The sequence below is a fragment of the Shigella sp. FC1544 genome, from assembly GCF_001722145.1.
Taxonomy (GTDB): Bacteria; Pseudomonadota; Gammaproteobacteria; order Enterobacterales; family Enterobacteriaceae; genus Escherichia; species Escherichia coli.
In genome coordinates this window covers 1-49,242 of record NZ_MECT01000011.1, presented here as the reverse complement: position 1 = coordinate 49,242, position 49,242 = coordinate 1, and the positions used below count along the sequence as shown (strand labels likewise).

General features: G+C 51.1%; 47 protein-coding genes, 2 tRNA genes and 4 pseudogenes. 18 read left to right on the top strand and 35 right to left on the bottom strand.

From position 1 onward, the window contains the following. From BGK49_RS24855 to BGK49_RS01035, 5 genes and pseudogenes are all read right to left on the bottom strand, one after another. Positions 1 to 122 (bottom strand): IS1 family transposase (locus BGK49_RS24855; RefSeq protein ID WP_001422013.1); only part of this gene is annotated, 122 nt, incomplete at its 3' end. Positions 123 to 178: 56 nt separating this feature from the next. Further along, a pseudogene (locus BGK49_RS24845) lies at positions 179 to 337 on the bottom strand (FAD/NAD(P)-binding protein); the annotation flags it as partial. Positions 338 to 462: 125 nt separating this feature from the next. After that, entirely contained in the window at positions 463 to 768 is a 306-nt protein-coding gene (locus tag BGK49_RS01045) for a monooxygenase (RefSeq protein WP_000212657.1), read from the bottom strand. Between the two features lie 96 nt (positions 769 to 864). Then, positions 865 to 941 (bottom strand) — tRNA-Val (locus tag BGK49_RS01040). A 4-nt stretch (positions 942 to 945) separates the two neighbouring features. After that, positions 946 to 1,022: transfer RNA gene (locus BGK49_RS01035), tRNA-Val, on the bottom strand. A 307-nt stretch (positions 1,023 to 1,329) separates the two neighbouring features. Here BGK49_RS01035 and BGK49_RS01030 point away from each other — a divergent pair. Next, on the top strand, positions 1,330 to 2,586 hold the full coding sequence (locus BGK49_RS01030) for an AIDA repeat-containing protein (protein WP_000534291.1): 1,257 nt from the start codon (positions 1,330 to 1,332) through the stop codon (positions 2,584 to 2,586). Between the two features lie 40 nt (positions 2,587 to 2,626). Here BGK49_RS01030 and mdtK read toward each other — a convergent pair whose 3' ends face one another. Then, positions 2,627 to 4,000, bottom strand: coding sequence for a multidrug efflux MATE transporter MdtK (gene mdtK, locus BGK49_RS01025; RefSeq protein ID WP_001174933.1), 1,374 nt, complete (start codon positions 3,998 to 4,000; stop codon positions 2,627 to 2,629). A 214-nt stretch (positions 4,001 to 4,214) separates the two neighbouring features. Here mdtK and ribE point away from each other — a divergent pair, with 214 nt between their 5' ends. Continuing rightward, positions 4,215 to 4,856 carry a riboflavin synthase gene (gene ribE / locus BGK49_RS01020; protein ID WP_069375677.1) on the top strand — a complete coding sequence of 214 codons (642 nt, stop codon included), beginning with the start codon at positions 4,215 to 4,217 and terminating at the stop codon, positions 4,854 to 4,856. Positions 4,857 to 4,895: 39 nt separating this feature from the next. On the opposite strand, the gene cfa is transcribed toward ribE, so the two are convergent. Then, the gene (gene cfa / locus BGK49_RS01015; RefSeq protein WP_000098888.1) at positions 4,896 to 6,044 is read right to left on the bottom strand and encodes a cyclopropane fatty acyl phospholipid synthase; all 1,149 of its coding nucleotides are present in this window, start codon (positions 6,042 to 6,044) and stop codon (positions 4,896 to 4,898) included. 290 nt (positions 6,045 to 6,334) lie between these two features. After that, positions 6,335 to 7,546: a purine nucleoside transporter PunC gene (punC, locus tag BGK49_RS01010; RefSeq protein ID WP_001182329.1), complete on the bottom strand. Its 1,212-nt coding sequence runs from the start codon at positions 7,544 to 7,546 to the stop codon at positions 6,335 to 6,337. A gap of 112 nt (positions 7,547 to 7,658) precedes the next feature. Between punC and punR the strand changes: the two genes are divergently transcribed. Next, positions 7,659 to 8,591, top strand: coding sequence for a DNA-binding transcriptional activator PunR (gene punR / locus BGK49_RS01005; protein WP_000269501.1), 933 nt, complete (start codon positions 7,659 to 7,661; stop codon positions 8,589 to 8,591). Here punR and purR read toward each other — a convergent pair. Continuing rightward, positions 8,588 to 9,613, bottom strand: a complete 1,026-nt coding sequence (gene purR / locus BGK49_RS01000; RefSeq protein ID WP_000190982.1) for an HTH-type transcriptional repressor PurR — start codon at positions 9,611 to 9,613, stop codon at positions 8,588 to 8,590. The two genes, punR and purR, sit on opposite strands and share 4 nt — an antisense overlap. Positions 9,614 to 9,911: 298 nt before the next feature. On the opposite strand from purR, the gene cydH reads away from it, so the two are divergent. Together cydH and BGK49_RS00990 are read left to right on the top strand one after the other, a co-directional pair. Then, entirely contained in the window at positions 9,912 to 10,001 is a 90-nt protein-coding gene (gene cydH / locus BGK49_RS00995) for a cytochrome bd-I accessory subunit CydH (RefSeq protein ID WP_000102278.1), read from the top strand. 165 nt (positions 10,002 to 10,166) lie between these two features. Further along, complete coding sequence (locus BGK49_RS00990) at positions 10,167 to 11,336, top strand: MFS transporter (protein ID WP_000701024.1); 1,170 nt, start codon at positions 10,167 to 10,169, stop codon at positions 11,334 to 11,336. A gap of 145 nt (positions 11,337 to 11,481) precedes the next feature. Here BGK49_RS00990 and sodB read toward each other — a convergent pair whose 3' ends face one another. Further along, positions 11,482 to 12,063, bottom strand: a complete 582-nt coding sequence (gene sodB, locus BGK49_RS00985; protein WP_000007283.1) for a superoxide dismutase [Fe] — start codon at positions 12,061 to 12,063, stop codon at positions 11,482 to 11,484. Positions 12,064 to 12,190: 127 nt separating this feature from the next. Beyond that, on the bottom strand, positions 12,191 to 13,006 hold the full coding sequence (gene mepH / locus BGK49_RS00980; protein ID WP_000101193.1) for a peptidoglycan DD-endopeptidase MepH: 816 nt from the start codon (positions 13,004 to 13,006) through the stop codon (positions 12,191 to 12,193). A 333-nt stretch (positions 13,007 to 13,339) separates the two neighbouring features. Between mepH and grxD the strand changes: the two genes are divergently transcribed. Then, positions 13,340 to 13,687, top strand: a complete 348-nt coding sequence (grxD, locus tag BGK49_RS00975; protein ID WP_000108172.1) for a monothiol glutaredoxin 4 — start codon at positions 13,340 to 13,342, stop codon at positions 13,685 to 13,687. 50 nt (positions 13,688 to 13,737) lie between these two features. Here grxD and BGK49_RS00970 read toward each other — a convergent pair. The 5 genes and pseudogenes from BGK49_RS00970 to nemR form a co-directional block, all read right to left on the bottom strand. Then, a pseudogene (locus tag BGK49_RS00970) lies at positions 13,738 to 18,086 on the bottom strand (ATP-dependent helicase). A 92-nt stretch (positions 18,087 to 18,178) separates the two neighbouring features. Beyond that, positions 18,179 to 18,826: a ribonuclease T gene (gene rnt, locus BGK49_RS00965; protein WP_001282281.1), complete on the bottom strand. Its 648-nt coding sequence runs from the start codon at positions 18,824 to 18,826 to the stop codon at positions 18,179 to 18,181. 102 nt (positions 18,827 to 18,928) lie between these two features. Then, positions 18,929 to 19,336: a lactoylglutathione lyase gene (gene gloA, locus BGK49_RS00960; protein WP_001237798.1), complete on the bottom strand. Its 408-nt coding sequence runs from the start codon at positions 19,334 to 19,336 to the stop codon at positions 18,929 to 18,931. An 80-nt stretch (positions 19,337 to 19,416) separates the two neighbouring features. Beyond that, positions 19,417 to 20,514 (bottom strand): N-ethylmaleimide reductase, encoded by a 1,098-nt coding sequence (gene nemA, locus BGK49_RS00955; RefSeq protein WP_000093597.1) that lies wholly within the window; start codon positions 20,512 to 20,514, stop codon positions 19,417 to 19,419. A gap of 36 nt (positions 20,515 to 20,550) precedes the next feature. Next, positions 20,551 to 21,150 carry a DNA-binding transcriptional regulator NemR gene (nemR, locus tag BGK49_RS00950; RefSeq protein ID WP_001032936.1) on the bottom strand — a complete coding sequence of 200 codons (600 nt, stop codon included), beginning with the start codon at positions 21,148 to 21,150 and terminating at the stop codon, positions 20,551 to 20,553. Positions 21,151 to 21,252: 102 nt separating this feature from the next. On the opposite strand from nemR, the gene BGK49_RS00945 reads away from it, so the two are divergent. From BGK49_RS00945 to sodC, 3 genes are all read left to right on the top strand, one after another. Next, positions 21,253 to 21,492, top strand: a complete 240-nt coding sequence (locus BGK49_RS00945; RefSeq protein WP_000840481.1) for a DUF1289 domain-containing protein — start codon at positions 21,253 to 21,255, stop codon at positions 21,490 to 21,492. A 48-nt stretch (positions 21,493 to 21,540) separates the two neighbouring features. After that, positions 21,541 to 22,437, top strand: coding sequence for an aldo/keto reductase (locus BGK49_RS00940; RefSeq protein WP_000250656.1), 897 nt, complete (start codon positions 21,541 to 21,543; stop codon positions 22,435 to 22,437). A gap of 80 nt (positions 22,438 to 22,517) precedes the next feature. Further along, positions 22,518 to 23,039: a superoxide dismutase [Cu-Zn] SodC gene (gene sodC / locus BGK49_RS00935; RefSeq protein WP_004983569.1), complete on the top strand. Its 522-nt coding sequence runs from the start codon at positions 22,518 to 22,520 to the stop codon at positions 23,037 to 23,039. Here the strand turns inward: sodC and BGK49_RS00930 are convergent. From BGK49_RS00930 to BGK49_RS00920, 3 genes and pseudogenes are all read right to left on the bottom strand, one after another. After that, positions 23,040 to 25,051, bottom strand: a pseudogene (locus BGK49_RS00930) (FUSC family protein). It abuts the gene before it with no gap. Next, the gene (locus BGK49_RS00925) at positions 25,051 to 25,908 is read right to left on the bottom strand and encodes an efflux RND transporter periplasmic adaptor subunit (RefSeq protein ID WP_001296942.1); all 858 of its coding nucleotides are present in this window, start codon (positions 25,906 to 25,908) and stop codon (positions 25,051 to 25,053) included. The pseudogene BGK49_RS00930 and the gene BGK49_RS00925 overlap by 1 nt, the downstream one beginning before the upstream one ends. Before the next feature lie 2 nt (positions 25,909 to 25,910). Further along, a pseudogene (locus BGK49_RS00920) lies at positions 25,911 to 26,147 on the bottom strand (DUF1656 domain-containing protein). 200 nt (positions 26,148 to 26,347) lie between these two features. Between BGK49_RS00920 and slyA the strand changes: the two are divergent. Further along, positions 26,348 to 26,782 carry a transcriptional regulator SlyA gene (gene slyA, locus BGK49_RS00915; RefSeq protein ID WP_001296943.1) on the top strand — a complete coding sequence of 145 codons (435 nt, stop codon included), beginning with the start codon at positions 26,348 to 26,350 and terminating at the stop codon, positions 26,780 to 26,782. Positions 26,783 to 26,828: 46 nt separating this feature from the next. Here the strand turns inward: slyA and slyB are convergent, their stop codons facing one another. Continuing rightward, positions 26,829 to 27,296, bottom strand: coding sequence for an outer membrane lipoprotein SlyB (slyB, locus tag BGK49_RS00910; protein ID WP_000597196.1), 468 nt, complete (start codon positions 27,294 to 27,296; stop codon positions 26,829 to 26,831). Positions 27,297 to 27,569: 273 nt separating this feature from the next. Between slyB and anmK the strand changes: the two genes are divergently transcribed. From anmK to pdxY, 5 genes are all read left to right on the top strand, one after another. Further along, positions 27,570 to 28,679: an anhydro-N-acetylmuramic acid kinase gene (anmK, locus tag BGK49_RS00905; RefSeq protein WP_000835077.1), complete on the top strand. Its 1,110-nt coding sequence runs from the start codon at positions 27,570 to 27,572 to the stop codon at positions 28,677 to 28,679. Positions 28,680 to 28,776: 97 nt separating this feature from the next. After that, a complete protein-coding gene (gene mliC / locus BGK49_RS00900) occupies positions 28,777 to 29,106 on the top strand; it encodes a C-type lysozyme inhibitor (RefSeq protein ID WP_000061968.1) in 330 nt (109 codons plus the stop codon). A gap of 58 nt (positions 29,107 to 29,164) precedes the next feature. Continuing rightward, positions 29,165 to 29,821, top strand: coding sequence for a pyridoxamine 5'-phosphate oxidase (gene pdxH / locus BGK49_RS00895; RefSeq protein WP_001282303.1), 657 nt, complete (start codon positions 29,165 to 29,167; stop codon positions 29,819 to 29,821). A 128-nt stretch (positions 29,822 to 29,949) separates the two neighbouring features. Next, positions 29,950 to 31,224: a tyrosine--tRNA ligase gene (gene tyrS / locus BGK49_RS00890; RefSeq protein ID WP_005042099.1), complete on the top strand. Its 1,275-nt coding sequence runs from the start codon at positions 29,950 to 29,952 to the stop codon at positions 31,222 to 31,224. A gap of 58 nt (positions 31,225 to 31,282) precedes the next feature. Beyond that, positions 31,283 to 32,146 carry a pyridoxal kinase gene (pdxY, locus tag BGK49_RS00885; protein WP_001307229.1) on the top strand — a complete coding sequence of 288 codons (864 nt, stop codon included), beginning with the start codon at positions 31,283 to 31,285 and terminating at the stop codon, positions 32,144 to 32,146. Positions 32,147 to 32,189: 43 nt separating this feature from the next. On the opposite strand, the gene gstA is transcribed toward pdxY, so the two are convergent. The 12 genes from gstA to blr form a co-directional block, all read right to left on the bottom strand. Next, complete coding sequence (gene gstA, locus BGK49_RS00880; protein WP_000765749.1) at positions 32,190 to 32,795, bottom strand: glutathione transferase GstA; 606 nt, start codon at positions 32,793 to 32,795, stop codon at positions 32,190 to 32,192. 105 nt (positions 32,796 to 32,900) lie between these two features. Further along, on the bottom strand, positions 32,901 to 34,403 hold the full coding sequence (dtpA, locus tag BGK49_RS00875; protein ID WP_000100931.1) for a dipeptide/tripeptide permease DtpA: 1,503 nt from the start codon (positions 34,401 to 34,403) through the stop codon (positions 32,901 to 32,903). 610 nt (positions 34,404 to 35,013) lie between these two features. Further along, the gene (gene nth / locus BGK49_RS00865) at positions 35,014 to 35,649 is read right to left on the bottom strand and encodes an endonuclease III (protein WP_001030339.1); all 636 of its coding nucleotides are present in this window, start codon (positions 35,647 to 35,649) and stop codon (positions 35,014 to 35,016) included. Continuing rightward, complete coding sequence (gene rsxE / locus BGK49_RS00860) at positions 35,649 to 36,344, bottom strand: electron transport complex subunit RsxE (protein WP_001289657.1); 696 nt, start codon at positions 36,342 to 36,344, stop codon at positions 35,649 to 35,651. Before rsxE ends, nth begins: the two co-directional genes overlap by 1 nt. Before the next feature lie 3 nt (positions 36,345 to 36,347). Beyond that, entirely contained in the window at positions 36,348 to 36,968 is a 621-nt protein-coding gene (gene rsxG, locus BGK49_RS00855; RefSeq protein ID WP_000920784.1) for an electron transport complex subunit RsxG, read from the bottom strand. A gap of 3 nt (positions 36,969 to 36,971) precedes the next feature. Next, positions 36,972 to 38,030, bottom strand: coding sequence for an electron transport complex subunit RsxD (rsxD, locus tag BGK49_RS00850; RefSeq protein ID WP_000231953.1), 1,059 nt, complete (start codon positions 38,028 to 38,030; stop codon positions 36,972 to 36,974). Continuing rightward, complete coding sequence (gene rsxC / locus BGK49_RS00845) at positions 38,031 to 40,061, bottom strand: electron transport complex subunit RsxC (protein ID WP_069375676.1); 2,031 nt, start codon at positions 40,059 to 40,061, stop codon at positions 38,031 to 38,033. Beyond that, positions 40,054 to 40,632, bottom strand: coding sequence for an electron transport complex subunit RsxB (gene rsxB, locus BGK49_RS00840; RefSeq protein WP_000991809.1), 579 nt, complete (start codon positions 40,630 to 40,632; stop codon positions 40,054 to 40,056). Before rsxB ends, rsxC begins: the two co-directional genes overlap by 8 nt. After that, positions 40,632 to 41,213, bottom strand: coding sequence for an electron transport complex subunit RsxA (rsxA, locus tag BGK49_RS00835; RefSeq protein ID WP_000133175.1), 582 nt, complete (start codon positions 41,211 to 41,213; stop codon positions 40,632 to 40,634). Before rsxA ends, rsxB begins: the two co-directional genes overlap by 1 nt. Before the next feature lie 76 nt (positions 41,214 to 41,289). Next, positions 41,290 to 41,730, bottom strand: coding sequence for a DUF2569 domain-containing protein (locus BGK49_RS00830; RefSeq protein ID WP_004983493.1), 441 nt, complete (start codon positions 41,728 to 41,730; stop codon positions 41,290 to 41,292). 85 nt (positions 41,731 to 41,815) lie between these two features. Next, positions 41,816 to 42,031, bottom strand: coding sequence for a transcription modulator YdgT (ydgT, locus tag BGK49_RS00825; RefSeq protein WP_000217950.1), 216 nt, complete (start codon positions 42,029 to 42,031; stop codon positions 41,816 to 41,818). A 272-nt stretch (positions 42,032 to 42,303) separates the two neighbouring features. Then, a complete protein-coding gene (gene blr, locus BGK49_RS00820) occupies positions 42,304 to 42,429 on the bottom strand; it encodes a division septum protein Blr (protein ID WP_001300888.1) in 126 nt (41 codons plus the stop codon). Positions 42,430 to 42,671: 242 nt separating this feature from the next. Here blr and BGK49_RS00815 point away from each other — a divergent pair, with 242 nt between their 5' ends. Continuing rightward, on the top strand, positions 42,672 to 43,712 hold the full coding sequence (locus BGK49_RS00815) for an oxidoreductase (RefSeq protein ID WP_001282516.1): 1,041 nt from the start codon (positions 42,672 to 42,674) through the stop codon (positions 43,710 to 43,712). Positions 43,713 to 43,746: 34 nt separating this feature from the next. Here the strand turns inward: BGK49_RS00815 and add are convergent, their stop codons facing one another. The 3 genes from add to malX all read right to left on the bottom strand — a co-directional run bounded on the left by add (position 43,747) and on the right by malX (position 47,620). Beyond that, the gene (gene add, locus BGK49_RS00810) at positions 43,747 to 44,748 is read right to left on the bottom strand and encodes an adenosine deaminase (protein ID WP_000567500.1); all 1,002 of its coding nucleotides are present in this window, start codon (positions 44,746 to 44,748) and stop codon (positions 43,747 to 43,749) included. 103 nt (positions 44,749 to 44,851) lie between these two features. After that, positions 44,852 to 46,024 carry a bifunctional maltose regulon transcriptional repressor/cystathionine beta-lyase MalY gene (gene malY / locus BGK49_RS00805; protein WP_000459380.1) on the bottom strand — a complete coding sequence of 391 codons (1,173 nt, stop codon included), beginning with the start codon at positions 46,022 to 46,024 and terminating at the stop codon, positions 44,852 to 44,854. 9 nt (positions 46,025 to 46,033) lie between these two features. After that, positions 46,034 to 47,620 carry a PTS maltose transporter subunit IICB gene (gene malX, locus BGK49_RS00800; RefSeq protein WP_000125602.1) on the bottom strand — a complete coding sequence of 529 codons (1,587 nt, stop codon included), beginning with the start codon at positions 47,618 to 47,620 and terminating at the stop codon, positions 46,034 to 46,036. A 174-nt stretch (positions 47,621 to 47,794) separates the two neighbouring features. On the opposite strand from malX, the gene malI reads away from it, so the two are divergent. Both malI and BGK49_RS00790 read left to right on the top strand, forming a co-directional pair. Further along, positions 47,795 to 48,823 carry a mal regulon transcriptional regulator MalI gene (gene malI / locus BGK49_RS00795; protein WP_000179498.1) on the top strand — a complete coding sequence of 343 codons (1,029 nt, stop codon included), beginning with the start codon at positions 47,795 to 47,797 and terminating at the stop codon, positions 48,821 to 48,823. Positions 48,824 to 48,965: 142 nt separating this feature from the next. Further along, the coding region (locus BGK49_RS00790; RefSeq protein ID WP_024249094.1) for a transposase domain-containing protein at positions 48,966 to 49,242 on the top strand (277 nt) is incomplete at its 3' end.

The following is a 49,242-nucleotide window of genomic DNA, read 5'->3' as shown; positions in this document are numbered from 1 at the left end:
AGTTGCCATGTTTTACGGCAGTGAGAGCAGAGATAGCGCTGATGTCCGGCAGTGCTTTTGCCGTTACGCACCACCCCGTCAGTAGCTGAACAGGAGGGACAGCTGATAGAAACAGAAGCCACTGGAGCACCTCAAAAACACCATCATACACTAAATCAGTAAGTTGGCAGCATCACCGCATCATTTTTGAGTTTTCCTCATCACTGTATGGCATCCTGACACCGGCCTCGTCAGCCTGCTCGAAGATAGAAATAGAAAGTGGAGTTTGTTGCTGTAGAAGCGAGAATAAGGTGTAGATCCCCGTAGGCCCGGCACCCACAATAGCAATTTTTTTCATTGTTACTTACCTGTACGCATTCTTTCGAATTTAGTGTTATCAGATAAGTTTGGTTGAGATTTTTAGAATTTGAGAAATTTCAGACAGGGATGAAAAGGGCGCTAACCGCCCTTGATTAAATTCTGTCAGGCGAGTTTTGCCTGATTGATTTGACTCAGTGGCTCATTGACATCGAAAACTTTGGCGACAACTTCCTCAACGCCGAGATTTTTAAGTCGGGCAGTATGTTTTTCCAGATAGGCAAGGGCGCTTTTTTCATCAGTAAAAAGATAGATCCCACCGGCTTCGTGGTTCTTTTCACTTTCTGTCCATACCTTCCACAGAAAACCAGGTTCCTGATTAATCGATTCAGCAAGCGGTTTAAGCTGCTCAGCCATTGCGTCGCCAAATGGGCCATTAAAAGCAAAATGAAGTTGTAACAAAGTTGCCATAGCGATTCTCCTTCTGATAACGCATACGAAGACAGTAACGTATTGGATACAGAGAAGAAACAGAGGGAAAAAGGAGAAGACCAGATTAAGAAAATCTGGTGCGTCCGAGTGGACTCGAACCACCGCCCCCCACCATGTCAAGGTGGTGCTCTAACCAACTGAGCTACGGACGCAGGATGGTGCGTTCAATTGGACTCGAACCAACGACCCCCACCATGTCAAGGTGGTGCTCTAACCAACTGAGCTATGAACGCAACGTTGTAGGTGACAACGGGGACGAATATTAGCGGCAGAGTGGGAAGGTGGCAAGAGGCAAAACGTAATTTTCTGCGCTATTTCGACCGTTTGCAGAGCTTTTAAGCAAATTGGCTATATTTTGTTGATTTGCAAGGGCGATTTTTATTCAGGATCGCATTTACATCTGATGCAACCCAATAATTCGTGTATCAGAGTTTAAACAGAGTTGTTTGCCACCATCTCAAATCTGTCGTGGATAAATTCTCCGTAGCCTTTACACTTAGGTAGCAATAAAGGCACACAGATGCAGCAAAGGAATAAATCATGGGATCTGATGCGAAAAACTTGATGAGCGACGGGAATGTGCAAATTGTTAAGACCGGCGAGGTCATTGGCGCGACGCAACTTACTGAAGGCGAGTTGATTGTTGAAGCTGGCGGAAGAGCCGAAAATACCGTGGTCACGGGGGCTGGCTGGTTGAAAGTGGCAACCGGTGGGATCGCCAAATGCACACAGTACGGTAACAATGGCACGCTATCGGTCAGCGACGGTGCCATTGCCACAGATATTGTTCAGTCCGAGGGAGGCGCAATTAGTCTCTCTACGCTCGCTACGGTTAATGGCCGCCATCCCGAAGGTGAATTCAGCGTTGATCAGGGTTATGCCTGCGGTTTGTTGCTGGAAAATGGCGGTAACCTGCGTGTACTGGAAGGACATCGCGCGGAAAAAATCATTCTCGATCAAGAGGGCGGCCTGTTGGTTAATGGGACAACCTCAGCGGTCGTGGTAGATGAAGGTGGTGAATTGTTGGTGTATCCAGGTGGGGAAGCCAGCAATTGTGAGATTAATCAGGGCGGCGTTTTTATGCTGGCCGGGAAAGCCAGTGATACGTTGCTTGCTGGTGGCACCATGAATAATCTCGGTGGTGAAGACTCTGACACTATTGTTGAGAATGGATCCATTTATCGTCTGGGGACGGATGGCCTTCAGCTCTACAGTTCCGGTAAGACGCAAAACCTGTCCGTGAATGTGGGTGGTCGGGCTGAAGTGCATGCCGGTACGCTGGAAAATGCGGTAATACAAGGTGGAACAGTGATCCTGTTGTCACCCACCAGCGCGGACGAAAATTTTGTCGTAGAGGAAGATCGCGCACCGGTTGAACTGACCGGGAGTGTTGCATTACTGGACGGCGCTTCAATGATTATTGGCTATGGCGCAGATCTGCAACAATCAACGATTACTGTACAGCAGGGCGGTGTGTTGATTCTCGACGGCAGTACGGTAAAAGGTGACGGTGTCACTTTTATTGTTGGTAACATCAATCTGAATGGCGGAAAACTGTGGCTGATCACTGGTGCGGCAACGCATGTGCAACTGAAAGTGAAACGCCTGCGCGGAGAGGGAGCGATTTGCCTGCAAACCAGTGCGAAAGAAATCTCACCTGACTTCATCAATGTGAAAGGGGAAGTTACCGGTGATATACACGTTGAGATAACAGATGCCAGTCGGCAAACTCTGTGCAACGCTCTGAAATTACAGCCAGACGAAGACGGGATTGGCGCAACGCTCCAGCCTGCGTAAAAACACAGGCGCAACCCGTGAAGGTTGTGCCTTGTCTTTATTAGCGGGATGCTCGTTGCAGAATGATAACTGACGGCAGACGTTGCAGGAACCGCATACGCAACATCATCATAATGGCTGCCGATGTCAGGCCGATAATAAAGCCTATCCAGAAGCCTGCTGGCCCCATAGGTTCAACGACCAGATCGGTCAGTGCCAGAATATAGCCGCTTGGCAAGCCCAGCACCCAGTAAGCTGTAAAGGTGATATAGAAAATGGAACGCGTATCTTTATAACCACGCAAAATCCCACTGCCAATCACCTGGATTGAGTCAGAAATCTGATATACCGCCGCCAGCAACATCAAATGCGCAGCCAGCGTTACAACCTCGGGATTGTCGTTGTACAACAGGGCGATTTGCTCCCGGAGTGAAACCGTGAAAATGGCCGTCAGGGTTGCCATACAGACACCCACCATAAGCCCGGTCCGCGCAGCGGTTTGCGCATCCAGCGTTGAGCCCTGACCCAGACGATAACCTACGCGGATAGTTACCGCTGCCGCCAGCGACATTGGAAGCACAAACATCAGTGAACTAAAGTTCAGGGCAATCTGGTGTCCTGCGACATCAACAATACCGAGCGGAGACACTAACAGAGCCACGACGGCAAACAGTGTCACTTCAAAGAATAGTGCCAGCGCAATCGGTAAACCGAGTTGAATCAGTCGTTTCATAACCGCAGGATCGGGTTTCGCGGTGCCTTTTTCGTTACGAATATCGCGCATGGAGCGGGCGCGTTTAATGTAAGAAACCATGGCAAGGAACATGACCCAATACACCGCCGCAGTAGCCACGCCACAACCAACGCCACCGAGCTCAGGCATACCGAAATGACCATAAATAAAGATATAGTTCACCGGAATGTTCACCAGCAGGCCGATAAAGCCCATTACCATACCCGGCTTGGTTTTTGCCAGACCTTCACATTGGTTACGGGCAACCTGGAAGAACAGATAGCCCGGCGCGCCCCACAACAACGCACGCAGATAACCCGCGGCTTTGTCCGCCAGAGCCGGATCGATGTTTTCCATGGAGCGGATAATGTAACCTGCATTCCACAGCACCAGCATAATGAGAACGGAAACAAAACCTGCCAGCCAGAAACCTTGTCGCACCTGATGCGCAATGCGCTCACGTCGACCGGAACCATTTAATTGCGCGATAACCGGCGTTAATGCCAGCAGCAGTCCGTGACCAAAGAGGATCGCCGGAAGCCAGATAGAAGTACCGATAGCGACCGCCGCCATGTCGGTGGCACTATAGCCGCCCGCCATCACGGTATCGACAAAACCCATCGCAGTTTGGGCGATTTGCGCGAGAATCACCGGGATTGCTAATGCTAATAACAGACGCGCTTCACTGATATACTTCTGCACGTGAACACCTTTTATTTGTAGTTATATGAGAGACTAAAAAGCCGCCTGAATGGGCAGCAAAAAGAAGAAGCAGGGGAAATTCAGTCTATTGTAGCGAGGATTTATTAATTCTCCAGTGAAAAAATAGTCATTCTTACCCCTTCACTGGTAAGGGCGTTTGCCACCTGCTATTGTGCTGAACAGAATGTCTTAACTGATTTCAGGAGTTGTAAGTATGTTTACGGGGATTGTACAGGGCACCGCAAAACTGGTGTCGATTGACGAGAAACCAAATTTTCGTACGCATGTGGTGGAGTTACCCGACCACATGCTGGACGGCCTGGAAACCGGTGCTTCCGTGGCGCATAACGGTTGCTGCCTGACCGTGACGGAAATTAACGGCAACCATGTCAGTTTTGACCTGATGAAAGAAACGTTACGCATTACCAATCTTGGCGATTTAAAAGTGGGGGATTGGGTAAACGTTGAGTGTGCGGCGAAATTCAGTGATGAAATTGGCGGACACTTAATGTCAGGTCATATTATGACCACCGCTGAAGTGGCGAAAATATTAACCTCGGAAAATAATCGCCAGATCTGGTTTAAAGTCCAGGATAGTCAGTTGATGAAATATATCCTGTACAAAGGATTTATTGGCATCGACGGTATTAGCCTGACCGTCGGCGAAGTCACGCCAACGCGTTTTTGCGTCCATTTAATTCCGGAAACTCTGGAACGCACGACTCTTGGGAAGAAAAAACTCGGCGCACGCGTCAACATTGAAATTGATCCACAAACTCAGGCAGTGGTAGATACGGTAGAACGTGTGCTGGCGGCACGAGAAAATGCCATGAATCAACCAGGTACAGAAGCCTGATCTGAAATCGCCCCCGGAGAGGGGGCGATAGAATAGCCTTTAGCGAGCGACTCGAAGGCCGTTTTCAACACCGCGTGAGAACACGACCTGCCAGAGCTGAATATCACGGGCGCGGAAAGCACCTGCGCAGGCATTCAGATAATAGGTAAACATCCGTTTAAAGCGTTCACTGTAATTATCCGCAATTTCTGGCCATGCGGCGAGGAATCGTTCATACCACGCCATCAACGTAGTATCGTAATCAGCACCGAAGTTATGCCAGTCTTCCATCACAAAGTGGGGTTCGCTGGACTGAGCAATCTGGCGTACAGAGGGCAGGCAACCGTTCGGAAAAATATATTTATTAATCCAGGGATCAACATTCAGATCGGTTTTTTTCGAACCGATAGTATGGAGCAGGAATATGCCTTCCGGTTTCAAATTACGATCCACCACCGCAAAATAGGTATCGTAATTTTTCGGTCCGACGTGCTCGAACATCCCCACAGAAACAATACGATCAAACTGGTCGTTCAGGTCACGATAATCTTGCAGCAAAATGGTGACATCCAGGCCTTCACAGCGTTCCTGAGCCATTTTTTGCTGTTCGGCAGAAATGGTGACGCCCACCATGCTTACGTCATAATTAGATGCCATGTAGTGTGCCAGTCCGCCCCAGCCGCAGCCAATATCCAGTACGCGCATCCCTGGTTTTAACTGCAATTTTTCACAAATCATTTTGAGCTTCGCCTGCTGGGCAGATTCCAGATTATCGGCATCTTTCCAGTAAGCGCAGGAATATTGCATGAAGGGATCAAGCATGCGGCTGAACAAGTCATTACCCAAATCGTAATGCTCTTTGCCGACTATCCAGGCACGTTTTTTACTCTGCAGATTGAAGAGACGAGCGCCGGCAATACGCAGCGTGTCTTTGAAATGATGGGGGAGTTGGTTCTCGAGACCTGCGCGTAAGACTTTGCTAAAAAACATATCCAGTCGGTCACATTCCCACCAGCCATCCATATAACTTTCGCCTAACCCCAAAGAGCCTTCTTGCAGAACGCGTTTAAAAAAATCGGGGTTTTTCACACGAATATCCGCCGGGGCAGAACCGTTAATGGCTATACCGGCACGGCTAAGTAATTCGTTGGCGATACGGTACCAGTTGTCATCCGGTACGCTGACTTCTTCTATACACGATGAACTCATAGTTTCTCCATCACTGGTCGGTGATCAGAACCTTAAAACAGCGTAGACGCTTTTTGGGCTTTGTGAGAAATCTCGCAGAAAAAACCGCGAGTCTATAATCCGACGTAGAACAGAGGGAAAGGAGGAACCCTTGCCGAAATGACCATCCATAGTGAGTCGGGAACGATCCTGTCCCCGTAAAAACATAATATTTATCGTAGCTTTAACAACTCGAAATTAGTATAGGCCGCTAATTTCAATCATACAACAAAATTTTGTTAGCAGCCTAAGTATAAGTATATCGATATAGATCAGTGTGATTCGCTATGAGCGACTTCGGCATTGCCATGATTCTGGCAGCCAGCTTCTTCACTACGTTGCATCATGTAACCCAGCGCGACCAGCACTACTGTTGATAACATCACGCTGGTGGTGGTGAGCAATGGCGTGCTGATACTAATAAGCCAGGAAACTACCAGACTTGCGAGGAAGCACAGACCCAGTTGTAGAGTGTTCTGCAACGCTGCGGCGCGACCAGTTGCGTGTGGGAAGGGACGCAGCGCCTGGGCGACAACAATAGGGTAGATCGCGCCATTGGCAATCGCCATCACACAGAATGGGATCAGGATTTCGACCAGCGACACATGGCTAATGAAGCCCGCAGCCCAGGTCGCAATGACGCTGACAGCAAACAGCACCAGCAACCACGGTAATAACTGCTTGCCTTGCCATTTCTGCAGCGCGGCGCGACAGCCATAACCACCAATCAGAAACGCGATAGTTTGCGGGACATAACTTAAACCAATAACTGCCGGGCTGTAGCCCATTTCACTAAGGATGAACGGTGAACCGGTCAGCCATGCAAAAAAACTGGCTGAACAGGCCGCGTATATCAGCACGTTGGCGCGATAGGTTTTAGAACGTAGCAGGTCGGTAAAGGTCAGACCATCCTGACTATTGTTACCGGCCTTCGTCGTGGGTTTGAGCCAGAAAATAGGCAGAATCAGCACCACGGTAATGGCAAACAGGGTGGCGAAAATCGCCTGCCAGGAAAAATGGACCAGCAGCCAGCTTCCTAACAGAGGAGCCAGGGCCGGAGATAGACCCACCAGCGGCATGATGGTCGCAAAAATTCGGTTAACTTTCTGTGAAGGATAATAATCCGTCACTAACGCTTGCCAGATAACCGCCGCGGCGCAGACACCCACAGCCTGTACAAAACGCAATACCAGCAGCGTAGCGGCGTTTTCTACCCACAGCATCCCCAGACTACCTAACGCAAAAATTGTCAGGCCGATTAATAACACCGGTTTACGACCATAACGGTCGGAGAGTGGCCCCCACAGAAGCTGGACTGCGGCAAAACCGGCAAGGAACAGACTAAGGCTGGCACTGACAGCAGACGCAGGCGTTTGCAGGTCGGCCTGTATGGCGGCGAAAGCAGGCAGATACATATCGGTTGCCAGAAAACCGAGTACGCTCAAACCCGCCAGCCAGACTAAAAATCCTTTCCCAGGTTGCATGTATATTCTCTAAATCTCTCAATTAAACACCGCCGCAAAGTGTAGGGAGTGAAATTAGTGTTGTGAAACGGTAATATTTGATGACTGATTTCAAAAATTTTGCAGGCAGACTATGTGGTCAGAATATTCACTCGAAGTTGTTGATGCGGTAGCGCGTAATGGTAGTTTTAGCGCTGCGGCACAGGAGCTGCATCGCGTTCCTTCTGCGGTCAGCTATACCGTGCGTCAGCTGGAAGAGTGGCTGGCGGTGCCGCTCTTTGAACGACGGCACCGTGATGTGGAGCTGACCGCTGCTGGAGCGTGGTTTCTCAAAGAAGGGCGCTCTGTTGTCAAAAAAATGCAGATCACCCGCCAGCAATGTCAGCAGATAGCGAACGGCTGGCGCGGTCAGTTAGCTATCGCAGTGGATAATATTGTCAGGCCAGAACGTACACGGCAGATGATCGTTGATTTTTATCGCCATTTTGATGATGTCGAACTTCTTGTCTTTCAGGAAGTGTTCAACGGTGTCTGGGATGCGCTTTCCGACGGGCGCGTGGAACTGGCGATTGGCGCAACACGCGCGATTCCGGTAGGCGGTCGTTATGCCTTCCGGGATATGGGGATGCTAAGCTGGAGTTGCGTTGTTGCCAGCCACCACCCGCTGGCGTTGATGGATGGCCCATTCAGCGATGATACGTTGCGCAACTGGCCGTCGTTGGTGCGCGAAGACACCTCGCGAACGCTACCTAAACGTATTACCTGGTTGCTGGATAACCAAAAAAGAGTTGTCGTGCCTGACTGGGAATCATCGGCAACCTGTATCTCGGCAGGATTATGCATAGGGATGGTGCCAACACATTTCGCCAAACCGTGGCTTAATGAGGGGAAGTGGGTAGCACTTGAATTGGAAAACCCCTTCCCGGATTCGGCATGTTGTCTGACATGGCAGCAAAATGATATGTCGCCTGCGTTAACCTGGCTGCTTGAGTATCTCGGCGATAGTGAGACGCTGAATAAGGAGTGGCTGCGGGAGCCGGAAGAGACTCCCGCAACGGGTGATTAACGACGATAGTCGCGGAACGGGCCGTCAGCCACGGAGCGGCGTTCAATCAAGCGCGGATGCACTTCAATGGACTGCGGTTCTTCACGTTTGTTGACGATACGATCCAACAGCATGTTGAACGCTGTTTCACCCAGCGAATCTTTTGGCTGGTGGATCGTGGTCAGCGCCGGCGTAAAATAGCGGGCGTTGCGCACGTTATCATAACCGATCAGCGAAACATCCTGCGGGACGCGCAGACCCATTTCATCAGCAGCACAAAGTGCGCCCATTGCCATGATATCGCCACCACAGAAGACGGCAGTAGGGCGATGCGGCTGCGACAGTATTTGCTGCATGGCGCGATAACCAGATTCGGGTTCAAAGTCACCCTGAACAATCCAGCTTTCCGGCACCTTGATCATCGCTTCTTCCATCGCCTTCATAAAACCGGCAAGGCGGCCTGCGCCGGTGTTACGTTCCAGCGGGCCGGGGATGACGCCGATTTCGCGGTGACCGCGTTCAATCAGATAACGCCCGGCCATGTAGCCGCCTTCGAACGCGTTATCAATGACCGCATCGGTGAAGTCAGCTTTTGCTTCACCCCAGTCCATCACCACCATTGGGATATGGCGATACTCTTCCAGCATCGCCAGCAACGGCTCTGGGTACTCAGAACACATCACCAGCAGACCATCGACGCGTTTTTGCGCCATCATCGACAGATAAGCCCGCTGTTTCTCAAGATTGTTCCACGCATTACCCAGAATCAGGGTGTAACCTTTCTGGAAGCAATTTTTTTCAACCGCTTCAATGATCTCGGCAAAATAGGCCGCTTCGCTGCTGGTCGCCAGCAAACCGATAGACTTGGTGTGGTTAACCTTCAGGCTACGCGCCACCGCGCTAGGGGAGTAGTGTAATTCTTTAATCGCTGCCCACACGGCGTTGCGCGTTTCTTCAGCGACGAAACGTGTTTTGTTGATTACGTGTGACACAGTTGTAGTGGAAACGTTTGCTCGTTTCGCTACATCTTTTATTGTTGCCATTCCATTTCACTCCAGACCCTAACTTCAGCTCCTGCAAAATCGCAAGGTAAACGTTTGCCTTTACACACCTTACGCACAACAAAAGTGTTGCGGTACGCCGGAAAAACGACACGGAGCGTCAGGAAGGGGTCAATGGCCAGTACGCAAATAGTGTAAGCGTGGAATTTTGGCCGATCTTGACGAAAAGGGGAAGTGGTAAAAACACTTATCATTATAAATGACGGGAGATTTTTTCATCACAGTGTGTAAAAATGCGTAATATCACTATTTGTGTGGTAATAAAAAAGGAGAAAACTTGATGAGCACCGACCTTAAATTTTCACTGGTAACAACGATTATCGTCCTCGGTTTGATCGTGGCCGTGGGTTTGACTGCCGCGCTGCACTGATTTCCTCTCGAGGGAGCGCGTTCTCCCTCGCATCTCCTTCCTGTTTGTTAGCAAAATGGCAAAAGTGTTTTCTCTTTTTGTTATTTTCATTTTTTTGTGATTGCTGTCATGCTTTTGCCACTTTAATGAATATCGCGTAATGACGCGAAGAGGTGGAGATAAGGCATGAAAATTAACTATCCGTTGCTGGCGCTGGCGATTGGCGCGTTTGGTATCGGGACAACGGAGTTCTCGCCAATGGGCTTGTTGCCCGTCATTGCGCGCGGTGTGGATGTCTCGATTCCCGCTGCCGGAATGTTAATCAGTGCCTATGCAGTTGGCGTAATGGTTGGCGCGCCGCTGATGACGCTTCTACTTTCTCATCGTGCCCGCCGCAGTGCGTTGATTTTCCTGATGGCAATTTTCACGCTCGGCAACGTACTTTCCGCCATCGCGCCGGATTATATGACCCTGATGCTTTCACGCATTTTGACCAGCCTGAATCACGGAGCATTTTTTGGTTTGGGTTCAGTCGTGGCCGCAAGCGTGGAGCCAAAACATAAACAGGCCAGCGCAGTTGCCACTATGTTTATGGGGTTAACCCTGGCAAATATCGGTGGCGTGCCGGCGGCGACCTGGTTGGGTGAAACCATCGGCTGGCGGATGTCATTTCTGGCAACGGCGGGGCTGGGAGTGATTTCAATGGTAAGTCTGTTCTTCTCATTACCTAAAGGTGGTGCAGGGGCACGACCTGAAGTGAAAAAAGAGCTGGCGGTATTAATGCGTCCGCAGGTGCTGTCTGCATTGCTGACGACGGTACTGGGAGCTGGTGCAATGTTTACTCTCTACACCTATATCTCTCCGGTACTGCAAAGTATTACCCACGCAACACCGGTGTTCGTCACGGCAATGCTGGTGCTGATTGGTGTCGGATTCTCTATCGGTAACTATCCCGGCGGCAAACTGGCAGATCGTTCAGTTAACGGCACGTTGAAAGGCTTTTTGTTGTTGTTGATGGTGATTATGCTGGCAATCCCGTTCCTGGCCCGCAATGAGTTCGGCGCAGCTATTAGCATGGTGGTGTGGGGCGCAGCAACCTTTGCGGTCGTACCGCCGTTACAGATGCGCGTGATGCGTGTCGCCAGTGAAGCGCCAGGTCTGTCTTCATCAGTCAATATTGGTGCCTTTAATCTTGGAAATGCGCTGGGAGCAGCTGCTGGTGGTGCGGTAATTTCCGCTGGGCTGGGATACAGCTTTGTGCCGGTGATGGGAGCGATTGTCGCGGGACTGGCATTATTGCTGGTGTTTATGTCAGCCAGAAAACAACCTGAAACAGTTTGCGTTGCTAACAGCTAATTAAACAAAAACGCAGAAGGATAACCTTCTGCGTTACAGTTGCTGACAACGTGCGATTTATCTTGCCGAATGCGCTGTTAACGCCTCATCCGCGTTGGCATGGTAAACGAAGCGCATCAGGCAATGCTGCATTTGCCATAAGTTATTATGCAGCGAGATTTTTCGCTACGAATTCCCAGTTCACCAGCGCCCAGAAGTGCTCCAGATAGCCAGGACGTGCATTGCGATAGTCGATGTAATAAGCGTGTTCCCAGACATCAACGGTCAGCAGCGGAGTCGCATCGGTGGTCAGCGGAGTACCCGCGTTAGAGGTTGAAACGATAGCCAGTTTGCCATCGCTGTTTTTCACCAGCCAGGTCCAGCCAGAACCAAAGTTTTTGATCGCTGCATCAGTAAACTGCGCTTTGAAATCGGCAAAGCTGCCAAAAGATGCGGCGATAGCTTCAGCGACTTTTCCAGTCGGTTCGCCACCGGCGTTCGGTGCCAGGCAGTTCCAGTAGAAAGTATGGTTCCAGACCTGAGCTGCGTTGTTGAATACGCCACCTTCAGAGCTGCGAATAATCTCTTCCAGTGATTTACCTTCAAACGCGGTACCTTTAATCAGGTTGTTCAGGTTAGTGACATAAGTCTGATGATGCTTGCCGTAGTGATACTCGATAGTTTCCGCAGAAATGTGCGGTGCCAGAGCATCTTTAGCATATGGTAGTGCAGGTAATTCGAATGACATTGCTACTCTCCTTTATTATTAATTTGCATACGTACAATAGCCTTATTGTGCGTATGGATAGGGTAGCAAATTAAAAGGTGAGACAAAAGATGAACTTACCCTGTTGCCGTAACAACAGGGTAAAGTTTTAGCGAAGTGTTTTTGGGGTCATTACCCGACGAGCGCCAACATAGTGGCGCTGCCAGTAGTCTTCACTGAGAGAAGTGATTTGAATTTCCTGACCTGTGCGCGGTGACTGAATAAATTTGCCGTTGCCGACATACACGCCGACATGATCGGCTGTGCCGCGTCCCTGAGTACGGAAAAAGACCAGGTCGCCGTTTTTCAGTTCACTACGTTCGATTGGCGCTGCATCACGCAGGTGATACATTTCATTCGCCGTACGCGGAATACGAATTTTCACCAAATCTTTATAAGCGTAATAAACCAGGCCGCTGCAATCAAAACCGGTACGCGGTGAGCTGCCACCCCAACGATATGGCTTACCAATTTGCTGCATCAGTTTATTCATTGCCACTTTCGTAGCTTTTTGCACCTTCGCTTTGTGCGCGTCGGCAAGAGTTCCTGACGCGGCATTTTTGACTTTCACACAATGCGATTTATAGCCCTTACGTTTGGTACACTTTTCGGTAAAGCTGGCTGAGGCCGTTTTATTGACGGCGTGTTTGCTGCGAGTTTTGGCGTTTTTAGAAGCGGTAATGGAAGATTTTTTAACGGAAGAAGCGGTTTTGCTTTTGGTCGTACTTTTACTGGCGGCTTTTTTCGCTGTTTTCTGGGTCTTTTTGGTGGTTGCCGTGCTTTTCTTTTTATCTGCTTTTTTGGTGATATGAGTGGTAGCAGAACTCTCCCTGGCTTGCTTTGAAGCATGGGCCATAGGCGTTAAAGGCAGGGTGGTAAAAAGTAAAGCACAGAGCGTGATCGAAATACGGTTTATCCGCGCCACTGAGCGTCCCTCTGTTAAGGCAGGTCTATCATGCCTGCGTCTGATTTACAAAACTTGATGATTCTAATGCATAGAAGAAGAGAAAGTTAATAGCTTTTATTGTTAAAAAATACGTTTCGTTGGCGAGCGCAAAAAAATGCAGCAGTGAAAGCTAAAAATGGTTATAAATACGCCAGTTTGCCGGCATCAGAGAAGAAACGAATATTTGAAATGCAACAAATAGAGCAAAGGGATAAAATAGCAAAAGCGTGATGAAAATGTTATTTTCCGATGCCGCACTGACCCGCTACAATGTCAGATTACTGCCGTAAAGAAGTTTGAGGAAGCAAGACAATGAGCACCACTATCGAAAAAATCCAACGCCAGATTGCTGAAAACCCGATCCTGCTGTACATGAAAGGTTCACCGAAACTGCCGAGCTGCGGTTTCTCTGCCCAGGCAGTCCAGGCGCTTGCCGCATGTGGCGAACGTTTTGCCTATGTTGATATTCTGCAGAATCCGGACATTCGTGCGGAACTGCCGAAATATGCTAACTGGCCGACCTTCCCGCAACTGTGGGTTGACGGCGAGCTGGTCGGCGGTTGTGATATCGTGATCGAAATGTATCAGCGTGGCGAACTGCAGCAGCTGATCAAAGAAACTGCCGCTAAATACAAGTCTGAAGAGCCGGACGCGGAATAATCCGTCCTGCAATACTGACGGATGCGAACGGGCATCCGTCAGTCCTTTCTCTATCCCCAATCCAGCCCTTGTGGCGAACTTGAAAATCCCGCCTCATGCAGCAGCGTAAACATCGGCGTTTGCCGGACCGGTAGATCATTCACTTCTGTTAGCGTAAAGCGCAGCCGTGGTTCGCGACGCAGTGCGGTAGTCAGCGCGTGGAAAACCTCTGGGGCGAGTAATTCCTCTTTTTCCTGCCAGACCAGCATTTTTTTGCCACCTTGCGCCAGATAGAGTAACAATTTGCCGCTAGAAACGACCACCAGCGCACCCGCCCGACGCGTTGGAACCAGCGTTGCCGGATGTGCAGGCCAGGGCAGAAGATTTCCCCACACATTAGCCGGATCGTTGGCAGAGAGCGCCACTGGTGTATAGTGGCGCGTTTGCGTGGCTTGTGTCGCCAGATCGCGCCATCGGTCAATAGTCAGACGTTCAGCGAATTGCGCGCCACCCAGACCTTCTACAAAACGACCTCGCATAATTCGCCCGGAGTCTTCCATACTTCGACAAAGCGTTTGCATCGATGGAAACCCGCCAGGGATATTTTCGGCTATCACCGCCTGACGACTGATGATGCCGTAGCAGTCGAGCATGTTTTCCGCCAGCGCCAGCATCCTTTCGGTATCGTTTAGTGGCTCCACCTGCAATAACGACCAGCGTCCAGCCAGATTTGGTGTGTTGTAAGATACCAGCGCGAGACGGGTTGCGCATAGACAGGACGTCCACGACGAGCCCGGTGACTGCGGCGAGTTGAGGTGCGTGCGTTGGAACTGCTGCGGGTGAGGGCGCGTAACGGTGCCCAAATGTCGCTGGTGATGACGCCTTGCCATACCAGCGCCCATAACGCCTCTTGCAGGGCAGAGAGATCAACCGATTCGCCAATTTTGTCGCGTATCCGTTGGCTGATTTGTTGTGCAAACCAGGCTCCTCCGTCAGCCAGAACAGCGACTATCGCTTGTTGCAGCGCCGAACGATTCGCCTGATCCGCTTCGGCGGGAGTGAACGATTCTGCAGCATATTCCTGTAGATGCAGTGCCACCAGGCCGTCATCTTCACCCAGTTTTTTTTGCCCCGACCAGATAACCGCACCGGTTGCCAGTAATTCATCGAGCATTTCTGACGAATAGTCGCGTACGCGGGCAGGCAGGATCTGGCTTTCCCAGAGTGAGGCGGGTAATACGCCCTGACGTTCCAGCAGCAATCGCGCATAGGTCGTGGCTGCAACGGGACGCGTCGCTTCTCTGGCGGCTTGCAGCGAGCGCAAACGCAGACGACGAAATACTTCATCGCTCACCCAGATGTCTTGTTGCAGATTCATCACCAGACCCTGTTCACGCAGTTGCTGAAGCTGCTCTTCGACAATGGCAATACCGAGACTAAACTCATGAGCCAGTTGTTCAGCCGTGACCAGAGCATGAGCCCGGAGATAGCGCAGAAAGAGGTCGCGAAGCGGGTAACTGACTCTATGTAAATAAATCTCTGGCAATGACTCTGGTAGTCGTACGCCGAGGGCATCACGCAGCCTGGCGGCATCATCCATACAGGCAAGACGCTCCTGTCCGCTAATCATCGCTGGGAAGATTCGTTTTACTGCAAGAAGATTTTCCAGATACGACGCAACCTCTTCACTGCTGCCTGTATGCTGTTGCGCCAGGTCTTCAACGGTCATTGGCCCCAGTTCGCGCAGCAGGTCGAACAATCCTTCTTCACCTTTCGCTCTTCTGCCAGGAGCCAGTCGTTGCAACTCTTCTTCCACCTGGCGAATGACCTGCGGGTCGAGTAATTCCCCCGGATCGACCTGTCCGAGTAGATTGCGCAGTAACTCGCTGTCCAGCGACAGTACGGATGCCCGGCGCTCTGCCAGCGGGGCGTCGCTCTGGTACATAAATTCCGCGACATAGCCGAACAATAAACTTGTGGCGAAAGGCGAGGGCGTAGTGGTCGTTACATCGGATATTTGAATTTCGCCACCGTTCAGGCGACGCATCAAACGTTCCAGTGCGGGAAGATCATAAACATCTTGCAGACATTCGCGTAGGATTTCGAGAATGACCGGAAAATCTGGATATCCCTGAGCGATTTCCAGCAACTGACTGGCGCGCAGCCGTTGTTGCCAAAGCGGGGTGCGATGGCCCGGAGTGCGCCCCGGCATTAATAATGCCCGCGCGGCGCATTCGCGAAAACGGGCGGCGAAAAGTGCCGAGCTGCCTACCGCCTCGCGGACAATTTGCAGCAACTTTTCGGGTTCAAACAAAAAAATCGCGGCGTCGGGCAATTTACCATCAGTGTCAGGAATGCGCGCAACAATGCCGTCATCACTGGCGACCACAGACGCGTCAGCGCCCCATAGGGCATGTATTCGCCCGGCAATCGCCAGCGCCCAGGGTTCATGCACCCGTCTTCCATAGGGAGAGTGCAAAATAATACGCCAGTCGCCAATTTCATCACGGCACCGTTCGAGGACCAGATGGCGACTCCCCGGAACGATGCCCGTCGCGTTGCGTTGCTCGTCAATCAACCCCTGAATATTGGCGTTCGTATTTTCTTCTGCCAGCCACGGGGGAATAGTCCCGGAAAAGAACGCGCCATCCGCCAGTAAATGAAGAAAATCGCCGATCATCTCGCCTAATTCAGCCGGACGTCCGTTACCTTCACCACGCCAGAAGGGGAGCCGGGCAGAACGACCCGGAGCAGGAGTCACAATCACCTGATCGCGGGTGATTTGCTGGATCCGCCATGAGGTAGCGCCGAGAGTGATAATGTCGTTCACCCGCGACTCATATACCATCTCCTCATCCAGTTCACCCACCCGCCGCGAACCGGCCTTTTCTTCACCTTCGGGTAATAACACGCTATACATGCCACGATCCGGAATGGTGCCGCCGCTGGTAACCGCCGACAATTGAGCGCCAGGTCGGGCGGTCAATATCCCGGTCTCCCTGTTCCAGACCAGTTTGGGGCGAAAAGCAGAAAAATCGCCAGAGGGATAGCGCCCGGAAAGCATATCCAGCGTGGCGTCAAAAACACGTCTTGGCAGATCTTTCCACGGTGCGGCACGGCGTACGCGGGAGTACCATTCGTCTACCTGTAATGCCTCCATCGCCGCGGCGGCAACGGTTTGCTGCGCAAGGACGTCGAGTGGATTATGCGGCGGTGTCAGGTTTTCCAGCCTGCCTGCGAACATACACTCTACAATGACTGCGGAATCGACTAAGTCACGCCGGGTACGAGGGAAAAACAGCCCTTTAGATACACCGCCAACCTGATGTCCGGCGCGACCAATGCGTTGTAACCCACTGGCAACAGAAAGCGGCGTTGCCACCTGAATCACCAGATCCACTGCGCCCATATCAATCCCCAGTTCGAGACTGGAGGTTGCGACCACGCAGCGTAACTCACCCGATTTCAGCGCCTGCTCGGTGATTGCTCGTTGTTCTTTAGAGACGGAGCCGTGGTGTGAGCGGGCAATAAAAACGTCGCTACTTTGTACACGGTTAGAGGTTGCGCCGGAGGTCGACTCGAAATGGGCCGCATCAACGGCGATAGACGGGGAACGCTGTAAGCGTGCGGCGTAAAGCTCATTTAATCGTGCCGTCAGTTTTTCCGCCAGCCCACGTGAATTAGTAAAGACAATGGTCGAGCGATGGCGCAACACTTCATCAAGGATACCCGTTTCAATATATGGCCAGATGGAGCCTTCCCGGCCGGCATGGCTGTCTTCGCCGGTGCTGCTGGCGACCGATGAGACATCATCCATATTGGCGACCGGTACGACAATTCGTATCTGCGGATGGCGCATTGCGGGCGGGTTGACTACCGTAACCGGGCGATCGCCACCAAGAAAGGCTGCCACATCGCTGGCTGAGCGCACAGTGGCAGAAAGGCCAATTCGCTGTGCTGAGGTGTGGAGCAGCGCATCGAGCCGCTCCAGACTTAACGCCAGATGCGCACCACGTTTACTGCCCGCTACCGCGTGGACTTCATCAATAATTACCGTTTCGCCGCGCCGCCGCCGTTCATCGGCAATACCCTTCAACGGGAGCTGCAAGTTGCGCTGAACGTCGGTGCCCAGAGCTTTTATCGGTGAAATATAGAGGATGCGTGAGGTTTTACGCTTATGCGCCTCGCGGGTATCTTCGCCGCCTTCGCGGAAGAGCCGATCGAGGGCGTAGAGAAATGCTGCCAGCGTTTTCCCGGAGCCGGTCGGTGCAATCACCAGCGCATGTTCGCTTCGCGCCGCCACATGCCAGGTTTGCGACTGGACAGCGGTCGGCTGTTTAAAGGCGCGAAGAAACCAGTCGCGGGTCGCCGGTGAAAACACGTCCGGCAGGAGCGATGAAGGGTCTGGATTATCTGCCATTAACGCTATTCCCCGTGAATATCATGCAGGATGCGTGGAATAGCCTCACTATAGATGCCTGAATCATTGCATGTCATCAGGCATCGGCTCGATTACACCTCTTCGGCGGCAGGTAGCGGCCAGCCTCCCAGACGTTTCCAGCGGTTGACGATTTCACAAAACAGCACAGCAGTGCGTTCGGTGTCGTACAGCGCGGAGTGCGCCTGGGTGCTGTCGAAGTCCATGCCAGCGGTCTGGCAAGCCTTTGACAATACGGTTTGTCCGAGTGCCAGCCCGGCCAGTGCAGCAGTGTCAAAAGTGGCGAAAGGGTGGAACGGGTTACGTTTCAGTGAGGCGCGTTCTGCGGCGGCCATCATAAAGCTGTGATCAAAATTGGCATTGTGCGCCACCATAATGGCGCGGTTACAGCCGCTCGCTTTAATACCTTTACGTACAACTTTAAAAATTTCGTGCAGCGCCTCGTATTCGCTGACCGCGCCGCGATCGGGATCGTTCGGGTCAATGCCGTTGAAGGCGAGGGCTTCTGGTTGCAAATTTGCGCCGACAAATGGTTCGACGTGGAAATGTAATGTGGTGTCCGGCATCAGCCAGCCTTGTTCATCCATTTTCAGGGTGATGGCGGCAATCTCAAGCAGCGCATCGGTTTTGGCGTTAAATCCGGCTGTTTCAACATCGATCACAACAGGATAAAAACCACGAAAACGGTCGCACAGACCGGTAAGTTGAGCGTTATCGGACATCTGATTCTCTTAATACGGATAAATTGCAGCGCGCATTATGACAAATATTACTTGTCGATGCAGTAAAGATGCGGGCGCGATGAGTTCACGCCCGGCAGGAGATTAGTTGCCCAGACCGCGACCGGCGTCTTTCTCTTCGATTAACTCAATTTTGTAACCGTCCGGATCTTCCATAAACGCGATAACCGTAGTACCGCCTTTTACCGGACCCGCTTCACGGGTAACGCTACCCCCGTTTTGACGGATTTTTTCGCACGCTTCAGCGGCGTTATCTACGCTAAGCGCGATGTGACCATAAGCAGTGCCGAGTTCGTATTTATCCACGCCCCAGTTGTAGGTCAGTTCAATCACCGCTTCTTCGGTTTCCGGGCCGTAGCCAACAAACGCCAGTGAGTATTTGTATTCCGGGTTTTCGCTGGTACGCAGCAGTTTCATGCCCAGCACTTTGGTATAAAAATCGATGGAGCGTTGCAAATCGCCAACGCGCAGCATGGTATGAAGAAGACGCATCTTTTTATCCTCAAAATGGCTAACAGATTCAAAATGTTGTTTTAGTATAGCGGCGGCTTTACGCCGCTCGCAATGTTGGATTACAACGTCGGGTAATCGGTATAGCCTTCCGCGCCGCCACCGTAGAAACTTTCGGCACGCTGTGGGTTAAGCTCAGCTTTGCGCTGCAAGCGGGCGACCAGATCCGGGTTCGCAATCCAGTCACGACCAAATGCCACCGCATCAATTAACCCTTTGCCGATCAGCGTTTCAGCTTTTTCTACTGTGTATGCACCTGCGCCGATAATCGGACCGTGGAAACGGGCGCGTACTTTTTCGCGGAACGCATCAGTATACGGTTCACCCCCCGCCCAATCTGGTTCTGACATATGCAGATAAGCAATGCCGCGTTTACCCAGTTGTTCAATCAGATACAGTGCATCGGCTTCTTCATTCGGGCCGTTATCCGTGTTCTGGAAAGTACCGATTGGCGAAATGCGAATGCCAATGCGATCGGCACCCCATTCTTCAATCCCGGCATCGACCACTTCCAGTACCAGACGTGCGCGATTTTCCACGCTGCCGCCGTACTGATCGGTACGATGGTTTGAAGAAGGAGAAAGGAACTGATGCAGCAAATAACCGTGAGCAGAGAGGAGCTCTACCAGATCAAAACCGGCTTCACGCGCGTTAGCAATGGCCTGACGGAAATCATTGACGATACCTGGAATCTCTTCTAGTTCAAGCGCACGCGGCATGGATGTTTCAACACGGATCGCCTGACCATTTTCATCGCGCAGAGAAGTACGTGTTCCCGCGCTAAGTGCTGAAGGCGCTACCGGTGCCTGACCGCCAGGTTGCAGGCTGGCGTGAGAAATGCGTCCGGTGTGCCACAGCTGCACGGCCATATGACCATTTTCAGCATGAACGCCAGCGGTGATTTTTTTCCATGCGGCAATTTGCTCCGGACTATGGATGCCAGGCGCACCTGCATATCCTTTTGCCTGGGCAGAAATTTGCGTGGCTTCACTAATAATCAAACCGGCACTGGCACGTTGGCGATAGTATTCCGCCATCAACGGGGTAGGAATGTCACCCGGTTCAATACTGCGCAGACGCGTCAGCGGTGCCATAAAAATACGGTTTGCCGCCGTGATCGCGCCCACTTTCAGTGGGGAATACAGTTTTTCAGATGACATAAAGGCTCCCGGTCGTCTGGTGATAAAGAATGCCTGCTAAACGGCAGGCGTCGCAATAATGTTTTTTACATGGGCCAGCGCGTTTTCCAGTGGCTCGAAACTGCGCGAAATTTTGGCCTGCAGATTCGCACCCAGCCATAGTGCGTAAAGCACTTGTGCCTGTTGTAGCGGTTCGCCACAAAAGGTTAAACAATGGTTCTCACGGCCATTTTCCAGCGCCTGAGAGAGCAGGGCGATCACGCCGCGAGCACCTTTATCCATCGCGCTGCGCATATCTTCTGACAGATCGCACACTTCGGCAGAGAGTTTTACTGTCAGGCAACCACTGATGGTTCCATGTTGGCAAAACTGGTTCAGTGTTTGCTGGTAATAAGCCAGTATGCGGTCGCGGTAGTTACCTTCGCCGGATTGCAGCAACTCAGTCAGTCGCTGGTGATATGCGGCGTAATGACGCTCAAGCATGGCAACGCCAAACGCTTCTTTAGAGCGAAAGTAGTGATAGAAGGACCCTTTCGGCACTTCAGCGGTTTTTAGTAATTCGCTTAGCCCCATCCCGGTGAATCCACGTTGCAGGCAAAGTTGCTCGCCCGTCGCCAGGAGATGTTCGCGAGTATCATGTTCGGTGTGTTTGTTCATGCGTTGGAGTGTAGTAGACCAGTCGGTCTAGTGCAAGCAAAGTTGCTACTTTGGACATTAACAGCTTCAATAATGGTAATAATCTTATCTGAGGAGGGCTAAGTGGCGGAGCAATTAGAGTTCTTTCCCGTCCAGAGCCCGTGCCGGGGAATTTGCCAGTCTGACGAACGCGGGTTTTGTCGCGGCTGTTTTCGTAGTCGGGATGAGCGTTTTAACTGGAATAAAATGAGCGATGGCGAAAAACAAGAGGTGCTGCGCCTTTGTCGGCAGCGATTAATGCGCAAATTACGCGCAAATAAGCCAGCGTCATCAGACGAACCGGAGCAACCATCACTCTTTTGAACCTAATCTTGCGTATACTCCTCTCATATCTGATAAGAGGAAGCGATTATGGTTCAGCGTATTACTATTGCGCCGCAAGGCCCGGAGTTTTCCCGTTTTGTGATGGGCTACTGGCGATTGATGGACTGGAATATGTCCGCCCGCCAGCTGGTCAGTTTTATTGAAGAGCATCTGGATCTCGGCGTGACCACCGTGGACCATGCTGATATTTATGGTGGCTATCAGTGCGAAGCGGCGTTTGGCGAGGCACTGAAACTGGCACCTCACCTGCGTGAACGGATGGAAATCGTCAGTAAATGCGGTATCGCGACGACCGCGCGTGAAGAAAACGTCATTGGTCATTACATCACTGACCGCGATCACATCATTAAGAGCGCCGAACAGTCGCTAATTAATCTCGCGACCGATCATCTGGATCTGCTGTTAATCCACCGACCAGACCCGTTAATGGATGCCGATGAAGTGGCGGACGCGTTCAAACATCTGCATCAGAGCGGCAAAGTGCGTCATTTTGGCGTATCGAACTTTACGCCTGCGCAATTTGCCCTGTTGCAATCACGTCTGCCGTTTACCCTTGCCACTAATCAGGTGGAAATATCCCCGGTGCATCAGCCGTTACTGCTGGATGGCACGCTCGACCAACTACAACAACTGCGTGTTCGTCCGATGGCGTGGTCCTGCCTTGGTGGTGGTCGTCTGTTTAATGATGATTATTTCCAGCCGCTGCGTGATGAACTGGCTGTGGTGGCAGAGGAGTTAAACGCGGGCTCGATTGAACAGGTGGTTTACGCCTGGGTATTACGTTTACCATCGCAGCCGCTGCCAATTATCGGTTCAGGTAAAATTGAGCGCGTACGGGCAGCTGTCGAAGCAGAAACACTGAAAATGACCCGTCAACAATGGTTTCGTATCCGTAAAGCGGCACTGGGGTACGACGTACCGTAAGCACTTTTAGGAATAGCCGCCGTTCAAAAATGTGTCACTGGTTTACACTTATTCAGGAATGCACAATGAACGGAGGTCCTATGAAACGTTTTAGTCTGGCTATTCTGGCGCTGGTTGTTGCAACCGGCGCACAAGCTGCCAGTGAAAAAGTCGAGATGAACCTCGTCACGTCGCAAGGGGTAGGGCAGTCAATTGGTAGCGTCACCATTACTGAAACCGATAAAGGTCTGGAGTTTTCGCCCGATCTGAAAGCATTACCCCCCGGTGAACATGGCTTCCATATTCATGCCAAAGGAAGCTGCCAGCCAGCCACCAAAGATGGCAAAGCCAGCGCCGCGGAATCCGCAGGCGGGCATCTTGATCCACAAAATACCGGTAAACATGAAGGGCCAGAAGGTGCCGGGCATTTAGGCGATCTGCCTGCACTGGTCGTCAATAATGACGGCAAAGCTACCGATGCCGTCATCACGCCTCGTCTGAAATCACTGGATGAAATCAAAGACAAAGCGCTGATGGTCCACGTTGGCGGCGATAATATGTCCGATCAACCTAAACCGCTGGGCGGTGGCGGTGAACGCTATGCCTGTGGTGTAATTAAGTAATTAAGAGGCCTGCGTACCTTGCGGTGGTGCTTGCTCAAGTTGCGAAAGCGAGCAGTACAGCCGCCAGACAATTGCCGCCAGCTCACGGGCGGCAGGTTGATGATGACGGGCAAGGCTGTCGCAAATCCGCTGTAATTCTTCAAGTGTGGCCGCCAGTGATTTTTGCTGAACGCCACGCTCACTCATCACTCCCCGCAACAGTGAAATACAGTTATCCCGTACTCGCGATAACGGATCGGAACGCGATTCCCAGTCGCGCAATTGCCAGACAACATGAGAACAGTTCAGCAGCACTACACCCCAGCGTAATAACCAACGGCGAGCCAGCGCATCCTGCTGTTACTCAACTGACTGACGTGATGATAAGTGAGCGATTCAAATTCGCTTTCACTCAGTGTTGGATGGCGGCTTAGCTGATCGACAAAATCCCGGCGCAGCGCGCGAATATGGCGGCGGCTTTTACGAGCATCCGATCCTGGACGCAGAATGGCGAACGCTAGCCAAGCCAGCGCAACGCCAACGATTTTTGCCAGATTATCGTTAAGAAAATCAGCAAAATCATACACCGGGGGATTAGTGACAGCGATAAACGAACCCATAAAAACAATCAGTTGCCCCCACAGTGCGGCAAATTTGGGCATCTGCAATTTAAGAAGCTGCATTGTCGCCAGCAGTGGAAAGAGAAACAGTAAAAATTGCCACAGATCGCTAATCTGGACCATCAGGCCAAATTTGACCACAAAGCTGAATAGCGAAAGTAACACCAGCGTGCGCATCAGCAGTGACAACGACTTAAACGGTGCTGCGACGGCGGAGTAGAGTACGCAGCTAATTGCTGCCAGCGTTAATGCATTGGCACCGGCATCCCATTGCGATGCAATACTCCATGCGCCAATCATCATCAACGTACAAAATGTACGCAGCCCGCTCCACATAGCTTCGGCGTTGTCGGTATGACGAGCCAGAGCGGATGTCCGTGCGAGTCTGGCATGATCATCTACACCGCTTTGCAGACGATGTAATTCCTGACTACTTTGCAGATAAAGGCGGCAAAAATAACGTAGTCGCTGCCAGAAGGCGACGTGCCGGTAGTCGGCGACGTTGGTCGGGCGTAGCGGGGCGATAATACGTGCGACGGTGTAAGCATCTGTTTGCGAACTGGCGAGCGCCGTCAGCAATTGTTCGAGAATTTCTCGCGTGGCACCTGGCGGTGAGGGCCAGTTGAGCAACATACGTCGCAGGCTGGAGATGATACTGGTCATACGTAATTGCTGGTGGAGTAGCGCATTAAGGCGCGCGTTTTGCTGGCGAAAACGATAGTGGCTCCAGAAAGCCTGGATACGCAGCAAATTCATGGTCAGTATCTGCCCAATCCCCCCCTCATGTGCTGCACGAATGGCATCGTTTGTTTCAGGCTGCCAGAGTAAACTGGCATGTTCCAGTAATCGGGCGTGCATGTTTTTCAATGCGGTTAAAAGGGCTGTAGCATCGGAACTGCTAGGCAGGATCATCATCATCATGCAGCCGCACAAAATACCGACTATCACCTCGCAAACGCGCGCCTGAGCGATATCCCACAGCTGGCTGGCCTCAGTAATATTAACCATCGGAAAGGCGATGATGGCAGCCGTGTAGCCCGCCAGTTGAAATGCATACGCGACGTTATTCGTGAAGTGCGCACAGGCCCAGGTACAAAAGCCAAGCCACGCCGACATGCTCAATAGAAAAAACCACGGCTCATTGAGCGTATGCCCGGCAAGAAGCAGTGCCGCAATGGCTCCCAGTAAACTGCCAGCGATGCGTCCGAGGCTTTTGCTGATGACACCGCCAACGGTGGGAAAGCTAACCACTGCAGCCGAGGTCATCGCCCAATAGGGTTCATCCAGATTCAAATAATAGGCAACCGTCAGCGCCAGACACATGGCAATGGTATTGCGTAACGCATAACGCCATTGCGCCAGCGTGGCCTTGAACCAGGGCAAATTGCGCAAGGACCATGACGATGCGTTCATTATTGACCTACGGCAATGCTACAGGTGGTGCCCGACACCAGCGTGACATCGCCTGGAACTTTATCCAGCGCAAAGCGGACGGGAACGCGTTGGGCGAGACGAACCCAGGGGACGTTAGGTTTCACATCCGGAATAAGGCTTGAGTCACTTTCAACGCTTTGATCATAAATCGCCCGACCGATACTGGAAACGTGACCCCGTAACGTTTTGTTATCACTATAGAGGGTAATTTGTGCTGGTGCACCTTCGCGGATATGGCGCAACTTGGTTTCTTCAAAATAACCAATGACGTAAAACGAGTGGCTGTCGACAAGGGCAAACAGCGGTTTCCCGGTGTCAGCGTAATCGCCGATGCGGGTAGTGAGGTTAGTCACCCAACCACTCACCGGGGCGCGAATTTCCGTTTGCGCCAGTTGCCATTGTGTCTGTTTCAGCGTGGCCTGTGCGGCATTAACACTGGCCTGCATCGCTTTAACATTGAGGTTAGCGGTATCGAGTTCTTCGGCAGAAATAAAATTTTGTGAGAGATGACGACGACGATTCGCTTCGTTATTGGCTTTTGCGAGGTCAGATTGCGCTTTCGCCAGCTGAGCCTGTGCGTTCAGCTCGGCGATCTGAAAGGGCGTTTTATCGATCGTGAGCAGAAGATCCCCCGCGTTAACCAGTTGGTTGTCTTTTATATTCAGCTCAACAATACGTCCCGACACCTGTGGGGTGATAGAAACCTTTTCTGCGCGTATTTTCCCGTCGCGTGTCCACGGAGATTGCATGTAATAATTCCACAGCCACCATCCGGCAAGAACCGCAACTATCGCTACAATGATTGTTGAGAAATACTTAATTGTTTTAATTGACATAGTTACCACGCAATCAGTATTGCCAGAGCAAGGCAAACGCAAATCGCAAACAGCGATAAATCCATTTACAAGGGATGCCAGATGTCACCGGCGTAGATCCAGCCACGAAGCAGGCGGTGTACGACAAGCCAGATGACGAATCCAAACGCGAAGGCTTTGAAAAACGGAGGAAAATAGACGGACGCACCGAACACCAGATCTTGTAAGGGCAATCCTGTTGCATTGAGCATAAACTTCACAAAGTAGATTCCTTTACGACCGAATATATTGCGTTAGATTAATAAATATTCTTTAAGTGCGAAAAATTTACGCGCAATTTCTGAAAAATATGTCTGACGGTAACCAAATGCAGCAATACATTTGTTTTAGCAATAAAATTGCTGCACACTACTCTAAAAGCCGCATAATATCTTAGCAAGCTAATTATAAGGAGATGAAATTGGAATCGCCACTAGGTTCTGATCTGGCACGGTTGGTGCGCATATGGCGTGCTCTGATAGACCATCGCCTGAAACCGCTGGAGTTAACACAAACCCATTGGGTTACGTTACACAATATCCATCAGTTACCTCCAGACCAGTCGCAAATTCAACTGGCAAAAGCGATTGGCATCGAGCAGCCATCACTGGTCCGTACTCTGGACCAACTGGAAGAAAAAGGGTTAATTTCGCGTCAAACTTGTGCCAGCGATCGTCGGGCTAAACGTATTAAACTGACGGAAAAGGCAGAGCCACTGATCAGCGAAATGGAAGCTGTTATTAACAAAACCCGCGCGGAAATATTACATGGCATCTCCGCAGAGGAACTGGAGCAACTGATTACGCTCATCGCAAAACTTGAGCATAATATCATTGAGTTACAGGCTAAAGGGTGAAATGAAGGGGGCGTGTGGTCAGTAACCTGACCACATGCAAACTTATTTAGCGCGGAGAAACGGTCACCTGACTGCCATTGCTGGCCAGTACGACACGTTGGCCCGGAGAGAAACGAGTGTTGCCTTGTTTCTGTACCACCATGATGGTATTACCATCGTCTTTACGAATTTCCAGCTCGACACCCTGCGTTTTGTTCATTGCACTCTGTACGCCCTGACCAGCTACGCCACCTGCAACAGCGCCTGCTGCAGTAGCCAGAGAACGCCCGGTTCCGCCACCAACAGTATTCCCCAGGAAACCACCAAGAACAGCACCGCCAATTGCACCGATAACGTTGGAATCATCACCGCCCTGAATCTGTACCGGACGTACGTTAACGATGGTGCCATAGCTGACATTCTGTACTTGTTTCGCTTCAGAAGCGGTATAAACATCCCCTGACAGGGTGTCGTTATTAACACAACCGACAAGAGACAGACCTACCATTGAAACAACCAATACGCGTTTAATCATTGAAAAATCTCCTGTTCACCATGAAACGCCACGCAAGCATCCCTCATGGTCAAAGTATATGGCATATGTGAATCCATGGTTACATGTTCTACCAAATATGAGCAAATCATAATGAAAGTAGGATCAACCAATTATAAACAAAACATTCATGATGATTATTGATTTGAAGATAATGTTTTACTACCAACGGTAAAAATCGGTCATTCCGCATGGTATTCACGAAAAGTTTATGTTTGAGTGGTGCGCAAACGTCAGATTGAAAAAGGATGAACTATGAAATCGGGCCGCTTTATTGGCGTTATGTCAGGCACCAGCCTTGATGGTGTTGATGTTGTGTTGGCGACAATAGATGAACACCGGGTCGCACAGCTGGCAAGCTTGAGCTGGCCGATCCCGGTGTCTCTGAAACAGGCTGTACTGGATATTTGCCAGGGCCAGCAGCTTACACTTTCGCAGTTTGGACAGCTTGATACTCAACTAGGGCGACTTTTTGCTGATGCGGTCAATGCCTTGCTTAAGGAACAAAACCTGCAGGCGAGAGATATAGTTGCGATCGGCTGTCACGGTCAAACCGTCTGGCATGAACCGACGGGCGTGGCACCACACACTTTACAGATTGGCGATAACAATCAAATTGTGGCACGCACCGGAATTACGGTTGTCGGTGATTTTCGCCGTCGCGATATTGCCTTGGGAGGACAAGGCGCACCGCTGGTACCTGCGTTCCATCATGCCTTGCTGGCTCACCCAACCGAGCGACGAATGGTGCTCAATATTGGCGGCATCGCCAATCTGTCACTGCTCATTCCTGGGCAGCCGGTTGGCGGCTACGATACCGGTCCTGGTAACATGCTGATGGATGCCTGGATCTGGCGTCAGGCCGGTAAACCTTACGATAAAGATGCCGAGTGGGCACGGGCGGGTAAAGTTATTCTCCCACTGCTGCAAAATATGCTCAGCGACCCATATTTCTCGCAACCTGCACCGAAAAGCACCGGACGCGAATACTTTAACTACGGCTGGCTGGAGCGCCATTTACGCCATTTTCCGGGTGTTGATCCCCGTGATGTTCAGGCCACACTGGCAGAACTCACCGCCGTGACCATTTCTGAACAAGTTTTGTTGAGCGGTGGCTGCGAACGATTGATGGTATGTGGTGGAGGTAGTCGTAATCCGCTACTCATGGCGCGTCTGGCGGCATTACTGCCAGGCACAGAAGTCACCACCACCGATGCCGTTGGCATTAGTGGCGATGACATGGAAGCATTGGCTTTCGCCTGGCTTGCCTGGCGGACGCTGGCGGGATTACCAGGAAATCTGCCTTCCGTCACTGGCGCAAGCCAGGAGACGGTACTGGGGGCTATTTTCCCTGCTAACCCGTGATATCAGAGTTAACTGAATTTTTCTTACCGCGTCTGCCGTTACACTTGGAACGTTAGGGAGGGCGTATTGCCCTCCAGACCAGGAAAGTCTTCGGGAAATGTCTATGAAAAAACTGTTACTGATCTGTTTGCCGGTGCTTCTCACCGGCTGTAGCGCGTTCAATCAACTGGTTGAGCACATGCAAACCGCTACGCTGGAATACCAGTGTGATGAAAAACCGTTGACGGTCAAACTGAATAATCCGCGCCAGGAAGTCAGTTTTGTTTACGATAATCAACTACTGCATCTCAAACAGGGCATTTCAGCGTCTGGTGCACGTTACACTGACGGAATCTATGTTTTCTGGTCGAAAGGCGATGAAGCGACTGTCTATAAACGCGACCGCATCGTATTGAATAACTGTCAGTTACAAAATCCACAGCGTTGAGATTTTTCCAGGGGCGGCGCACAATAGCGTCACCCACTGACAATCCGTAAAGAAAACCATGTCTGATAACGACGAATTGCAGCAAATCGCGCATCTGCGCCGTGAATACACCAAAGGCGGGTTACGCCGTCGCGATCTTCCCGCCGATCCATTAAGCCTTTTTGAACGTTGGCTCTCTCAGGCGTGTGAAGCCAAACTGGCAGACCCTACCGCGATGGTGGTCGCTACCGTGGATGAACATGCTCAGCCTTATCAACGCATCGTTTTACTCAAACATTACGACGAAAAAGGCATGGTGTTTTACACCAACCTCGGTAGCCGTAAAGCACATCAAATTGAAAATAATCCGCGCGTTAGCCTGCTGTTCCCGTGGCATACCCTTGAACGCCAGGTGATGGTGATCGGTAAAGCAGAACGACTTTCGACTCTCGAAGTGATGAAATATTTTCATAGCCGCCCGCGTGATAGCCAGATTGGTGCATGGGTTTCGAAGCAGTCCAGTCGCATTTCTGCCCGCGGTATCCTTGAAAGTAAATTCCTGGAGCTGAAGCAGAAGTTTCAACAGGGCGAAGTGCCATTGCCGAGCTTTTGGGGCGGTTTTCGCGTCAGCCTTGAACAGATTGAGTTCTGGCAGGGCGGTGAGCATCGCCTGCATGACCGCTTTTTGTACCAGCGAGAAAATGATGTGTGGAAGATTGATCGTCTTGCACCCTGAAAAGATGCAAAAATCTTGCTTTAATCGCTGGTACTCCTGATTCTGGCACTTTATTCTATGTCTCTTTCGCATCTGGCGAAAAGTCGTGTACCGGCAAAGGTGCAGTCGTTATATACATGGAGATTTTGATGGCAAGCAGTAACTTGATTAAACAATTGCAAGAGCGGGGGCTGGTAGCCCAGATGACGGACGAGGAAGCGTTAGCAGAGCGACTGGCGCAAGGCCCGATCGCGCTCTATTGCGGCTTCGATCCTACCGCTGACAGCTTGCATTTGGGGCATCTTGTTCCATTGTTATGCCTGAAACGCTTCCAGCAGGCGGGCCACAAGCCGGTTGCGCTGGTAGGCGGCGCGACGGGTCTGATTGGCGACCCGAGCTTCAAAGCTGCCGAGCGTAAGCTGAACACCGAAGAAACTGTTCAGGAGTGGGTGGACAAAATCCGTAAGCAGGTTGCCCCGTTCCTCGATTTCGACTGTGGAGAAAACTCTGCTATCGCGGCGAACAACTATGACTGGTTCGGCAATATGAATGTGCTGACCTTCCTGCGCGATATTGGCAAACACTTCTCCGTTAACCAGATGATCAACAAAGAAGCGGTTAAGCAGCGTCTCAACCGTGAAGATCAGGGGATTTCGTTCACTGAGTTTTCCTACAACCTGTTGCAGGGTTATGACTTCGCCTGTCTGAACAAACAGTACGGTGTGGTGCTGCAAATTGGTGGTTCTGACCAGTGGGGTAACATCACTTCTGGTATCGACCTGACCCGTCGTCTGCATCAGAATCAGGTGTTTGGCCTGACCGTTCCGCTGATCACTAAAGCAGATGGCACCAAATTTGGTAAAACTGAAGGCGGCGCAGTCTGGTTGGATCCGAAGAAAACCAGCCCGTACAAATTCTACCAGTTCTGGATCAACACTGCGGATGCCGACGTTTACCGCTTCCTGAAGTTCTTCACCTTTATGAGCATTGAAGAGATCAACGCCCTGGAAGAAGAAGATAAAAACAGCGGTAAAGCACCGCGCGCCCAGTATGTACTGGCGGAGCAGGTGACTCGTCTGGTTCACGGTGAAGAAGGTTTACAGGCGGCAAAACGTATTACCGAATGCCTGTTCAGCGGTTCTTTGAGTGCGCTGAGTGAAGCGGACTTCGAACAGCTGGCGCAGGACGGCGTACCGATGGTTGAGATGGAAAAGGGCGCAGACCTGATGCAGGCGCTGGTCGATTCTGAACTGCAACCTTCCCGTGGTCAGGCGCGTAAAACTATCGCCTCCAATGCCATCACCATTAACGGTGAAAAACAGTCCGATCCTGAATACTTCTTTAAAGAAGAAGATCGTCTGTTTGGTCGTTTTACCTTACTGCGTCGCGGCAAAAAGAATTACTGTCTGATTTGCTGGAAATAATGCATTAAGTGGAAAGGGGGAGTGAGAAATCACTCCCCCTGGTTTTTATACAGGGAACATGATGAAAAATATTCTCGCTATCCAGTCTCACGTTGTTTATGGTCATGCGGGTAACAGTGCGGCAGAGTTTCCTATGCGCCGCCTGGGCGCGAACGTCTGGCCGCTGAACACCGTTCAATTTTCTAATCACACCCAGTACGGCAAATGGACTGGCTGCGTGATGCCGCCCAGCCATTTAACCGAAATTGTGCAAGGCATTGCCGCCATTGATAAATTACACACCTGTGATGCCGTGTTAAGTGGCTATCTGGGATCGGCGGAGCAGGGTGAACATATCCTCGGTATCGTCCGTCAGGTGAAAGCCGCGAATCCGCAGGCGAAATATTTTTGCGATCCGGTAATGGGTCATCCGGAAAAAGGCTGTATCGTTGCACCGGGTGTCGCAGAGTTTCATGTGCGGCACGGTTTGCCTGCCAGCGATATCATTGCGCCGAATCTGGTTGAGCTGGAAATACTCTGTGAGCATGCGGTAAATAACGTCGAAGAAGCGGTTCTGGCAGCGCGCGAACTCATTGCGCAAGGGCCACAAATTGTGTTGGTTAAACACCTGGCGCGAGCTGGCTACAGCCGTGACCGTTTTGAAATGCTGCTGGTCACCGCCGATGAAGCCTGGCATATCAGCCGTCCTCTGGTGGATTTTGGTATGCGCCAGCCGGTAGGTGTTGGTGATGTGACGAGCGGTTTACTGCTAGTGAAACTGCTTCAGGGGGCAACGCTGCAGGAGGCGCTGGAACATGTGACCGCTGCAGTCTACGAAATCATGGTGACCACCAAAGCAATGCAGGAATATGAGCTGCAAGTGGTGGCTGCTCAGGATCGTATTGCCAAACCAGAACATTACTTCAGCGCAACAAAGCTCTGAAATATCTCATTTCGGCCCACAACGACCTGTGGGCCGATGGCTATTACTTTAAGCCTTCCGCTGACAGCGCGTCTTGTACTTCCGGACGTTCAGCCATACGTTGCATAAATGCTGCAATGTGCTCTAACCCTTCCAGATTCAGTTTCACCGCGTATGCCCAGCGCAGAACCGTAAACAGATAGGCATCAGCAATTGTAAATCTTTGCCCGCAGATCCAGTGCTCATCCTTCAGTGCCTCGTTCACATATTGCAGCTTCTTCTCCAGCTGCGCGCGAACTGTCGGTTTGTACTCTTCCGGTGTATCAGGGCGAAACAGAGGTGTGAAACCTTTATGCAGCTCGGTGGCGATGTAATTCAGCCATTCGATGGTTTTATAGCGGGAAATACTGTTTACCGGTGCCAGCAACTGGCGGTCGGGGACGCTGTCGGCAAGATACTGCATAATCGCTACGCCTTCCGTCAGCAAAGTACCGTCATCCAGCAGCAATGCAGGCACCTGCCCCTTAGGGTTAACGGCAAAGTAATCGTCACCGTTTTCGAGACGTTTTTTCATTAAATCCACACTGACGAGGGTAAAATCCTTTCCGCTCTCACGCAGGGTGATATGGGAAGCGAGAGAGCAGGCACCCGGTTTGTAGAACAATTTCATCGGTAACTCCTTTTGTCTGTGGTTTAAAGTATGGTAGTGCGTTGCTGAACAAAAAAAAAGCCGCTAACGAAAAGTTAGCGGCTTGTAAAAGAGTTTCCCTGAATTTTACGCTACAGCAGCTTTCGCCGCTTTGTCTGCAGCGTCATCCTGCGTCATACGGTGCAGTTTAGGCGCGGTCAGCAGCATCAGTACTGCAATAATGGCAGTAGCGACACCAATCTGCAAGAATACGCGACCATAAACTTCCAGTGACATCAGCGGGTCGGTAACGTTATCCGGCACAGCCATCATACCCGCAACATAACCACCAATCAGGTTTGCACCGGCAGTGGTCAGGAACCAGCTACCCATAATGAAGCCCATCAGACGCTGCGGAACGAGTTGTGCAACCATTGCCAGACCCAGACCAGAGATCATCAGTTCCCCGATGCTCTGCAGGCCATAGCTTGCGACCAGCCAGCTTACAGACACGATACCAGCGTCAGACGCGAATTTCGCACCCAGCGGCAGAATCAGGAACGCACCAGAACACATCACCATGCCGATTGCAAACTTGGTTGGCATCGGCAGGGTATCGCCCATCTTGTTATAGATAGCGGCCAGAATCGGACTACCGATGATGATCCAGAACGGGTTCAGTGCCTGATACTGCTCAGGTTCTACGGCCAGACCCAGAATGGAGTGCTCAACGTTACGAATCGCAAAGAAGTTCAGTGACGTTGGCATCTGGCTGTACAGCACGAAGAAGATAATGGCTTCGAGCATCAGGATGAAGGCAACGATCATTTTACGACGCGCAGCACCTTTCATCGCGAAGGCTTCTTTACCGAAGATAACCACGATACCGAAGGCAACAACGCCCAGCGCCATACGCGCAACTTCCTGATTGTGCAGCAGCCAGGTGGCGATAGCGATCAGTGCCACAACACCAATAATGGTCAGCAGCAGGTTACGGTAGTTGATAGGCTCGAAGTCTGGTTTTGAACCGTACTGTTTAACCCAGCGTTGGCAGAAGGCGAAGTTAACGATAGTGATCAGCAGGCCTACAACGCTCAACGCAAACGCAACACTCCAGCCGTATTTCGCGGCCAGCCACGGCGTAGCAATCATAGAGAAGAAAGAGCCGATGTTGACGGACATGTAGTACATGGTGAATGCACCGTCCAGACGCGGGTCGTTTTTCTCATAGCATGTAGAAAGCAGAGAAGACGGGTTAGCTTTAAACAGGCCGTTACCGACCGCAATAGCCGCCATACCCATATAAACGATACCGGCGTCGTGACCAGACCAGGCAACCAGAGCATAACCAATCGCCAGCACAATAGCGCCGAGCATAATTACGCGTTTAGTACCCAGTACCTTGTCACCTAACCAGCCGCCGATAGCGACCAGACCATAAACCAGGGCACTAAAGGAAGAGAAAAGGGTGATTGAATCCGCTTCAGACATACCCAGTTGTTTAACCAGGTAAACAGCCATAATTCCTTGTAGGCCGTAATAACCAAAACGTTCCCATAACTCAATCGAGAAGATGAGATAGAACGCCTTCGGTTGTTTGAAAGCGTTCAAACTGACGCTTTCAGTTGGTTTTTGGTTTGCAGTGGACACTTTTACCTCTTTTTTTACATCCCATATTAACGGGGGTGCTTTCTCGCGTTATGTCTAAAAAACATACGCGCAATTGTTATAGTGGGAGGGGAAACGGCAGGTAATGTTCACTATCTTGCACTTTCAGACAAGTCCTTTGTAATAATCTGTTACATATAACTGAGGCGGGGAATTCAACCATTCCGGGAAATGTTATCCAGCGTTAAATTTTTCAAAAAACGTAACGGCAGATTTTTTCACTGCACTGAGAGGGGGGTGATGGCTTAACGGCGATATGTTCTGCTATTTAGCGTTTTTACTAGTGAGATAGTCCAGTTTCTGAAAAATAGCCAGTATAATGTTTTGTAGGTCAATATTTGTTGCGTGTGTAAATTTAAATGATTTTAACCTGATTCTTGCAATGTTTTTACATTGCGACAGCATCGTGATCTTGATCACGAATGAATAGAAAATTTCGCTATTAAAAAAACAATTAACCTGCATTTTTAGTTATCCGCAAACGGATTACCTGATGATAACGCTAAGCAATGGCATCATTCACGTTAAAAAGATGTTTTAAAAGAGGATAAAGAAAGGTTATCAATGGGGTAATCGGTGTTACCCCTTTTCTTCAGATGTCAACTTTCTCTTTGTATTCACAAAGATCTTCAATAATACAAGAGCCACAGCGGGGCTTGCGGGCAATGCAGGTATAACGCCCGTGCAGGATCAACCAATGGTGGCAGTCGACTTTAAACTCTGCCGGAACCACTTTCAGTAGCTTTTCTTCTACCTGTTCAACGTTTTTCCCCGGCGCAAATTGAGTACGATTACAAACGCGGAAAATGTGCGTGTCGACAGCAATAGTCGGCCAGCCGAATGCAGTGTTTAATACGACGTTGGCTGTTTTACGACCTACGCCGGGCAGGGCTTCAAGCGCAGCACGATCTTCCGGAACCTCGCCATTATGCTGCTCCAGTAAGATACGGCAGGTTTTGATGATATTTTCTGCTTTGCTGTTATAAAGCCCAATCGTTTTGATATAGGTTTTAACCCCTTCAACGCCCAGTTCAAGCATCGCTGCAGGCGTATTCGCCACCGGGTAGAGTTTCGCCGTCGCCTTATTAACACTGACATCGGTCGCCTGAGCGGAAAGCAGTACGGCAATCAGCAATTCAAAAGGCGAACTGAAATTAAGCTCGGTGGTGGGATGAGGATTGTTCTCACGCAGGCGAGTGAGGATCTCCAGGCGTTTTGCTTTGTTCATCAGACATTCCCTGTTTCACCGTTTGGCAATGCACGTTCGGCAGCTGCTTCAGTACGGCGTTTTTTCATTCTTTCATCAATCAGGTATTTTCCTGCCAGCATCAGTCCCAGGCCAATAAATGCACCTGGTGGCAGCATCGCCAGCAGGAAAGGGGAGTCGGTGTGGAAAATCTCCACGCGTAATACTTTTGCCCAGCTACCTAACAGCGCATCTGCACCGTCAAACAATGTGCCATTGCCGATAATTTCGCGTAGTGAACCCAGCACGAACATGGCACAGGTTGCGCCCATACCAATTGAAAAGCCGTCCAGTGCCGAAAGCGCCGGACCTTTTTTGGCGGCGAAGGCTTCAGCGCGGCCCACAACGATACAGTTAGTGACAATCAGCGGAATAAAAATCCCTAATGATTGATACAGGCCAAAGGCGTAGGCGTTGATCAGCATCTGTACAGCGCTGACCACCGAGGCGATGATCATCACGTAAATGGGAATGCGGATCTCGGCTGGCGTCCAGTGACGCAGCGTCGAAATGGTCAGGTTGGTCAGCGTCAGTACCAGCGTAGTCGCAAGTCCTAAACCCAGAGCATTAGTGGCAGTGGACGTGACCGCCAACAGAGGACAAAGGCCGAGCAACTGGACCAGCGCAGAGTTGTTTTTCCACAACCCCTGAACAATAACGTCTTTAATTTCGCTCACGCTTTATTCTCCACAGGCAGGAAGTTGAGAAAGTTGTGCCGGTAACGTCTGAGCGTACAATCCGGCGCGTTTTACCGCATTAACCACCGCGCGGGGAGTAATCGTCGCGCCGGTGAACTGGTCGAAATCACCACCATCTTTCTTCACCGCCCAGTGCGCATCATCCGCACCACTGATTTTTTTACCCGCAAAATGGGTGATCCAGTCAGAAAGGCGCAGTTCGATTTTATCGCCAAGCCCTGGCGTTTCGTGGTGCTCTGTCACGCGCGTGCCAAGTACCGTGCCGTTAAAATCGGCTCCCACCAGCAGCTGAATCGCACCGGAATAGCCATCTGGCGCGGTTGCTTCCAGAACGGCGGCTACCGGTTTGTCATCCTGTTTGGCGATGTAAACCCGATGCTCACCTTTACCTAACTCTGGCGCAGTTACCAGATAGCAACTCTGTGCCAGCGCATTGTTATAGCGTTCGGCTGGCAGCACCTGATCAAATAATGCCTTTTGTTGCAGACTTGCCTGTTCAGCAATCGTCGTTTTGGTCATCTGGTTGATGGCCGCAGTTAACCCTGTTGAACCCGCTGCAAATAGCGCTAACGTAATGCCGTGTTTTCGGATAGTTTTCAGCATGGTTTACCCTTTGCGATGGCCGTAGACGCGCGGACGCGTGTAGTAATCGATCAGAGGAACCGTGATGTTCGCCAGCAGGACGGCAAAAGCCACGCCGTCAGGATAGCCGCCGAAACTGCGGATCAACCAGACTAATAAGCCCGCAAGCGCGCCGAAAATAAGACGACCACGATTGGTCGTAGAAGCGGTAACCGGGTCAGTCAAAATAAAGAATGCGCCGAGCATGGTCGCACCAGACAGCAGATGAATTTGCGGTGCTGCCAGTGTTTCTGGTGAGAACAACCAGCCCAACGTTGCGCATAACGCCAGCGTTACTAAGAAGCTGAGGGGAATATGCCAGCGAATCGCTTTCTGCCATAGCAACCACAGGCCGCCAGCCAGCCAGGCGAGATTTACCCATTGCCAACCAGCGCCCGCCAGAATACCGCTGTAGATCGGATATTGCATAATCTGTTCAACCGAATGACCGGCACGGACAGAGGTTTTAAATGTATCCAGCGGTGTCGCCTGACTAATGCCATCAATACCTAAGTGTAGTGTGTTCATATCAGCACCACTGGCGGTATGCCCGCTGAAAATAACCTGTATGGCGTCGATAAAACCAGGGATGTTGACCGCAATTTCATGTGGCGGTAACCAGCTGGTCATCTGCACCGGGAAGGAGATCAGTAAGACCACATAACCAATCATTGCCGGATTAAACGGGTTTTGCCCCAGACCGCCATACAACTGTTTAGCGATGATCACCGCAAACACCGAACCCAGCACGACCATCCACCATGGCGCGAGGGGGGGAATACTTACCGCCAGCAATAAGCCTGTCAGCAATGCTGAGTTATCTTTCAACGTTGCGGCTACCGACTGCTTGCGTAGTTTGAGTACGAGAGCTTCGGCTAACAGAGTACTAACCGATGCCAACAGGATCTGAACGAGAGTACCCCAACCAAAAAACCACAGTTGCGCTGCGATTCCTGGCACGGCTGCGAGCAACACCAACAGCATAATGCGCGATGTCTGGCGCTGGTTATGGGTATAAGGGGAGCTAGCTATTCTGAATACCATTTAGTCCTCGTTTACAACCTTTTGCTGGGCGGCTTTTTTGGCCTGAGCGCGGGCAATAGCCGCGGCAACTGCCGCTTTGCGCGGATCAACCTGTTCTTCTGGTTCTGCGTTAGTCTGTTGCTGTTCCAGCTTGCGCGCTTTGGCACGGGCAATAGCGGCTTCGACGGCGGCTTTGCGCGGATCAACCTGTTCTTCAGGTACCGCATTAGCCTGTTGCTGTTCCAGTTTGCGCGCTTTGGCTCGGGCAATAGCGGCTTCGATGGCGGCTTTGCGCGGATCAACCTGTTCTTCTGGTTCCGCATTAGCCTGTTGCTGTTCCAGCTTGCGCGCTTTGGCGCGGGCGATAGCTGCTTCAACGGCAGTTTTACGTGGATCAGCAACGGTTGCTGCGTCGTTAGTTTGCTGCAGTTCTGCCTGTTTCGCTCTGGCTTGCGCTTTACGGGCTTCCCGTGCTGCAATAATTGCACTGTTATCCGGGCGTTCGCCCGCTTTAATCACAATAGGCTGTGTAGCCTGGGCCTGTTTCTCTTTCACCCGCGCCAGAGCGGCAGCAATCGCATCTTTATCTTTGGCTGCAGGTTGAACGGCTGCGCTCTTATGTCGTTCAAGGCGAGCCGCTTTTTCGCGCTCCAGACGAGCCTGGCGCGCTTCGAAACGCGCTTTGGCTTCTGCGGCGCGCTTTTCTTCCTGACGAATAGCCGCAATTTCAGCTTTTTCCTGACGGAAATATTGCACCAGGGGAATATTGCTCGGGCAAACCCACGCGCAAGCCCCACATTCAATGCAATCAGCAATGTTATGCGTGGTAGCTTTATCGTGTTGCTGACCTTTGCTGAACCAGTACAACTGTTGCGGCAAAAGATCCGCAGGGCAGGCGTCAGCACAGGCGCTACACCGGATGCAGCTTTGTTCTTCCTGTGGTTCGCCAAGTTCATTGGCAGAGGGAGCCAACAGACAGTTGGTAATCTTTACGACCGGGACATCCAGCCATGGCAAGGTAAAGCCCATTAGCGGGCCACCCATAATCACCATTTGATCGGCAGAGGGGCAGAATCGGGCATCATTCAATAAATGACGCACTGGCGTCCCCAGCCGTGCCCAGACGTTGCCCGGGCGAGCGATTGCTTCGCCAGTCAGGGTTACAACACGCTCGGTAATCGGCTCGCCATCAATAACGGCACGTTTCACTGCATAAGCAGTGCCGACGTTTTGCATTAATACGCCGATATCGGATGAACGCCCGCCATGTGGAACCTGCTTCCCGGTCAGAATGTAGGTTAATTGTTTAGCACCGCCAGAAGGATATTTGGTTGGAATCACCCGCAGAGAAATATCGTTAGAGTCCGCCAGCACCGCGCGCAGCATGGAAATCGCCTGCGGTTTGTTATCTTCAATGCCGATAAGAATTTCGCGTGGCTGCAGAATATGCGCAAGAATGCGAATACCCTCTACGACCTGAGCCGCGCAATCCTGCATCAAACGGTCATCGGCGGTAATGTACGGCTCGCACTCAGCCGCGTTGATAATCAACGTTTCAATCTTATCTCCGCCACCCTGCAATTTAACGCCTGTCGGGAATCCTGCACCGCCCAGCCCGGCAACACCAAACTGATGTATGCGCTCGATTAACTCTTCGCGACTGCGAGTGCGATAATCGGCCCAGCCGTCGCGCGGGATCCAGCAGTCTTCACCATCGGCATCAATAATCACGCTTAATTCAGCTAAAGCTGAAGGATGAGCCGTAGAGTGGGGCGCAATAGCCGTAACGGTACCCGAGGTGGGCGCGTGAACAGGCAGCATTTTGCCGCGACCACGGGTAAGCGGCTGGCCGCGCAATACTTTATCGCCGACGCTAACGCACAACTCACCTTCAGCGCCAATATGCTGTTTCAGTGGAATAACAAAACGCTGCGCCAGTGGTACCTGGCGCAGGGGTGTACCGTTGGACTGGGTTTTCATCTCCGGTGGATGGATGCCGCCGTTGAAATCCCAGATTTTATTTTTTCTGAATGCAGAGAATAACTTAAGCATGGTGTTCCACGGGAATGATACGCACGGGAATGGTGTTCAGATCCCATTTCCAGGAGTCAGGTGTTTCTGCGACCGGTTGCAACGAGATGCAGTGCGTCGGGCACGGATCAACACATAAATTGCAGCCCGTACAGAGATCACTCATTACCGTATGCATGGCACGGGTAGCGCCAACGATGGCGTCTACCGGACAAGCCTGAATACATTTAGTGCAGCCAATACAGTTATTTTCATCAATAACCGCCACCATCCGCGCAGGCGTTAGCTCTTGCGCTTCGCCATCCAGCGGCTGCGGCTCGACATTAAGCAACTCGGCAATTTTTAGCATCACAGCTTCGCCACCTGGGGCGCAACGGTTGATTTTTTCACCGTTACAGCTGATGGCTTCCGCGTAGGGGCGACAGCCGGGATAACCGCACTGACCACACTGGCTCTGCGGTAAGATTTCGTCAATTTTCTCAACGACCGGATCGTCTTCCACCGCAAAACGGCGGGAGGCATAACCCAGAATGGCGCCAAACGCCAGGCCCAGCAGGCTCACGGCGGCAACGGCAATCCAGATAGCATTCATTACAACTTCACCAAACCACTAAAGCCCATAAAGGCCAGAGACATAAGACCTGCGGTAATTAACGCAATGGCATTACCGCGAAAAGGTGCCGGGACATCAGCCACAGCAAGGCGTTCGCGGATGGCGGCGAAGAGCACCATCACCAGCGAGAAACCGACAGCGGCGGAAAAACCGTACAGCGCCGACTGCAAGAAATTGTGCCCGAGATTGATATTCAGCAACGCCACGCCGAGCACTGCACAGTTGGTGGTGATAAGCGGCAAAAAAATCCCCAGCAGACGGTAAAGCACCGGGCTGGTTTTGCGCACCACCATCTCGGTGAACTGCACGACCACAGCAATCACCAGAATAAATGCCAGGGTGCGCAGGTAAATCAGATTAAGTGGGATCAAAATCCACTTATCGATAAGCCAGGCGCAAATAGACGCCAGCGTCATCACAAACGTTGTTGCCAGCCCCATGCCCATCGCGGTTTCCAGTTTTTTGGAAACCCCCATAAACGGACAGAGACCGAGAAACTTGACCAGTACAAAGTTATTGACCAGTACAGTTCCGACAAACAGTAACAGGTAGTCAGTCATTTTTCGGCCTGAAATAAAAAAGCCGCCTATTATCCGTTAATCCAGAGCAGGCGACAACAGGTTAACTGTAAGGTTATTACGGATTCACAAACGTCGCTTTTACCCGCGACGAGCGTTTGAAATAGGAGACGATCAATGCGGTTGCCAACAAAGTAAACAGCAACTGGCGAACGGCTATGCCATCTTCCACGGGTGAAAAAGCGAATGCTTTTACTGCCAGCAATACGGAAATAAGCAGCCAGATAATATAGTGTTTAGGAACACAACGCCGACGTTTAAAGAAAGCGATGGTCAACCACAGTGTGTAATACCACATGGCGATAGCGGTAATAAAAGAAACGCCCCATAAGATTTGTGTCGTCAGTGCTTGTCCGCCGAGCGTTTGAAATGTTTGCGGAGAAGATAACGCAGCGGTATACAGCAACAACGCCAGCGTCGTACTCAACAGAGCGACTAAAAGCCAGGCCAACGGGCCAAGCAACCAGCCTCCAATACGTTGTGGCGTTGTGGTGGTCATAGGTTCTCCAGAATAGCGACGCAAACAGGCAAATCTAATTTTAGGGGCGTTATTATAAGGCTTTTATAACCGATCGCTACTTTCTTTATTGGACATAGTGCCAGACGGACTTCGGTACCTGGCCGAGGTCAAACAAACGCCCGCCAGAAACCAGCTCTGCGCGACGGTGATCGGCAGCACGATACATATTGATCAGTTCCTGATCGTCCGTCAGGGTGTAATTAAGATGGTCGTAGAGTTTTTCCAGACTTTCGAGTGAACTGATTTTGCGAAATTTTAATAAGTAGTCCTGAACAGTCATAAAAGGTCCATAAAATAATTAATACCAAAGGGGTAGGTATTATTAGTGATGATAAAATTTCACCAAAAGTGAACGCTTGTGTTATTACAATAATAAGAATGCGCTGATGGCAAATATTCAGGGATGAAAAACTGCTCTGAAAAGAGTAACGCGCTTTACTATCCCTGACAATCACCAACAACATCGAACAAGATAATAAATTCCTGGTTTAATATCCGACAAGTGAAAACATGCACCCGGACGGGCAGCATGGCGCTCTACAAGCGCAGAGCTTACTTGTGTTGTACCGAAGCACTCTGTTCAGGTGGCTGATAGTTGTCAATGTGACTCGCCACGCCAAGAAGAATGACTGAAACGACAAGAACGATCCAACCTGTTAATTCAATAAGACGATTCATTACAGCCCACATCTCTCTTGATTGATCCATTAACTTCAGGGGGTAAATGTTACTTAGCAATAATAGCTCCAGCAAGATTTTTACTGAGGTTTTTGCGATATTTAGCTTTTGTCGTTGGAAAATTCGCTATTTTTTTGACTTAAGTTAAACAACATCCCTTATTGCTGGCAGGTTATTAAACTGTTGAGCGTGGGTAAAGGATAGTGTCAAATAGCAATCATACTTCAATGAGAGGCAATGACATGAGCGACAACATCCGTGTTGGGTTGATTGGGTATGGTTATGCGAGCAAAACCTTCCATGCGCCCCTGATTGCGGGCACGCCCGGGCTGGAACTGGCGGTAATCTCCAGCAGTGATGAAACAAAAGTAAAAGCCGACTGGCCAACGGTTACGGTTGTCTCTGAGCCGAAGCATCTGTTTAACGATCCCAACATAGACCTGATTGTCATTCCTACACCCAACGATACCCATTTCCCGTTAGCCAAAGCGGCGCTTGAGGCGGGTAAACATGTGGTCGTTGATAAACCCTTTACCGTGACACTGTCACAAGCGCGAGAGCTGGATGCGCTGGCAAAAAGCCTGGGGCGTGTGCTGTCTGTATTCCATAACCGTCGTTGGGATAGCGATTTCTTGACGCTAAAAGGTTTGCTCGCGGAAGGCGTGCTGGGTGAAGTTGCTTACTTTGAGTCTCATTTTGACCGCTTCCGTCCGCAGGTGCGCGATCGTTGGCGTGAACAGGGCGGCCCAGGCAGCGGTATCTGGTACGATTTAGCACCGCATCTTCTTGATCAGGCCATTACGCTATTTGGTTTACCGGTCAGCATGACGGTAGATTTGGCACAGTTACGGCCCGGAGCGCAGTCGACCGATTATTTCCACGCCATCTTGTCCTATCCACAGCGGCGAGTCATTTTACACGGTACCATGCTGGCAGCCGCTGAGTCAGCACGGTATATCGTGCATGGATCCCGAGGCAGTTATGTGAAATATGGCCTCGATCCACAGGAAGAACGTCTGAAAAATGGCGAGCGTCTGCCGCAGGAAGACTGGGGCTACGATATGCGTGATGGCGTACTTACCCGCGTGGAAGGTGAGGAACGTGTCGAAGAAACGCTGTTGACGGTACCTGGGAATTATCCGGCTTACTATGCGGCTATTCGTGATGCGTTAAATGGCGATGGTGAAAATCCGGTTCCGGCAAGCCAGGCAATCCAGGTAATGGAGTTGATTGAGCTGGGCATCGAATCCGCCAAACATCGCGCGACTTTGTGCCTTGCATGAAAAATGGATGGTGCAATTTGCACCATCCATTTTGTTACTTCGCGGCGACTTTTTCTCGCAGTGCGCGTTTTTCCTCAGCGCTGAGGAAAGCCATTTCCAGACCATTAATCTGTGCCTGGCGGATTTGCTCGCGGGATAACCCAGCAGCTGGCGCGGCAACGGTATATTCGTGAATGATATCCACTCCCTGTACGCCGGGATCGTCAGTGTTAATGCCGGCACGAATGCCATGCTCAAGGAACGTTTTCAGCGGATGTGCAGCCAGCTCTGCTACGGTGCTGGTCTGAATATTGGAGGTCAGACAGGATTCAATACCAATTTGTTGCTCGGCGAGAAAATCCATCAGCGCCCGATCTTCAATGGCTTTTACGCCATGTCCAATACGCTCCGCACCCAGTTCACGAATCGCCTGCCAGATGCTTTCCGGCCCGGCAGCTTCGCCTGCATGGACGGTAATATGCCAGCCCGCATCACGCGCAAGGTTGAAGTGAGAAAGGAACAGACTTCCCGGGAAACCAAGTTCATCACCGGCTAAATCAAGTGCGGTAATCTGGTCACGGTGGGCTAAAAAGGCCTCCAGCTCTTGCTGACAGGCGGCTTCGCCGAAGGTTCGGCTCATAATGCCGATAAGCTTCGCCTGCACACCAAAAGTGCGGCAACCTTCACGTACGCCATCGATCACCGCTTCGACAACACCCGCTACAGGCAGCTTATGTGCCATTGCCATGTAGCCTGGTGAAAAACGCAGCTCGACATAGTGCAGGCCGTTACGGGCTGCATCTTCAATGTTTTCAAATGCCACGCGGCGGCAGGCATCAAGAGAGGCGAGAACTTTAACGCCCCAGTCAAGTTTGGTCAGAAAGCTCACCAGATCGGGTTCGTTGGCAATGACCTGAACGTGGGGAATCAGTGTTTCCAGGGATTGTGCAGGAAGCGAGATATTATACTGGCGGCCAAGTTCAAGAATGGTCTGGGGACGAATGTTGCCATCAAGGTGGCGATGGATATCAGTTAATGGCAGGGTGGTATCAATCATGGTCGCACTCTTTTTCTGGATATAAAAGTGCGCACCATTATAAAAACAAAGCAGGGTAAAAATCCACGATTGCGCAACGATTTTTTACGTTGCGCAATTGGGGTTAACGAACAGCGCGGATGGCGTTAATTAATCCAGCCACACCTTTTTCCAGTTTCGAACGTGGGCAGCCGGCATTGAGACGGACAAAACCACGACCTTCTTCACCGTAGGTATACCCCGGCATGATCGCGACTCTTTCTTGTTCGATAAGTGCTTTTTGCAACGCGTTGTCGTCAATATTCAACGGACGTAAATCAAGCCATGCCAGATAAGTGGATTGTGGGATCTGCCAGTTGAGTTCAGGAAACGCGGCGTTCATTTTATCTGCGATATACGTGAGGTTATCTTTCAGATAGATGCGTAAGGCATCCAGCCACGGCGCGCCTTGCTGATAGGCGGCGATATGGGCAGTTAACGCCAGTACCGAAGGGGAAGAAAGCCCATCACGGCCTTTCAGTGCCGATAAATAGGCATCGCGGCTACTGCTATTTTCTATAATCCCGTAAGCACCGGTCAGGGCGGGAATATTGAAACTTTTCGAGCCCGACGTTAGCAACGCCCAGTCTCCGCGAGCCACATTACTCCAGGGAATATGCGGCTGCTCGCCCCAAACCATATCCATATGGATTTCATCGGAAATAACCCGCACACCATGACGCTCGCACAGGTCAGCCATGATCTCCAGCTCATCGCACGTCCACACTTTCCCGGTAGGATTCTGTGGGCTACACAGGAGCATAATTTTACATTCTGGTTTCGCCAACACGGCTTCCAACTTGCCCATATCGCAAAACCAACCATCAGCCTGCTTCTCTAAAGCAACGGGCATTACTGTGCGCTGGTTACCTTCAATGGCCTTGTAAAATGCGTCATAGGCGGGTGTGTGGATCACCACGCCTTCACCTGTTTCAGACCACTGACGAATCAGTTCTGAAACCATATAGATGACAGAAGGGCCATACACCACCGTCTGAGAATCGATGGCGGTGTAATGCTGGGTGGAAAACCAGTGGGCAATAGCCGCGAGAAACTCATCGTTTTTCCAGCGGCTGTAGCCAAATACGCCGTGCATCAGGCGCTGATTCAGCGCCTCTATAATGCAGGGGGCAGTGGCAAAATCCATGTCTGAAATCGTGAACGGTAACAGGTCAGCAGTGCCGAAACGGTCAGCGACATAATCCCACTGTGTACACCATGTGCCATGACGATCCACGACCTTTGAAAAATCGAACATATCTTATCCTTATGCCTGGACAGTATGCATCAGACCGGCCATTTCATCTTTTACTGACTGAACTTGTGGCCCGATAACAACCTGCAGGTTATGTTGATTAAGTTGTACTACGCCAATTGCCCGATTGTCCTTCAGTGCCTGCACATTAACAAGCGACATATCTTTCACAGACAAACGCAGACGGGTAATGCAGTTATCGAGGCTGACAATATTGTCGGCACCGCCTAATGCTTCGAGGATTGCAGGAACGTTGTAACCTGATTTACCCGGCGCAGCGGCAACGGCTTTTTCGATTGAGCTGGCAACTTCGCTATCGCGCCCCGGGGTTTTGAGATTGAAGCGGGTGATAGCGAAACGGAAGATGGCGTAGTAAACGACAAACCAGATTGCCGCCACCACTGACACCATGTACCACTTGGTTGACAGACCATGCAAAATACCGAACACCACGAAGTCGATGATATTGCCGTCGGTATTACCGATGGTGACGCCGAGCACAGACATGACGGTGAAGCCGAGGCCGGTTAACAGCGCGTGGATGACATACAGAACTGGCGCTACGAACAGGAATTCCAGCGGTTCGGTAGTGCCGCCAACGACGCAGGCGATCAGGCCAGAAATCAGCAGACCTTTAATTTTATGGCGATTTTCCGGGCGCGCGCAGTGATACATAGCTAACGCTGCAGCTGGCAGACCGCCGAGAAACGCAGGCATTTTACCTTGCGAAAGGAAACGCGTGGCGCTTTCAGAAAAACCGTGAGTGGTCGGGCAACTCAATTGCGCCTGGAAGATGGTCAGTGCGCCGCTGACGGTTTGACCGCAGACTTCCTGCGTGCCGCCTGCGTCGGTAAAGCGAATTAATGCCACCAGAATGTGATGCAGACCAAACGGCAACAGCAGACGTTCACCGGTACCAAACAGCATCGGTCCGAAATCACCCGCGCTGTTTATCATATGGCCCAAGCCGCTAATACCCATGGCGAAAATCGGCCAGACTAATGGAATCACCAGGCCGACAAGGCCCATCACCAGCGAGGAGATAATTGGTACGAAGCGCGTACCGCCGAAGAATGCCAGCGCATCCGGCAGGCGGATATTATGGAAACGCTCATGCAGCATCCAGACGATAATACCGGCGATCACCGCACCGAGGATCCCGGTATCGATCGACTGGATCCCAAGAATGCTCTGGATGTTATTGGCTTTCAGAACCGCGGCATCCGTGGTTGGCAGAATGCCTTTATTGGTCAACCAGAAGTTTACCGCGAGGTTCATTACCGCATAACCGACGAAGCCAGCGAATGCCGCTACGCCTTTATTTTCGCGTGCCAGGCCCAGCGGGATGGCGATACAGAACATGACAGGCAGGAAACTAAAAGCAAACGAGCCAATCTTACTCATCCAGGTAAAGATAGCCTGCAACACGGGGTTGCCCAGGACCGGGATCAGGGTTATGACATCATGGCTGCTAAGAGAACTACCAATGCCGAGCATAATGCCGCAGAACGACAATAATGCCACGGGTAACATGAAGGTTTTGCCTAACTGCTGGAAGAACTCCCACAGCGTGACTTTCGGTGCTGTTTTCGCCGTCATAAAACGACTCCTCGTAGAGAACAATCTGGATTCAGTAAATTGCGCGAGAAGATAAAACGTTTTATCAAATTTTAGTGAGGCATAAATCACATTACGCAACGATAATAGCGGGTATAAGATAAATAAAAGGTAAAACGTTTTATCTGTCACATAATCAGGGAGTAGGTCATCTGCATGGCTACCGCCAAAAAAATAACCATTCATGATGTTGCGCTGGCTGCGGGCGTGTCGGTAAGTACCGTTTCGCTGGTGCTTAGTGGCAAAGGGCGAATCTCTACCGCCACAGGAGAACGCGTTAACGCCGCCATTGAAGAGCTGGGATTTGTGCGCAATCGCCAGGCGTCGGCGCTGCGCGGCGGGCAAAGCGGCGTCATTGGTTTGATCGTCCGTGATTTATCTGCGCCGTTTTACGCCGAATTGACGGCCGGATTGACGGAAGCTCTGGAAGCGCAGGGACGGATGGTTTTTTTGCTTCACGGCTGTAAAGACGGCGAGCAGCTGGCACAGCGGTTTTCACTGTTACTGAATCAGGGGGTCGATGGTGTGGTAATTGCCGGGGCTGCAGGAAGCAGCGATGACCTGCGACGGATGGCAGAAGAAAAAGCTATCCCGGTGATTTTCGCTTCCCGTGCCAGTTATCTTGATGATGTTGATACGGTTCGCCCGGACAACATGCAGGCTGCACAGTTGTTGACGGAGCATCTCATTCGCAATGGGCATCAGCGGATCGCCTGGCTGGGAGGGCAAAGTTCCTCATTAACCCGGGCAGAACGGGTGGGAGGCTATTGTGCAACTCTACTAAAATTTGGCCTGCCGTTTCACAGCGATTGGGTGCTGGAGTGCACATCCAGCCAGAAGCAAGCTGCGGAAGCTATCACGGCGCTTTTACGTCATAACCCGACCATCAGTGCTGTGGTTTGCTATAACGAAACTATTGCGATGGGGGCATGGTTTGGTTTGCTGAAAGCAGGGCGGCAAAGCGGGGAAAGCGGAGTCGATCGTTACTTTGAGCAACAAGTTTCGCTGGCGGCATTTACCGATGCGACACCAACCACACTTGATGATATACCCGTTACCTGGGCCAGCACGCCTGCGCGGGAACTTGGTACCACACTTGCGGATCGCATGATGCAAAAAATCACCCATGAAGAGACGCATTCACGCAATCTTATTATTCCCGCCCGGCTCATTGCAGCGAAATAATCCTCTCTTTATCTGCTATACTTGGTAGTGTCCTTTCCTCAAGGTTAATGATAAAAAATGTGGCACACAGGCGGTGTAATGCCGATCAGTTAAGGATCAGTTGACCGATCCAGTGGCTGTGTAAGAATCCGGAAACGCTCACTTGTTTCCGGATTTTTTTATGCACATTGGACAGGCTCTTGATCTGGTATCCCGTTACGATTCTCTGCGTAACCCACTGACTTCTCTGGGGGATTACCTCGACCCCGAACTCATCTCTCGTTGCCTTGCCGAATCAGGTACTGTAACGCTACGCAAGCGCCGTCTTCCCCTCGAAATGATGGTCTGGTGTATTGTTGGCATGGCGCTTGAGCGTAAAGAACCTCTTCACCAGATTGTGAATCGCCTGGACATCATGCTGCCGGGCAATCGCCCCTTCG

Coding starts and splice junctions, on each gene's coding strand:
- slyB (WP_000597196.1), bottom strand. CDS start 27,296: ATGATTAAACGCGTATTGGTTGTTTCAATGGTAGGTCTGTCTCTTGTC.
- rsxA (WP_000133175.1), bottom strand. CDS start 41,213: ATGACTGACTACCTGTTACTGTTTGTCGGAACTGTACTGGTCAATAAC.
- mliC (WP_000061968.1), top strand. CDS start 28,777: ATGTCTATGAAAAAACTGTTACTGATCTGTTTGCCGGTGCTTCTCACC.
- malI (WP_000179498.1), top strand. CDS start 47,795: ATGGCTACCGCCAAAAAAATAACCATTCATGATGTTGCGCTGGCTGCG.
- rsxC (WP_069375676.1), bottom strand. CDS start 40,061: ATGCTTAAGTTATTCTCTGCATTCAGAAAAAATAAAATCTGGGATTTC.
- grxD (WP_000108172.1), top strand. CDS start 13,340: ATGAGCACCACTATCGAAAAAATCCAACGCCAGATTGCTGAAAACCCG.
- cydH (WP_000102278.1), top strand. CDS start 9,912: ATGAGCACCGACCTTAAATTTTCACTGGTAACAACGATTATCGTCCTC.
- purR (WP_000190982.1), bottom strand. CDS start 9,613: ATGGCAACAATAAAAGATGTAGCGAAACGAGCAAACGTTTCCACTACA.
- nemR (WP_001032936.1), bottom strand. CDS start 21,150: ATGAACAAACACACCGAACATGATACTCGCGAACATCTCCTGGCGACG.
- BGK49_RS00940 (WP_000250656.1), top strand. CDS start 21,541: ATGGTTCAGCGTATTACTATTGCGCCGCAAGGCCCGGAGTTTTCCCGT.
- sodB (WP_000007283.1), bottom strand. CDS start 12,063: ATGTCATTCGAATTACCTGCACTACCATATGCTAAAGATGCTCTGGCA.
- tyrS (WP_005042099.1), top strand. CDS start 29,950: ATGGCAAGCAGTAACTTGATTAAACAATTGCAAGAGCGGGGGCTGGTA.
- BGK49_RS00830 (WP_004983493.1), bottom strand. CDS start 41,730: ATGACCACCACAACGCCACAACGTATTGGAGGCTGGTTGCTTGGCCCG.
- BGK49_RS00990 (WP_000701024.1), top strand. CDS start 10,167: ATGAAAATTAACTATCCGTTGCTGGCGCTGGCGATTGGCGCGTTTGGT.
- punR (WP_000269501.1), top strand. CDS start 7,659: ATGTGGTCAGAATATTCACTCGAAGTTGTTGATGCGGTAGCGCGTAAT.
- nth (WP_001030339.1), bottom strand. CDS start 35,649: ATGAACAAAGCAAAACGCCTGGAGATCCTCACTCGCCTGCGTGAGAAC.
- BGK49_RS00925 (WP_001296942.1), bottom strand. CDS start 25,908: ATGTCAATTAAAACAATTAAGTATTTCTCAACAATCATTGTAGCGATA.
- gloA (WP_001237798.1), bottom strand. CDS start 19,336: ATGCGTCTTCTTCATACCATGCTGCGCGTTGGCGATTTGCAACGCTCC.
- rnt (WP_001282281.1), bottom strand. CDS start 18,826: ATGTCCGATAACGCTCAACTTACCGGTCTGTGCGACCGTTTTCGTGGT.
- BGK49_RS00815 (WP_001282516.1), top strand. CDS start 42,672: ATGAGCGACAACATCCGTGTTGGGTTGATTGGGTATGGTTATGCGAGC.
- pdxH (WP_001282303.1), top strand. CDS start 29,165: ATGTCTGATAACGACGAATTGCAGCAAATCGCGCATCTGCGCCGTGAA.
- sodC (WP_004983569.1), top strand. CDS start 22,518: ATGAAACGTTTTAGTCTGGCTATTCTGGCGCTGGTTGTTGCAACCGGC.
- rsxB (WP_000991809.1), bottom strand. CDS start 40,632: ATGAATGCTATCTGGATTGCCGTTGCCGCCGTGAGCCTGCTGGGCCTG.
- ribE (WP_069375677.1), top strand. CDS start 4,215: ATGTTTACGGGGATTGTACAGGGCACCGCAAAACTGGTGTCGATTGAC.
- punC (WP_001182329.1), bottom strand. CDS start 7,546: ATGCAACCTGGGAAAGGATTTTTAGTCTGGCTGGCGGGTTTGAGCGTA.
- BGK49_RS01030 (WP_000534291.1), top strand. CDS start 1,330: ATGGGATCTGATGCGAAAAACTTGATGAGCGACGGGAATGTGCAAATT.
- malY (WP_000459380.1), bottom strand. CDS start 46,024: ATGTTCGATTTTTCAAAGGTCGTGGATCGTCATGGCACATGGTGTACA.
- blr (WP_001300888.1), bottom strand. CDS start 42,429: ATGAATCGTCTTATTGAATTAACAGGTTGGATCGTTCTTGTCGTTTCA.
- rsxG (WP_000920784.1), bottom strand. CDS start 36,968: ATGCTGAAAACTATCCGAAAACACGGCATTACGTTAGCGCTATTTGCA.
- pdxY (WP_001307229.1), top strand. CDS start 31,283: ATGATGAAAAATATTCTCGCTATCCAGTCTCACGTTGTTTATGGTCAT.
- gstA (WP_000765749.1), bottom strand. CDS start 32,795: ATGAAATTGTTCTACAAACCGGGTGCCTGCTCTCTCGCTTCCCATATC.
- nemA (WP_000093597.1), bottom strand. CDS start 20,514: ATGTCATCTGAAAAACTGTATTCCCCACTGAAAGTGGGCGCGATCACG.
- cfa (WP_000098888.1), bottom strand. CDS start 6,044: ATGAGTTCATCGTGTATAGAAGAAGTCAGCGTACCGGATGACAACTGG.
- BGK49_RS01045 (WP_000212657.1), bottom strand. CDS start 768: ATGGCAACTTTGTTACAACTTCATTTTGCTTTTAATGGCCCATTTGGC.
- rsxD (WP_000231953.1), bottom strand. CDS start 38,030: ATGGTATTCAGAATAGCTAGCTCCCCTTATACCCATAACCAGCGCCAG.
- ydgT (WP_000217950.1), bottom strand. CDS start 42,031: ATGACTGTTCAGGACTACTTATTAAAATTTCGCAAAATCAGTTCACTC.
- anmK (WP_000835077.1), top strand. CDS start 27,570: ATGAAATCGGGCCGCTTTATTGGCGTTATGTCAGGCACCAGCCTTGAT.
- add (WP_000567500.1), bottom strand. CDS start 44,748: ATGATTGATACCACCCTGCCATTAACTGATATCCATCGCCACCTTGAT.
- malX (WP_000125602.1), bottom strand. CDS start 47,620: ATGACGGCGAAAACAGCACCGAAAGTCACGCTGTGGGAGTTCTTCCAG.